The organism is Micrococcus terreus (assembly GCF_900116905.1).
Classification (GTDB): Bacteria; Actinomycetota; Actinomycetes; order Actinomycetales; family Micrococcaceae; genus Citricoccus; species Citricoccus terreus.
Genome location: NZ_FPCG01000013.1, coordinates 1 through 56,172 on the forward strand (window position 1 = coordinate 1; position 56,172 = coordinate 56,172).

A 56,172-nucleotide genomic window follows, 5' to 3' on the forward strand; every position below is an offset into this window, starting at 1 on the left:
GGCTACGTGCTGACCTGCCAGACCCGCCCGACCTCCAAGGAACTGGTCGTCGACTTCGACGCCTGATCCACTCCTGAAGGGACTGATCCCATGATCGAGCTGACCTACACCGGCCCGGCGGACTCCGTGGCCGAGGTGACCCTGAACGCCCCGCAGAAGATGAACTCGCTGGACGAGCAGGCCCTGGCCGACCTCGCCGCCGCCTACACCGAGGCCGCGGCGAAGGCCCAGGAGGGCTCCGTGCGGGCGCTGCTGCTGCGCGGCGAGGGCCGCGGGTTCTGCGCCGGCCGGGACATCTCCCACGTCACCCCCGCCACGGACGACGCCTACGACTACCTGGCGCAGAAGGTCACCCCCGTGCTGCGGCAGATGGCCGGCTTCCCGGCACCGACCTTTGCCGCCGTGCAGGGTGCCTGCCTGGGCGTGGGTCTGGGCCTGGCGATCGCCACCGACGTGGTCTACGTGGCGGACACCGCCAAGATCGGCTCCCCCTTCGCCAACCTGGGCGCCACCCTGGACTCCGGCGGGCACGCGCTGTTCACCGAACGGCTGGGCGCCCACCGCACCCTGGACCTGATCTACACCGCGGAGCTGATGAGCGGCGACGAGGCTGTGCGCTCCGGGCTGTTCTCCCGGTCCGTTCCGGCCGATGAGCTGCTGGAGTTCACCCGGACCAAGGCCGCCGCCGCGGCCCAGGGCGCCACGCAGGCGTTCCTGGCCTCTCGCGCCCTGGTGGCCCAGGTCCGCGACGAGCGGATGGGACTGTGGGACTCGGTGGAGAAGGAGAACCGGGCCCAGGGCGATCTCTGCGGCACCGCCGACTACGCCGAGGGCTTCAAGGCCTTCCAGGAGAAGCGCAAGCCGAACTTCACCGGCCGGGGCTGAGACTCGGTCGCTGACACTCGCAGACCTGCGGTCCCTGCTGCTTGGTGGGGTCTCAGCTGTCCGCAGGCTCCATCGGCCCGGCGGCCAGGGTCACTCCACTGTGCGAGGGATCGCCGTCGTAGTGCTCGTGGGAGACGTCCACCACTGGGTACTCGGAGAGGTCCATGCCCTGCGGCACCGTGACAGTGGTGGAGGTGGTGGTGACCGTTCCCAGAGAGATCAACCGGCTGGCCTGCTCGTCCCGCAGCCACAGCTCCAGGTAGCCGTCCTCAGGGGCCGGGACTTCAGCGACCTGCACGGTCAGCGTCAGCTGGCCGTCCGCATGCCGGAACATCTCCGCCTCGCCGGTGAAGTCCGCCTGGGAGACCGGGGCAAGCTGTGCTTCCCCCGCCAGCAGCGGTTCGGGCTCACCCGGTATCTTCGGCTGGCCGAGCACGGCGGTGGCGAGCGCGGCGCCCACGGCCAACCCAGCCGCGGCAGCACCCCCGACCCACAGCCAGGTCCGTCGGCTGCCCCGGCGCGTGGCCAGGTCGGTGACCGGGGCAGGCGGCTGCTGCGTCTCAGTGCGGGTCTGCGCGGTCTCGGCTGCAATTACCGCCCAGAGTCCCGGAGGCGGGTCGGCCAGATCGGCCGTCTCCTCGACCAGATCGTCATCTGAGGTGGCAGGACGTAGGGCACTGATCACTCGGGCTGTGTCCGAGACCCACGCGTAGCAGGAGTCGCACTGCTGCAGGTGCCGGGCCGCGGGTGTCGTCGAGTCTGCCGATGCGGAGCGGTGCCCAGATTGCTGCTCGGCCAACTCGAGCACCAGGTCCTCCGTGAGGTGCTCGGACGGGCTGTACTGCTCAGACATCGCGCACCTCCAGTCGTTCACGCAGACGGGCCAGACCTCGGTGGACATGGGACTTGACGGTGCCGACCGGCATGCCCAGCCGCTCGGCGACCTCTCGGTGGGGGAGGTCCTCGGTGTAGACCAGTTTCAGGATCTCATCCGCTGGTGGTCCTAGGAGATCCAGCGCATCCGTGACGGTGAGACGGTCCACCACCGCATCGCTCAGGACAGGCTGATCCGCTCGGGACCACTCGGCGACCTCCGCCTCGGCCGCCTGCTGCTGGCGCCGTCTGCGGTCGAGGTGATCGGCGATCACGCGCCGGGTGATGCCGGTCAGCCAGGCACCGACCGGATAGGAGGGATCGAAGCTCTCCCGCGAGCGCCACGCCCGAGTGAAGACCTGCTGTGCGGCGTCCTCGGCGTCCTGCCGGTGGCGCAGTGCTGTGAGGCAGAGGGAGAAGACGAGTCGGCCGTGCGCGGCGTAGACCTCTTCCAGGGCGCCTGGATTCCCGGCGGCGAACCGCAGGGCCAGATCGTCCGAATCCACTCGCTCCCCTCCCTGTCGTTGTCCGCCGTCGCGGCCCGTCTCACGCATCCCAGCATCTGCCGATTCACGAGACCGGGTCAGCCACCACGATGATGTTGTCAGCGTAACTGCTCAGTTCAGGGATCCACTGTCCGCCGCAGGTGATCATCACCAGGTGGGCCGGTCCGTCTCGGACGAAGTAGGGCGTAAAGTCCAGCCCCTCCTTGCCGTGCCGCTCCACGGTGCGCACCGAGTAGCGGTGGGTCTGGCCGGAGGCGTCACGCACCGTCAGCTCCTCTCCCGGACGGGCGTCCCTGAGCCGGTACAGGGGACCTTCGGGGGTCTGCACGGACCCGGCGTGGGCGGCGATCACCGTGGCGCCCTGGCCGCTGTCCGGTGCGGCTCCGAACTGGTACCAGCCGGCGTCCGCCGCGTCCTCGGGGATCTCCATCTGACCGTCGGGACCGACACCGGTGGGCCGGACGGGGACCTGGGCAGCGATCCCCGGGTAGTCCAGGTGCACGGGGGCAGTCGCTTCTCGCGCCGGCGGGAGCGTGGCACGGATCACGGGTACCGAGGGCACCTCAGAGGGGGCCGAAGGCCCCGGGGAGGACGTCATCGTGGACGCCTCCCCGGGAACCGGTGCGATGGCCTGGCCATGGGCTGCGGAAGGGGACACGGCGATCCCGGAGGGTGCGCACCCGGTGATCACCCCCAGGGCCACGACCATCAGGACCGCACGCACTGCGCGTGCGCTCCCTCCGCTCCCGGACCGAGACCGGTCACGAGAGGGAGACTCAGACACGGCTGGACGCCACCTGACGACGAGCCATCAGCACTCCCCCGGCCAGCAGCGCCGCGAGGCCGCCGCCGACTGCCAGCCACAGGCCCTGCTGCTGCTCACCGGGGACCTGGGTGGTGCCGGTCGGCACGCCCTCGGGCGCTGAGTGCATGCCCTCGATGGCCTGGGTGGCCAGAGCAAGAGACCCGTCCTCGGCCGAGCCCCACGCGTAGACCACGGTGGCGGCCCCCTCGGTGACAGTGACATCCGTGGGGCCGAGCACCGGATCGGTCTCTCCGCTGACGGAAACAGCGGCCTCGATCGTGCCGGCCGGCAGCTCCAGGCTCTTCTCATCTGGGTTGGTCAGCCCCTCGATGGCGACGGCGCCGTCAGCCCAGACATCAACGGCCGGTGCAGCCGCGATGTGCCGGACGGTGAGCCTGCCCTGTCCGGCCTCCAGCATCGAGGTGTCGTTGACGAACGCGGTGGCTGTGGGCTGCCCGTCGGCGTCCAGGTGGGCCGCGGCGGTGTAGCTGGTGCCACCCTCCAGGGTCACGTCCACCGGACCGATCACCGGCTCCGAGGCGTCTGCGGCATCGGCAGCGGTAACCGCTAGCTCGTAGTCGCCTGGCGCCAGGTCCAGGGGTCCGGCGAGGTCACCGGGCGCGAAGTCGTCGAGGGTCAGGTCACCGTTGACGTAGACGTCGACCGTGAGCTCTGGAACACCGTGAAGGACCGAGAGCGAGGCCATGCCGGCGCCGTCGTCGGTGGTGGCGGCCGCCGCCGGCAGGGCGGTGGTCAACAGGGCAGCGCCACACGCGGTGGTGACTGCGGCAGAGAGGGTCTTGCGCATCAACGTCTCCTTCGACTGCGCCCGAGGTCCCGGGCGGAAGCTGTGCTCACGGATGTGCTCACATCAGGACTACCAGCGCGCAGCTGAAAAGGTTGCAGCGATCTCGGAAGCTTTTTCACGCCGTGCAAGGGTGGGGCCATGAGCGGAACGAACGGATCCAACGGATTTCTTGACCTGACCGGCATCACCACCGTGGGCGACCCGAGCGTCGCCACGGGCGAGCAGCATCACAACGCCAACGGCGGCGTGCGGGACGGGCTGGAGGAGAGCGAGAAGACCGCCACCGCCCAGCTCGCCGTCACCTACCTGAACCCGGGCCGGATCGGAGACACCCTCACGGCCACCGCCGAGGTGCGCAAGCGCGGCGGGAAGCTGGTGATGGTGGAGGGAGACGTCTCCACCCAGGACGGAGGTCCGGTGGCCCACGGGGTGGCCACGTTCACTGTGAGCCGGGACTGATCAGGCGCCTGCGCCGGCGGCCTGGTCCGGGTCCTGCACGGCCGGCGTGCGCAGAGCCAGCTCGGCCAGCACCTCAACGGCGCGGGGCAGCACAGCGTCGTCGAACACGGCCCGGGGTGAGTGGTTGCTCTCGGCCGTCTCCGGGTCCTGCCCCTCCGGCACCGCACCCAGCAGGATGTAGGCCCCGGGCACGCGCTGGAGCACCTCGGAGAAGTCCTCGCTGCCCGGCTCGGCCTCCGGAAGGTCCAGGTAGGACTCCGGCCCATACAGATCCTCGATCACTCCGCGGGCGAACTCCACCGCGGCTGGGTCGTTCACGGTGACCGGGAACTCACAGTCCGGCCGCACGTCCGCGGTCATCCCGTGGGCGGCGGCGATCCCGTGGGCCATCCGCTCCACCGCCGGGATCAGCCGCTCCCGTGACTCCGCCGAGAACGTGCGCAGGGTGATCCCCAGGGTGGCGGTGTCCGGGATGATGTTCGCCGCCGTCCCCGCGGTCAGGTGACCCACGGTGGCCACCACGGGGTCGAACGCGTCGAACTGCCGGGTCACCAGCGACTGCAGGGCCATCACCATCTCGGCCGCCACCGGCACGGGGTCCTGCGCCAGATGCGGCACCGAGCCGTGCCCGCCGTTGCCCTGCACGGTCACGATCAGGTCATCACAGCCGGCCTGGATGGGACCGGGCCGGCTGACCAGCATGCCGTGCGGGTACTTGGCGGAGTACACGTGGATCGCGTAGGCGGTGTCCACGGGCTGCCCGGCGGCCTCGAGCAGCCCCTCCTCGATCATCCGCTTCGCGCCGCCGTCGGTCTCCTCCCCCGGCTGGAACATGCCCACCACATCGGCCACAAGCTCCTCCCGGCGCTGTCCCAGCCAGGCCAGCGCGCCGTAGAGCCCGGCGGTGTGCAGGTCGTGTCCGCAGGCGTGCATGGTCCCGGGCACCTCGGGCGCATAGTCCAGCCCGGTCTCCTCGGTCACCGGCAGCGCGTCCATGTCCCCGCGCAGCAGCACCACGGGCCGGCGGGTCCCCTCCGGCACGGGGGCGCCTCCCCGCAGGACCACGACGACGGAGCTCAGCTCCCGGCCCACGGTCACCTCCAGCACGGGCTGGCCGGTGCGCGGGTCATCGCCCAGCTGCTGCTGCAGGCGGGCGAGCCGTTCCAGCACAGCCGCCTGGGTGCGGGGCAGATCCAGGTCCAGCTCAGGGTGTCCGTGCAGCTGCCGACGGAACTCGATCACGTCCCGTGCCAGGTCGGCAGGGACGTTCGGCGCCAGGGAGCTGACGGAATTGGAGTCAGAAGCAGTCGGCGGCTGGGACTGGTTCACGGTGCACCTCGGCGGACGGGACAGCCCAGGCGGTACCGGGCAGTCAGCAGATCGGACTCCTTCACGGTACGCAGGCGGACCAGAGTGAGCCACTCCACGCGGACTCGAGCGCGGAGACCTGCGACCGCGGGTGACCGACGGATAAAATGATCGTCGTTCATTTTAGGAGTATGATGTGCGTCATACTCCATCCGCGGCCAGCGGAGGACGGCGGGAAGGAGCCCTTCCCTCCCCGACACCTGAGACGGAGCATCCGATGACCGAGACCACCACTCCAACGCACGCCGGCACGGTCATGCCCCCGGAATGGGGCCCGCATGAGCTGACCTGGATGTCCTACCCCACCCCCAACGACACCTTCGGCCCCGACGGGTCCAAGACCCTGGAGCGCGCCCGGACGGCCTGGACCCGCGTGGCCCGCACCATTGCCCGCTACGAGCCGGTCCGCGTAGTAGCCCATCCCGACGACGCGCAGGACGCACGTGAACGACTCGGAGACGGCATTCAGGTCCTGACCGCGCCGCTGAACGACGCCTGGATGCGCGATGCCGGACCGTCGTTCGTCCACACCGCAGAGGGCGGGATCGCCGCTGTGGACTGGGTGTTCAACGGCTGGGGCGCCCAGTCCTGGGCGTCCTGGGACCTGGACGCCCAGCTGGGCCGGTTCGTGGCGAGCCAGGCCGGTGTCCCCGTGCTCTGCTCCGACCTGGTGAACGAGGGCGGCGGATTCCATGTGGACGGCCAGGGCACGGTCCTGCTGACCGACACCGTGCAGCTGGACCCCGATCGCAATCCTGGAGCCACCCGCGAGTCCGTGGAACAGGAGATCCATGCCCGCCTCGGCACGTCCCGGGCGATCTGGCTGCCCCGCGGGCTGACCCGCGACTACGACGGCTTCGGCACCCGTGGGCACGTGGACATCGTGGCCACCTTCGCCTCCCCGGGACACGTCCTGCTGCACAGCCAGCAGGACCCGGTACATCCCGACCATGAGGTGTCCCGGCAGCTACGCGAGGTGCTGGAGAGCGCCGTGGACGCCGCCGGGCGCCCCCTGCAGGTCACTCTGGTCCCCGCCCCCGCGGTCCTGCGGGACGAGGAGGGCTGGGTGGACTACTCCTACATCAACCACTACGTGGGCAATGGCGTGGTGGTGCTCTGCGCCTTCGACGATCCTGCGGACCAGCAGGCCGCAGCGATCCTGGCCGAAGCCTACCCGGGGCGTCAGATCGAACTGGTGGATGCCCGGGACATCTTCGCCTTCGGCGGCGGCATCCACTGCATCACCCAGCAGCAGCCCGCGCCCCTGCAGGCACTCGAGGCGACCCGAGAGAGCGCATGATGGACGTGACGGAGGCCAGCATCGCCGAGCTGAGGGCGGCCCTGGAGTCCGGACGGACCACGAGCCTCGAGCTGGTGCGCGCCTACCGCGAGCGCATCGACCGCTTCGACCGCCAGGCCGCAGGGTCCACCCACGCGGCTGACGGCGGGGTCCCGCTGAACTCGGTGGTCGTGGACAATCCCGAAGCCGAGGCCGAAGCCGAGGCATCGGACGCGCGCCGCGCTGCTGGTCAGACCCTGGGCCCCCTGGACGGGATCCCGTACACCGCCAAGGACTCGTTCCTGACCCGCGGACTGACTGCGGCGGCTGGTTCGCCGGCGTTCGGTGAGCTGGTCGCCCACCAGGATGCCTTCACCATCGAGCGGCTGCGTGACGCCGGGGCCGTGCTGATCGGGCTGACGAACATGCCGCCGATGGCCAATGGAGGCATGCAGCGTGGCCTGTACGGCCGGGCGGAGAGTCCGTACAACCCCGAGTTCCTCACCAGCGCCTTCGCCTCCGGGTCCTCCAACGGCTCGGGCACGGCCACGGCCGCCAGCTTCGCCGCGTTCGGGCTGGGCGAGGAGACCTGGTCCTCCGGGCGGGCTCCGGCCTCGTGCAACGCACTGTGCGCCTACACCCCCTCCCGGGGTGTCATCTCGGTGCGGGGGAACTGGCCGTTGGTGCCCACCATGGACGTGGTGGTCCCCCACACCCGCAGCATGGCCGATCTGCTCGAGGTCCTGGACGTGATCGTGGCCGATGACCACACCGCTCGCGGGGACTTCTGGCGCGTCCAGCCCTGGGTGCCCATCCCCCGGGCCTCCGAGGTGCGGCCGGACTCCTATCCGGCAGTGGCCCGGTCCGCTGCCGGCGCCCTGGAAGGTGTCCGCCTGGGGATCCCCCGGATGTACATCAACGCCGACCCCCAGGCCGGTACCGGCCCGGACCACACGGACCAGCCCGGGATCGGCGGGCCCATGGGCCAGCGCATCCACACCCGGGAGTCCGTCATGGACCTGTGGCACGCTGCCCGCGCCGATCTGGAGAAGGCGGGGGCCGTCGTCGTGGAGGTCGACTTCCCGGTAGTCACCCGCTACGAGGGCGACCGTCCCGGCGCACCCACGATCTCCACCCGCGGTCTGGTCTCGGCCGACTACCTGCACCATGAGATCACCGACCTCTCGGCCTGGGCCTGGGAGGACTTCCTGCAGGTCAATGCAGACCCTGCCCTGCACTCCCTGACCCAGGTGGACGGCGCACAGATCTTCCCCCACCCGGAGGGAGCCCTGCCGGACCGCTATGTGGGCTTCGACGATGACATCGCCACCTATCCGGAGCTGATTCGCCACGACGGCCTGCGGCCCCTGGAGCAGATCCCCCACCTGGCCGACGGGATCCGCGGCCTGGAGGCGACCCGCCGGGCGGACCTGGAGGACTGGATGACCGAGCTGGGACTGGACGCGGTTCTCTTCCCCGCCCTGGCCGACGTCGGGCCCGCGGATGCGGATGTGGACCCGGACTCGGCCGACCAGGCCTGGCGAAACGGGGTGTGGGTGGCCAACGGCAACCTCGTCCCGCGCCACCTGGGCATCCCCACGGTGACCGTGCCGATGGGCACCATGGCAGACCTCGGCATGCCCGTGGGGCTGACCTTCGCCGGGCGGGCCTATGAGGACACCCTGTTGCTGCGCCTCGCCGCGGCCTTCGAGGCCACCGGGAACGACGACGGCCGGCCAGGCAGGCGCACCGCGCCGGCTCGCACCAGCGGGAGCTGAGTGCTGGACCGAGCGGTCCGCGCAGAGAAGGGGAGCAGTGCCGGATCGGCACTGCTCCCCTTCTCTGCGCGCCCCGGGGTGAGGCGCGGGCTGACCTCAGACCGTCAGCATGCTCGAGGTGTCGTCCGAGACGGAGTCCTCACGGCGCAGGGTCTCTCCGAGGAAGAACCCCGGGTGGCGCAGCCGGGTCCAGACCATCAGGACCACGCCGAGCACCAGCACGCCCATGCCGAGCACGAACACCATGCCCAGTCCGCCGATCGAGGAGCCCGAACCGTAGTCCGGGTCCATGGAGTCGAACGCGGTGATGAAGAACATGACCATCAGCACCAGTCCGCCGATCAGCGGGAACAGGAAGCGGAACAGCGTGGTGCGCACGGAGACGAACAGCTCCCGGCGGAAGTACCAGACGCAGGCCAGCGCGGTGACCCCGTAGTAGAAGCAGATCATCAGGCCCAGTGCCGTGATGGTGTCCCACAGGGCGTTCTCGGAGAGCAGCCGGGTGATGGTGTAGAAGCCGGCGGCGGCCAGCGCGGAGGCGATCGTGGCCACACCCGGGGACTTGAAGCGCGGGCTGATCTTGGCGAACACCGGAGGCAGCGCCCGGTAGTACCCCATCGCCAGCAGGGTGCGCGCCGGTGAGACCATGGTGGACTGCAGCGAGGCGAAGGAGCTGGAGAGGATCGCGATGGACATCAGCAGCGCGAACGGCCCCATGACCGGCCCGGCCAGCACCGCGAAGAGGGACTCCTGGTTGTCCGGGTTGCCCGCACCCAGCCCGTCCGCACCCACGCCGGCCCAGGCGATGATGGCCAGGGCGGAGAGCACGTAGACGGCGATGATCACCAGCACCGTGATGGTGGCGGCACGGCCGGGCGTCTTCTCCGGGTCTTTGGTCTCCTCGTTCATGGTCAGGGTCACGTCCCATCCCCAGAACATGAAGATAGACAGGGAGATGCCGGCGGCCAGGATGGAGAAGTCGGAGATCTCCAGGGGGTTGAACCAGGAGGGCTGGATGGGGGTGACGTCGAACCCGCCGCCGGAGTAGGCCTGGACCAGCGCGGCCACGGCGAACCCGCCGAGCACCAGCAGCTGGAAGCCCACCAGCACGTACTGCACCTTCTGGGTGGACTCCAGTCCCCGGTAGGAGATGTACGCCGCCACCGCGATGAACACCAGCGTGGTGGGGATGTTGACCCACAGGTTGGTGGTCAGCTCCGCCAGGGACGCGTTGCCGGTGATCTGGGCCAGCAACAGGTAGAAGAAGTCCACCGCCACCGCCGCCAGGTTGGACAGCACGATCACCGTGGCGGCGATCAGCCCCCAGCCGCCCATCCAGCCCACATAGGGACCGAAGGCCTTGGTGGCCCAGGTGAAGGAGGTGCCCGAGTCCGGGACCCGGTTGTTCAGCTCGCGGTAGCCGAACGCCACCAGCAGCATGGGGATGAAGCCCAGCAGCAGGATGGCCGGGACATACTGCCCCACCTCGGCGATGGTGGGTCCCAGTCCGGAGGTCAGGGTGTAGGCGGGGGCGATGCAGCTGATGCCGATCACCACGGCGCCGAGCAGACCCACCCGGCCGGTGGTCAGCCCCTTGGCGGAAGTGCCCGCGGCGGACTGGGTCGCTGCGCGGCCTGGAGTGGCGGGAGTGCGGTCGGTCATGGGGTCTTCTCTTCTGCAGGGCCCGCCTCAGCGGTGTGGGTGGACAGGCCGGTGTAGCCCGCGGGGACCACGACCATGGGGACGGGGATGCTGCGCAGCATCTTGGCGGCGGTGCTGCCCAGGAACAGTCGGCCGCGGGCGGCCATCCGAGATGACCCGACGACGGCCACCTCCTCGGCCTCCCAGTCCAGTTCGTCCATGGCATAGTCCACGGTCTTGCCGGTCACCACCTGGGTGGAGGCGGTCCCGGCCTCCACCATCTCCTGGGCGGTCTCACCCAACCGCTCGTTGCCGTACCGGGTGACGGACTGGAGGACGCCCAGGTTCATCGCCCGGGTGCTGTCATCGAGCTGCTCCTCGTCCTGGTTCCCCACCAGCAGGAGGGAGACCAGACGCAGTCCGGCCGAGCGGCGCCGAGCCGCCTGCACGGACAGGCCGATCACGTCCACGGCACCGGGCTTGGGGCCGAACATGCAGGTGATGCGGCTGATCGGCCCGGACTGGCGGTAGCCGTGCGGGGCCAGGGCCACCGGGACCGGGGAGGAGTGCAGCAGGGCGGCGGCCACCGAGCCCACGCGGTAGCGGCGCAGCACCCCGCCCTCACGTGCGCCCACCACGATCATGAAGCAGTCCAGCTCCTCCGCGGCCTGGATCAGACCCTCGGCTTCGGACTCACCACGGACCACCTGACCCACGGCGGCGACGTCGTCGGGAATCATCTCCAGGGCACCCTGCAGCCACTGCCCCAGCTGCTCCTCCAGGATGGAGGCGTACCCCCGGTCGTGCGGGTAGACCCCGGCATAGGGCCCGTCCTGGGGTGCCACCACGGCCACCTGCAGCTCGATGTCCTGACCGCGGGCCAGGGCGATCGCCAGGTTCAGGGCATCTCGCCCGTAGTCGGTGGCCACATAGCCCACCAGGATTCTGCGCGTCATGCTCAGCCCCTCTCGATGATCCGCTGCGCGGCGATCTCGCCCTGCCGGATGGCGCCGTCCACGTGCTGGTATCCCTCGGCGGCGATGTCCGAGCAGGCGTAGTGGATGGGTCCGGTGGGCTGGTTCTGCAGGTGGCCCCAGCGGGAGAGCCCGCCGAGGTCGTAGCTGGTGGCGTACGCGCCTCGGGTCCACTCCTCGGCGGCCATGTCCGAGAGGTAGAAGGCGATCGGCTCCATGGTCTTCGGGCCCAGGTAGTCGGCCATGGCCGAGAGGATCGCGTGCTGGCGCTCCTGCGGCGAGAGCTTCCACATCTGCTCGGCGTAGACGTCCGAGACGAAGCCCACCAGGGTGCCGAACGGGTCCTCCTGACCGGCCTGCCCGCCGGCGAAGTTGGCACCGTAGTTGGTGTTGTCGTAGACCTCCTGCACCAGACGGCCGCCGCCGAACCCGGTGCCGGACAGGCCCTCCTCGCGCCAGAACGGGGTCTCGTAGACGGCGTGGACCTTGATGACCAGGCCCATGGAGAGATGCTGGTGGACGATCTGCTGCTCGCGCGGCAGCGGCGGGACATAGGAGATGCGCTCGTACAGGTTCGGCGGGACGGCCAGCACGGCGTAGCGGGCGCGCACCACGGCACGATCGGAGCAGGCGGTGACGGAGCCGGGTCCGCCGTCGTTGTCCACACCGTTGCGCACGTCTGCGGGGACGTGGTTGAGCGGGTCCGCCGTGGACTCATCCGGGGTGGCCCATTCCAGGGTGCGGACCGGGGAGTCCAGGATGACGTCCTCGCCCAGCTCCTCGGCGAGCTTCAGGGAGACCGACTGCATGCCGCCCTCCACGCGGCGGTCCAGGATGAAGTCCTCGTCCACCAGGTTGGAGAAGGACCCGGCGGAGGCGGCCATCAGCACGGCCTGCAGGGTGGAGAAGGTGTGCGAGGGCTTGGTGAGCATGCCGGAGGCCACGTAGATGGAGACGTTGTCGATCGCCTCCTGGTCGTCCGACTGCTGCTTGAGCCACTCACGGAAGGAGATGGCGTCCAGCTCGGCGGCCTTCGGGTGGGCCCAGGGCTCCTCCGCTCCGATCTCCGCGGCGAGCTGGTCCAGGGTGGCGATCAGCTGGTCCATCTCGGCCTGGGTCTTCTCCGAGGCGGGGAAGGTGGTGCCCTCATACTCGTGACGGGTGCCGTCCGGGGAGACGTAGATGGAGGTGCCCTCGCGGTAGCGGGGGAAGGTCTCCAGGCCGAGCTCGTCCACCAGCTCGATCAGCCGGGTCTGATCCGGGGAGATCCACTGGCCGCCGATCTCGATGAAGTGCTCACGGCCCTGGGCGTCGGCCACCTTGCCGTTCCAGGTACGGCCGCCCACGCGCGGGCGGGCCTCGAGCACGGCCACGCTGCGGCCGGCCTTCTTCAGGGTGCGCGCGGCCATCAGGCCGGCAGGTCCGGCACCGATCACGACGACGTCACGCTCGATCTCCAGGCGGTCACCGGCTGAGGCGGGGGTGGGGTTCTGCGACATGGTGAGGACAGCTCCTGTGGAAGGGATTCTGCGGCGCCCGTAAATGAACGCCATTCATATAGTGCTGGCGGTCACTATACTCGGAACATCACCCCCGCGAAAGGACCCGTCATCACTTCCCCCGCAGCACCGCCCACCCGCTCGAAGGGACGCCCCGCGAACCCCCTGGTCACCCGGGAGCGGATCGCCGAGGCCGCCCTGGACCTGGTGGTGGAGCACGGGTACGACCGGCTGACCATGGCCGGAGTGGCCCGGCGGATCGGAGTGTCACCGAGCGCGCTGTACAACCACGTGGACGGCAAGTCCGCCCTGCTGGCCGTGCTGCAGGACGCGGTGATGGGACTGGTGGACGTGGATCCCCTGCATGCCGCCGTGCGCGGTGAGGTGCCCGTGGCCGAAGCCATGCGCGCGTGGGCCCGGTCCTACCGAGAGGTGTTCGCCCGGCATACGCCATTGATCCCGGTGATCGCCACGCTCCCGGTGGCCGGTGCACCCGCCACCCAGGCCATGTACGACGCCGTGGCCGCCGCCCTGCGCACCGGGGGTGTGCCGGACGGGCAGATCATGCCCCGGGTGATCGCCTGCGAGTCCTTCATCTACGGCTCCGCGTTCGACGTCCACGCCCCAGCCCACCTGTTCGAGACCGTCCCGGGCGACGCCGAGCTGCCGGCCTTCGCCGCAGCGTCGGCGTCGTTCCGCGCGGCAGCGGGTGGGGCGGGCGCCGGTGCCGGTGCCGGTGCCGGTGCCGGTGCAGATGCTGACGGTGGTGCTGCCGCGGACGCCCCGCCGAACCCCTATGCCGACGCACCCTTCGAGCACGGCCTGGACCTGCTGCTCGCCGGGCTCTGAACTGCGCCGAACCGTCTGCCCCCCTCGGACGGAATGCTGTTGCACGCTTTGTCTCCCCGCGCGGATGTGTTGCACGAGTTGTCGAGAAACCCGCTCTCCAACGACAGGTGGTGCAACAGGGTTCGAAAAACCGCCCAGGAGTGTAACTCAGCGGCAGATGCGGCCACCTGGTTCAGCTTGGATGCACACCCAGACCGCTCTCCCACCCTTGAGGTGCGCCGCACAGGAGGCCTACGGTTCTGGCACTCCACAGAACCGTCTGTGGAGGCTCCCACGAACCGAGGTCCGTCATGACCACCGAACGCACCGCCCTGCCGCCCGTCGTGGACGCCGAGACCTGGCGGCGTGAGCTCGACGCCCTGCGCGTGCGGGAGAAGGCCGCCACGCGCGAGCTGGACGCGATCGCCGCCCAGCGCCGCCGCCTGCCCATGGTCGCCTTGCCGGACTACACCCTGGAGTCCGCCGACGGCCCCGTCCGCCTTCTCGACCTTTTCGAGGGCCGCTCCCAGCTGATCACCTACCACCACATGTGGTCCCCGGACTCCGAGTGGCAGTGCGGCGGCTGCACGTACTTCAGCAGCCAGTTCACCCGGCTGGACTTCCTGGACCGCTACGACGCCCGGTTCGTGATCGTCACCCAGGGTCCGCTCCACGACGCCCTGGCCTACCGGAAGAGGGTCGGCAATCAGATGGAGTGGTACTCCACCGCAAACAGTCCGTTCGGTGCGGACGTGGACGCCCCAGCAGGCGGCGAGTTCGCTCTGAACGTGTTCCTGCGGGACGGGGACACCGTCCACCGCACCTGGACCACCGGCAGCCGGGGCCTGGAGCAGGTCTCCCACATCTTCCCGCTGATCGACCTGCTCCCCTGGGGCCGGCAGGAGCTCTGGCAGGACGTCCCGGAGGGCTGGCCGCAGTCAGAGACCTACTCCCGGTGGCTGGAGTCCGCGGACGTTGCCGCACTCTACGGACGGGCCCCAGCCTGACCCCGACCAGCCCCGACTCACAGCGGCTGGATCCACGCCCCATGCGGTCCCACCAGGGCGGTGGGCTCTCCGTCCACGGACTGCACGAAGAACGGCTCCGTCATCTCTGCGGCCGCCTCCGCTGCCCCGCGGTGCACGTCCGGCAGGACGTTGACCCCCTCCTGGCTCACCCAGTGACCCGGCAGCTCCCGCAGCGTGTCCGCCAGAGCCAGCCGGGCGTCGTCGGGAAGGTAGGCCAGGACCGCGGTGTGGAAGACCACCAGTGTGAGGTCTCCCGGCACCTGCTCCACCAGTCGGTGCAGCGCGGGCACCCCCGGCTCGGACAGGTCTCCGGGCAGGATGCGCGGCTTCACCTGTGCGGCGAGGGCACCGGCCTGCCGCAGCCGGGCTCGGCGTTCGTGGTGCTCGGGCCAGACGAGGGTCTGCAGCCACGCGGTGGTGTCCGGGTCGGCGGCGTCCAGGGGGTTCAGGTCCAGTCCGGCGCGCCAGGCCACCGGCGGGATTCCCGACGGCGGCCCCAGCCATCCGCGGTCAGGCTCGGCTGAGGTGGTGGTCCAGTCGCCGCGGAGCTCGCAGTCCAGGACGGGCGGCTCCAGGCCGGGGAGGGAGACGGTGGCGGAGATGTCCGTGGTGCGGTCCGCGCCCGTGGCTCCGAAGGCATCCGTCCGGTACCGGTAGGCGTAGTGGTCCGGCAGCAGGCAGAGCCCGGCGGCGGCGCCGAACACCAGGTTGGGCTACCGTTTGGCGCCCAGGTCCGCCAGGTGCTCGACCAGCTCCGGGGTGTCCGCCACCCCGTGCGCCCAGTCCGCGTACTGCGGGGAGGTGCCGGCCGCCTCCACGTCCGCCCAGTGGCGGTACCGCGCGGCGATGTCCTCGTTCGAGGACCGACCTCCAGCGGCACCCCTCCCCCGGTCGTCCGGCCCTGACCCGCCGACCGGCTCCATCAGACCAGCTCGAGCTGATCGGCCACCACGCGGCCACGGTGGATGACGGTGCGGTCCGGGGAGCGGTCCATCACGGCGGCGGTGGGGGTGTCCCCGGCCAGCAGCACCAGGTCGGCCACATCCCCCACGTCCACGCCGGGGCGGTCGTCCACGCCGTAGAGCCGCGGTCCGGCGGGGTCCAGCAGGGACGCGCCACCCACGCCGGCCACGGCCAGGCAGTGCTCGATCATCTCGTCCTGCCGGTAGCCGTGCGTGAACGCCAGCTGCCAGGTGCGGTCCAACATGTCCGCGTTGCCGTAGGGGGACCAGTAGTCGCGCTGGCCGTCCTGACCCAGTCCCACGCGCACACCGGCCTGGGCGAGCTCGGCCAGCGGCAGCGGTCCGCTCATGGGTGCAATGGTCGCCATGGCCACGTCCAGCCGGCCCATCCGTTCGAAGATCTCCCGGCGCTGGGCCTCGGGCAGGGCCGAGAGTCCGTAGCCGTGCGAGATGCTCACGTTTCCGGTCATGCCCAGGGCCTCGGTGCGGTCCAGGATCAGTTCGGTGCTGAACCTGGCCAGCTCGGCGGGTTCATGCAGGTGCACGTCCACTGGGACGCCGTACTTCTCGGCCAGCCCGAACACGATGTCCAGGTGCCGCACCGGGTCCCGGTCCAGCTGGCAGGGGTCGATCCCGCCCACCACGTCCGCACCGGCCTGGACGGCCCGTTCCAGCACCTCGGCGCTGCCCTTCTCCTTCAGCAGCCCGGCCTGCGGGAACGCGATGATCTCCACCTCGCAGCGCCCGGCGAACTCCTCCTGGGCGGCCACCACGGCCTCGAAGCGCTCCAGCCCGGCGTCCACATCCACCTGGGCGTAGGTGCGCACCCGGGTGGTGCCGCGCTCGATCGCCATCCGCAGGGCGGTGGTGGTGCGCTCGGTGATGCTGACCTCGGCGTCCCGCCAGTTGTTGCGGTCGTTGAGCATCATCCCCCACACGCCCGGCGCACCGGTGTGCGGGCGGAAGGGCAGCTCCAGGCGGTTCGAGTCCAGGTGCACGTGCACATCGGCGAAGGACGGGACCAGGATCCTGCCCCGACCCTCCACCACCACGTCGTCGGGCCCACTCTGCCGAGGGGCACCCGAGGCGAGGGGGCGCACCTCACCGATGTGGCCGTCGTCGGGAATGATGACCTCTGCCGGCTCGCCACCCCAGGGGCGGACGTTGCGCAGGATCAGTGCCCCGCGGGACGTCGAGTTCGCCATCACAGACCCAGCGTCCGCGGCAGCGCCGGGGCGGGCTCGCCCAGGACATGCTCGCCCAGGAAACCGAGCACCACCTCGTACCAGACCTGCGCATGCTGAGGTGCCAGGATCCAGTGGTTCTCCTGTGGGAAGTACAGGAACCGGTGCGCCGTGGAGCCGTCCTCCCCCGCGGGCAGACCGGACGAGGCCAGCAGTTCGTACCAGAGACGCAGCCCCTCGCCGATGGGCACGCGGTAGTCCTTGTCCCCGTGGATCACCAGCATGGGCGAGACGATCTCGGAGACGAACCGGTGCGGCGAGTTCTCCTCCTGCATGCGCTCGGTCATCTCGCGTGTCCAGTAGAACGAGGCGTCCGTGGTGGGGCCGAAGCCGTCCAACGCCCAGAGCGAGGCATGGGTGACCACGCAGCGGAACCGATCCGTGTGTCCGGCCACCCAGTTGGCCATGTAGCCGCCGAAGGAGCCACCCATGGCGGCGGTGCGCTGGGGGTCGATATCCGGCCGTTCCTCCACGGCGTCCGTCAGCGCCATCAGGTCGGTGTACGGCGCCTGCCCCCACTGACCCCAGCCGCGCTGGATGAACTCCTGGCCGTAGCCGGTGGACAGGGCCGGGTCCGGCAGCAGCACCGCGTACCCGCGCGCGGCCATCACCCACGGGCACCAGCGCCAGCTCCACGCATTCCACGAGCTCAGCGGGCCGCCGTGGATCCACAGCAGCAGCGGATGACCCCCGTCCGGCACGGGTCCCTCCGGCAGGACCAGCCAGCCGCGCACACGGGTGCCGTCCTCGGTCACCGTCTCCACGTCCTCCAGGGTCCCGGGGACCTCCGGCCGGGCCGTGGGGTTGAGCAACCGCGTGGTCTGGCCGGTGGCCAGGTCGATCCGCGCCACCTCCGGCGGGAACAGGTAGGAGGAGCGCACCCCGTAGGCGGTGGTCCCGTCTGGTGAGAGCACGACGTCGGCCCAAGCCTCATCCTCCCGGGTCACCTGAGTGACGGTCCCGGTGGCGATCTCGATGCGGAACACCGGGCAGCGGCCGTCCGAGTCAGCGAGCGCGATCACGGCGGAGTCGTCCGGCAGCCAGGCCACCACCTGACCCCAGCGGTCCCAGTCATGGGCCAACGGCTCGGTGCGGCCGGTGTCCGTGTCCAGCACGTACAGCTGGGGGTGCACGGCGCGCTCCGGGGTGGAGTCCGGGGTGCGGACCAGGATGGCGCGGGTGCCGGCGTTGCTGATGGGGCCCACGGAGGCGTCCTCACCGGGGACGTCATGCAGGACCCGGTGCTCGCCGGTGGCCAGGTCCACGCGGACCACCGTGCCCTCACGGACGTTGCCGCGGGCCTCGGCGGTGGCAACCGTGGTCAGCAGGAAGGTCCCGTCCGGGGAGAGCTGTGCGTCCAGGCCGAAGGCGTGCGAGCGGGGGAACCCGGAGACGTGACGCAGGTGGTGCGGGGCGTCGATGGCCTCGGGGTCCAGCAGGGATGCCGACGAGGCGGACGAGGATTCTGCGCCGGATGCAGACTCGGTCTGCTCATCCCGTTCAGGGTGCTCGGCGTCGGCGGCGTCGACGTCTGAGGCCGGCTCGCCCTGGGGGTCCACGCCCTCCTCCAGCACGAACAGCTCAGGTCGGGCCGGGCCCAGATCGTGGTCCCAGAACCGGATCGGGTAGCCGGTGTGCAGGATGGCGTCCACCCCGGAGTCCTTCCGGGCCTTGGTCAGCTCGGCGTGCTCGGCCTCGGTGGAGGCGCCCACCAGCCGATTCGCTGTGACCACCACCCGGTCGGCGGCGCGGGCACAGGAGACCGCGGAGATGCCGCCAGGACGGGAGAGGACCATCCGGGCCTCGCCGCCGTGTGACGGGAGTGCCCACAGGGCGCTGCGCTTCTCGGCGTCCTCGTCCACCGGGTCCGGGCGCGCCGAGGTGAACCAGAGGGTGCCGTCTGCGGCGAACTCCGCACCGGCCTCTCCCTCACGAGAACGGGTCAGGCGGCGTGCGGCGCGTTCCCCGGTGGGGTCCACCTCCCACAGTGCGGTGGCATAGCCGGTGCCCTTGGGGTCCCGCGTGGCCACGGTGGTCACCAGACGCTGTCCGTCGGGGCTGAGGGTCAAGCCGGAGAGCCGGGGCAGGGCGGTGAAGACGTCGAGGTCATGGAAGGGGCTGGCGGGCTCGCCTGCGGGAGAGGTCATGGGGTCGTTTCTACTGGCCTGGCGCTCTGGGGGCAATCTCAGGCAGCGGTCAGCTGTGGTGGGGTGCATCCGGATCGGGCGGAGTCTGGTCTCGGTAGTGTGCCACCAGCTCCTTGGTCCGTACGATGCGTAGAGCGGTCACCAGGAGCAGGCCGCCCAAGACGTTGAAGACCACCGTGTAGCCGAACCATCCCAGCCACTGCAGGACGGTGATCTCTGCGCCGGACATCATGGCTCCGAAGATGAACAGAGAGTCCAGGATCGAGTGGAAGAGCTGGAGGCCGGCCAGCAGGAACCCTCCGCCAATGGCCGCCACCACGCGCACGATCTCCGAGTCCGTGCCCTTCTGCATCCGCGTCATCAGGGTGATGGTGCTTCCCCCGAGCAGAGCGAGGCAGGCGGTCTGCAGGGAGAACGGCGCGTCTGCGTAGTGATGGGCCGTCTCCCCGAGCAGGCCATGCCACTGCGGGAACGCCTGCACCACCAGCCACATGATGATCAATCCCCCGGCCAGGTTGCTGACCAGGGTGACGGCCCAGAGCCGCAGCAGCCTCCAGATGCTGGCCTGGCGCGTGACCAGGGCCATGACGGGGATGTGGAAGTCCTCGGTGAACAGCTCACTGTGGGCCAGCAGAACGGCGATGAACCCGATGCCGAAGGCCAGGCCGGCCAGCAGGTGGCTGTCCGTCTCCTCCAGGACGGCCAAGTAGGCCATCACACCGACGCCGATCTCCATCCCACCGAACAGCCCGGTGATGACCAGGGATCGGAAGGTGCGGTGGAGACGCTCCGCCCCCTCCTCCATCGTGCTCTCGAACGCATCCTGCAGATGCTGCTCGACCGGAAGATCGTTCTCGCCGAGCTCACGGCGCCGTTCTTCACTCATCCTGGTTCCCCTCGCGTGGGCGGTGCGGTGGCCTGTGGTGGGGTCTGATCCTACTGCGCCCACGCGCGGTCAGGTCAGTTGACTGCTTGACGCGGTGGCCCTCATCACAGTGGTCAGCGCGCCTGCACTCGCGTACCCTAGATAGGTTCTGCTGTGTGCACTCCGGCAGGCGCACCCGCTCTCGGACACTGTGGTCCGCCACCCCATGACCTCTGCGCACACGCGCTTCCCTGCCCGACCTGGCTCATCTGACTCTCCGCCCGAAAGGCACCGCTGTGACCTCTGCCCCTGACACCGACCGGCCCACCGCCGATCTGAACCCCAGCGGACAGGGCTCGCACACCGACGATCTCCCCGCCGGCACCGGGAAGCTGATCGCCCTGCTCGTGGCCGCCGCGTTCGTGGTCATCCTGAACGAGACCATCATGTCCGTGGCGCTGCCGGAGCTGATGGAGGAGTTCTCTGTGGGTGCGGCCACCGCACAGTGGCTGACCACCGCGTTCATGCTGACCATGGCCGTGGTCATCCCGGTCACCGGCTACCTGCTGACCCGGATGCCGCTGCGCACCGTGTTCGCGATCGCCATGACCAGCTTCAGCATCGGCACCCTGGTGGCCGCCCTGGCCCCGGTGTTCCCGCTGCTGGTGACCGGCCGCGTGATCCAGGCCATCGGCACCGCCATCATGATGCCGCTGCTGTTCACCACCGTGCTCAACGTGGTGCCGGCCGAGCGGCGCGGGCGGACCATGGGCGTGATCTCGATCGTGATCGCCGTGGCCCCGGCCACCGGCCCCACCGTGGGCGGGATCGTGCTGGACATGCTGACCTGGCGCTGGATGTTCTGGCTGGTCCTGCCGATCGCCCTGCTCGCCCTGGTCCTGGGCACCCTGATGATCCGCAACGTCACCGAGCCGCGCCGCATCCCGCTGGACGTGCTCTCCGTGGTGCTCTCCGGCATCGGCTTCGCCGGGACCATCTACGGGCTGAGCAGCATCGGCTCCGCCGCCGAGGGCACCGCCGCCGTGAACCCGCTGATCCCGCTGGGGATCGGCCTGGCCGCTCTGGCGGTCTTCGTGTGGCGGCAGCTGAACCTGAAGGACTTCGCCCTGATGGACCTGCGCGCCTTCAAGGTCGGTGCGTTCAGCCTGGCCGTCTGCCTGGTGGCCGTGAACATGATGTACCTGTTCGGCACCCTGATCCTGCTGCCGATCTACCTGCAGAACGTGGCCGGCTACTCCACCCTGGAGACCGGCATGGCCCTGCTGCCCGGCGGACTGGTGATGGGCGTGCTCGGCTACTTCGTGGGACGGCTCTTCGACCGCGTGGGTCCGCGCCCCCTGGTCATCCCCGGTGCTGTGCTGACCTCAGGGGCACTGTGGGGCATGACCACCCTGGGCGCGGACAGCACCCTGGGCACGGTGATCGCCTGGCACGTGACCCTCAACGCCGGGCTGGCCCTGATGTTCTCCCCGCTGATGACCAACGCCCTGGGCGCCCTGCCGCGTCGGCTGTACCCGCACGGCAGTGCGATCGTCTCCACCATCCAGCAGGTCGCCGGAGCCGCAGGCACCGCACTGTTCATCACCGTGATGACCGCCGCCTCGGTGGCCGGCGCCGCTGCGGGCGTGGATGAGCAGACCGCCCTGATGGACGGCGTGCACAGCGCCCTGCTCTGCGGCGCCGCGATCTCTCTGCTCGCCGTGGTGGGCACCCTGTTCGTGCGCCGCACCACCGCCCCGGAGGAGCCGACCCACCACTGATCACGTGCGCAGTTGTCGGTGCGACACGCCGAGGCGGACCGCAGTTGGCGTGATCATGATCGGTGGGGGGCGAACGGGGAGCCGTTGACCAGCTGCCCCATCTCGACGTTGACTGGAACGATCCACCCGTGACCCAGCTCAGCGACGTGCACCTGGGTCGCACCCTCGAGAGGATCTGACCTATGCACCGCACCACGCACACCCCGCTGTCCCCCACCTCCACCCCTAGCCCCAGCCGCGCCTCACGCTCCAGGCGACTGGCCGCCGTCGTGCTGGCCGCAGGACTCACGCTGGGAGGCGGAATGGCCGCCCAGCCGGCCTTCGCCGTGGGCGAGGGTCCGGGTTACGGCGGGAACGAGACCATCAACACCTCGATCCTGCACACCTACGACGAGCTGGTCGCGGAGCTGAAGAAGCAGGACGCGAAGTAGTCGGCCATGGAGCTGGAGGTGATCGGGCAGTCGGTGAAGGGCCGGGACATCCACCTGGTCAAGTACATCTCCGACCCAGACAACCCCACGATCCTCTACCTGACCCAGCAGCACGGCAACGAGCAGCTGACCACCGAGGGCGCGCTGGCGTTCATCAAGTCACTGGGCACCGGGAAGATGAAGGGCGTGCTGGACGGAGTGAACATCCTGGTGCTGCCCATGGCCAATCCGGACGGCGCCATGGGGGATGTGGACTTCTCGCTGGAGGACTACATCGCCTCCGGTGACCGCAACCTCACCCGGTACAACGCCAACGAGGTGGACCTGAACCGCGACCACGTGGCCAAGACCCAGCCCGAGACCCAGGCGCTGCACTACAACGTGCTGAAGGAGTACAGCATCGACTACATGATCGACCTGCACCACCAAGGCACTCGGTCCGCCGTGGACGGGCAGCTCGTCTCCGGGTCCTTCCTCTACCCGACCTCGCCGAACGTGGATGCGGACGTGCTGGAAGGCTCCAAGCGCCTCGGCTCGATCGTCTACAACGCCATCCAGCCCACCGGCTGGGGCCACCTGGGCAAGTACGTGGGCGGGACCGCCGAGACCATCGGGCGCAACGGGATCGCCGTGGAGTACGACATCTCCACTCTGCTGTTCGAGATGCGCGGCATGTCCGACCACGAGGGCGAGTGGGCCGTGCTCGGCCAGAAGTCCAACGGCTACCTGATCAAGCAGACCGTGGTCACGCTCGAGGCCACCGCGCGGGCGATCGCTGACGGCTCCGTAGAGACCGCGGACACCACCTTCTGGGACACCCTGCCCGAGCAGTACAACCTGCCCCGCTGACCCGGCAGGTCAGCTCTCAGCAGGCAGTTCCCGACGACGGCCGGCAGGTGGCGCTTTCGCCTCACCTGCCGGCCGTGGTCATCCCTCCCCCCTGATCACGTGCGCAGTTGTTGCCGCGACACGCCGAGGCCGACAGCAGTTGGCGTGATCATGATCGAAGGGTGGGGAGCGGAACGACCTCGATAGGGTGGAAGGATGACCTCCGGCCCTCCACCTGCTTCTGCGTCCCCGTTCGGCTCTGATGACCACGAGGACCAGCTGCTGCCCGACGGCACTCGGCTGGGCGACGCCCTCTCCGCCGGTCGGCGGCAGGCCTGGGCACCCTGGTTCATCGGACTCGGGGTCATCGTCGTCGGGCTGGTCTGGGCCTGGATGACCCTGCCCACCCTGCCGGACCAGATGCCCACCGGGTTCGGACCCAGCGGGGAGGTCCGCGGCTGGGAGGACACCTCGTTCGGCTCTGCCGCCCTGAGTCTGATCATCGGTGCCGGTGAAACCGTGCTGCTGGGCCTGATCGCCGCCATGGTCCCGATATTCGACTCCACCGACCCGGCACAACGCTCCCTCTGGGGACACTTCCGCGTGGAGGGCTCACACCGTGCGCTGCGCGCCGTCCTGGGGTGGATCACGCTCCTGCTGAATCTGATGTTCGTCTACCAGACGGCCCAGTCCTGGTCGTACGCGCGCGAAGCCGCGGACGGCACCGGCGCGGACATGCCAATGTGGCCGGTCCTCCTCTTCCTGGTCGGCATCTTCGTGGTCATGGTCCCGCCCTTCCGTCAGTGGGCACGGTGGTCCCGCCGCACGGCCGCAGAGCACGGCGTCCACCCCACCCCGGAGGAGGAAGCGGAGGAACGGCGCTGGCTGCCCGGCGGCATCCTGAACGACCCCACCGAGCCCAAGCTGTTCGTGCCCAAGCGCGAAGGCTATGGCGTGGGAGTGACACTGAACGTCGGGCACGCCAAGGGGAAGGCCGTCGTCGTGGTCTTTCTGCTGGTGATCATCGGCCCCCTGGTCCCGATCTTCCTGACCCCTGGGAACTGACCTGGCCCACCCCTATCCTGAGGGGACGACGACGTGACCCCGCGAGCCCAGGATGTGGTGCAGATGTCAGACCAGATCGATCAGCCCCGGCCGTCCGAGGAGGTCCACTTCCACACGCGCAAGTGGGTCAAACCGGAGGACCTGAACGCCAACGGCACCCTGTTCGGCGGATCGCTGCTGCGGTGGATCGACGAGCAGGCCGCGATCTACGCCATCATCCAGCTGGGCAACCAGCGCAGCGTCACCAAACTGATCTCCGAGATCAACTTCGTCTCCTCCGCGCAGCAGGGCGACATGATCGAGATGGGACTGAAGGCGGTCTCGTTCGGGCGGACCTCGCTGACCATGAAGGCCGTGGTGCGGAACATGATCACCCGGCAGACCATCCTCTCGATCGAGAAGATCGTGTTCGTCTCGCTCGGGGAGGACGGCAAGCCTCAGCCGCATGGGTACACGGAGATCACCTACGACCGCGACCGCCTTCCTCGCGAGCGTCCGGAGGAGTAGGCGTCGGCACCGGACGCCGCGAGCGAGTCGGCGCGCGCCACCGTGCTACGCCGGATGAAGCGTGCACACGCGCCGTCCAGGTTCACCGCGTTGCGTGAAAGGCATGACCACGAACCCCACGCACACCGCACAGACCACGGACCGCACCACCACCCCGCTGCTCGTGGACGCCGCCTGGCTCGCCGGGCACAGGAAGGATGAGAACCTGCGGATCGTGGACGCCACCACGTTCCTGGAGCAGCCCGAGGGCGACGGCTACTACGTGGTCTCCTCCGGCCGTCAGGCGTACGAGCGCGAGCACATCCCCGGTGCGGTCTTCGCCGACCTGCTCACCGAGTTCGCGGACACGGACGCCCCCACCACCTTCACCGCGCTGGACAGCCAGGCCTTCGCCGAGCGGATGGGGGCCCTGGGGATCGGGGACGGCGCGCACGTGGTGATCTACGACCAGGGCGTGAACATGTGGGCCACCCGCCTGTGGTGGAACCTGCGCTTGGAAGGGTTCGAGACCATCTCCGTGCTGGACGGCGGGCTCACCGCGTGGAAAGACGCCGGGCTGCCGCTGGCCTCCGGCACCGAGACCCTGCCCGCCGCCACATTCACCGCACGCCGCCGCCCCGAGCTCTACGCCGACCGCGAGCGCGTGCTGGCCGCCATCCAGGACGACTCCCAGCTGCTGATCAACGTGCTGGACGAGGACACCTTCTCCGGCCACCGCCTCACCTATGACCGCGCCGGCCACATCCCCTCCAGCGTCAACGTCCCGTTCCAGGGCGCGCTCACCCCGGAGGGTCGGGTGGCCGGAGTGGAGGACGCCCGCGCACTCTTCGCCGAGTCCGGCGCACTGGAGAGCTCGAAGCAGCCCATCACCTACTGCGGCTCCGGGATCGCCGCCACCCTCATGGCATTCGAGCTGGCCCGGCTCGGCCGTGAGGACGTGGCCGTGTATGACGGCTCCATGACCGAGTGGGCCGCGGACGAGACGCTGCCCCTGCAGACCGGCCGCTGACCCCCGCCCCTTGACCGCCCGTCCGGCACCAGTGGAAGAGTGGTGACGTGCCCCTTCACCTCAGCCACGACTTCGCCACCGCCCTGCCCGAGCTCTCCGTGCCCTGGAGTGCGGAGGAGGTCGCGGACCCGCAGCCGGTGGTGGTCAACGCCCCGCTGGCGCAGCGGTTCGGCCTGGACCCGGAGTGGCTGGGCGGTCCTGAGGGTGCACGGTTCCTGAGCGGCCAAGAGCTTCCCGACGGCGCCACACCGGTCGCGCAGGGATATGCCGGTCACCAGTTCGGCGGGTACTCACCCCGCCTGGGTGATGGGCGCGCCCTGCTGCTGGGCGAGGTGCGGGGCGAGGACGGCCGGCTTCTGGACGTGCACCTGAAGGGCTCCGGACCCACGCCGTTCTCCCGGGGCGGAGACGGGCGCGCGGCCCTGGGCCCGATGCTGCGTGAGCACCTGGTCAGCGAGGCCATGCACGCCCTGGGGATCCCCACCACCCGCTCCCTGGGCGTGGTGGCCACGGGGCGGTCCGTGATGCGCGCGGACGGTCCACTGCCCGGCGCCGTGCTGGCCCGGGTGGCGTCCAGTCACCTGCGCGTGGGCTCCTTCCAGTACGCCGCCGCACTGCAGGCTCAGGACCAGGACCAGGACGAGGACGAGGATCTGGTGCGCAGGCTCGCCGACTACGCCATCACCCGGCACCATCCGCAGGCGGCGGACGCGGATCAACCGTACCTGGCCCTGCTGCAGAACGTGGTGCGGGCCCAGGGTGAGCTGGTGGCGCAGTGGATGTGCGTGGGCTTCGTGCACGGGGTGATGAACACGGACAACATGACCATCTCCGGGGAGACCATCGACTACGGTCCGTGCGCCTTCCTGGACGCGTATGACCCCGCCGCGGTGTTCAGCTCGATCGACACCGGCGGCCGCTACGCCTACCGGAACCAGCCGGCCATCGCCCACTGGAACCTGGCCCGGTTCGCCGAGACCCTCATCCCGTTGCTGGACCCGGACCAGGACCGTGCGGTGGAGATCGCCACTGAGGCGCTCAACGGGTTCGCCCGAGCCTTCAGCGTGGCCTGGGTGGACGGCCTGCGGCAGAAGCTGGGCCTGTCCTCGGACCAGGAGGACACCACGGTGGGACCTGTGGCGGATGAGGTCCTGCAGCTGCTGAAACAGAACCGCGTGGACCACACCGTGTTCTTCCACGCCCTGACTCAGGCCGCCGCCGGGGACACGCGCACAGTACGCTCGCTGTTCACGGACCTGCCTGCCTTCGACGACTGGCTGGCCGGATGGCAGGCCTTCACCCCGGATGCGGAGCTGATGTCCCGGAGCAACCCGGTGTACATCCCGCGCAACCACCTGGTGGAGGAGGCCCTTCAGGCCGCCACCGCCGGAGACCTGGACCCCTTCCACCGGCTCGCAGAGGTCCTGGCCGAACCGTACACCGAGCGTCCAGGGCTCGAGCGGTACGCCGAGCCCGCCCCGGACTCCTTCGGCCCGTACGTCACATTCTGCGGGACCTGACGCTCCCCTTCGCTGGATCACATACGCGCCAACTGTGGAGACATGCCGAGCCGAAGCGCACGTGGCGTGACCGTGATCGGTGAGGGGCCGGCGTCGGGTACTGCTGGCCAGGCCCCCTGGTGGCGCACTAGCGTCAGGACCTGGACCGATGTCCCAGGTGGCCCGCCACACCACACCCCTTGAGGCCGCCGCGAGAAAGGTGGATGCCATGAGCAGTGCAGACCAGAGCCAGCCGAAGATCCCCGGAGCCCCCGCGCCCCAGCCACCTGCTGTGGAGGAGCCCACCACCCCGGCGCCTCCGCTGGACCCCAAGCCGGACCAGAAGGGACCGGCCACCGTGTCCCCCACCGGCCAGCAGACCGGGACCGATCCCGCCCAGGTGGCCCAAGGCGGCGAGTTCCTGACCACCGCCCACGGCGCCCGCCTGAAGGACACCGACCACACCCTGCGCGCTGGGCCCCGCGGTCCGGCCCTGCTGCAGGACCACCACTTCCGGGAGAAGATCAGCCACTTCGACCATGAGCGCATCCCCGAGCGCGTGGTCCACGCCCGCGGCGCCGGAGCGCACGGCGTGTTCACCGGCTACGGCACGGCCGCGAAGATCTCCCAGGCCGGGGTGTTCGCCAAGGACAAGGAGACCGAGGTCTTCGTGCGGTTCTCCACCGTGCTGGGCTCGCGCGGCTCCGGCGATCTCGCCCGCGACACCCGCGGCTTCGCCACCAAGTTCTACACGGACGAGGGCACCTGGGACCTGGTGGGCAACAACATGCCCGTGTTCTTCATCCAGGACGCCATCAAGTTCCCGGACGTGGTGCATGCGGCCAAGCCCCACCCGGACCGAGAGATCCCGCAGGCCCAGTCCGCCCATGACACGTTCTGGGACTTCGTCTCCCTGCACACCGAGGCCCAGCACCACACCATCTGGAACATGTCCGATCGCGGCATCCCGCGGTCCTACCGGATGATGGAGGGCTTCGGCGTGCACACCTTCCGGCTGATCGGGCCGGACGGATCCACCTCCCTGGTGAAGTTCCACTGGAAGCCCAAGCTGGGCGTGCACTCGGTGACCTGGGAGGAGGCGCAGCTGATCAACGGCGCCGACCCGGACTTCCACCGCCGGGACCTGGCGGACGCCATCGAGGCCGGCGCCTACCCGGAGTGGGAGCTGGGCGTGCAGGTGTTCGAGGACACCGAGGACCAGATGTTCCAGGGCATCGACCTGCTGGACCCCACCAAGCTGGTCCCGGAGGAGCTGGTCCCGGTGGAGCCGATCGGCAAGATGGTGCTGAACCGGAACCCCTCCAACTACTTCGCCGAGACCGAGCAGGTGGCGTTCAACCCCAACAACCTCGTCCCGGGCATCGACGTCACCAACGACCCCCTGCTGCAGGGCCGGCTGTTCTCCTACCTGGACACCCAGCTCAGCCGGCTGGGCGGGCCGAACTGGACCCAGCTGCCCATCAACCGTCCGCACGCCGCGGTCAACGACATGCTGCGTGACGGCATGCATCAGACCGCCGTGCACCGCGGAGTGGCCCCGTACCACCCGAACTCGCTGGACGGGAACAACCCCTTCCCCACCCCGGCGGACGACCGGCCGTTCATCGACCACCCCGCCCCGGTGGCCGCATCCGTCAAGGAGCGCGAGCTGGCCGCGTCCTTCGAGGACCACTTCAGCCACGCCCGCCTGTTCTACCTCTCCCTGTCGGAGGTGGAGCGTGAGCACGTGGCCCAGGCGTACACCTTCGAGCTGGGCAAGTGCTACGAGCAGAACATCCGCGAGCGCCAGCTGCGCTGCCTCGGGGCGATCGACACCGGACTGGCCCAGCAGGTGGCCGCGGGGCTGGGCATGCCCGTCCCGGAGCCGGAGGAGGCCCCCGCGGACGTGCAGCCCTCGCCGGCACTGTCCCAGGTGGGGCAGGAGTGGCCGCTGGACGGTCGGCAGATCGGCCTGCTGGTGGGCCCGGATCCCGACGCCGGCCAGCTCGCCTCCGCGGTGCAGGCGATCGACGGCGCGGGGCTGGTTCCGCTGATCATCGCCCCGCAGGGCGGGCCGGTGGGCGGTGCGGACTCGGGCCTGGTGGCCCAGCGCACCTACCTCACCGCCCGCTCGATCGAGTTCGACGCCCTGCTGGTGCTCTCGCCGGCGCCGGCCGGGGACGACGCCGCCCACGGACTGGATGCCAAGGCCGCGGCCGCCGGACCGCGGACGGACGTGGATCCGCGTGCGGCTCTGCTGGTGCAGGAGGTGTGGCGCCAGGCCAAGGCGATCGCCGGGGTCGGCGGCGGGACGGACATGCTCCAGGAGGCCGGCGTGGCCGACTCCGCGGGCGTGGTCTCCGTCGGTGACGCCGCTGCTGCCGTGCAGGAGCTGCTCGGCCTGATGCCGGCCCACCGCGTGTGGGAGCGGTTCCCCACCACCGGGCGCCTCTCCGGCTGACCCTCAGCCGCGGCACTCTTCGTGTGACAGGAACCGGTCCCTCGGGGCCGGTTCCTGTCACATGAACGGTGTCGGCCGTCGTCGGCTGTCACTCGAACGGTGTCCGGGCTGCTCCCCCGCGCCTTGACCCCCTTCCCTGGACAGATCGGACCCTCTCCCCCCTTGGAACTGTCCCGGGAAGGGGGGCAGAACCGTCGTGGTCCGTCAGCACCCCGTCAGTGCCGTCAGTCGCGGCCAGACAGCAGCCCCAGCAGTCGGGCCAGCTCAGTCTGGTCCTCGGAATCCAGCACCGCGAAGAAGTCCCCGGCCTCGCGCCGGCGCACCTGCGTGACCTGACGCCGCAGCTCCACCCCGGCCTCCGAGAGCACGATCCGCGTGGCCCGCCGATCGGATGGATCCGGGGTCCGCTCCACCAAGCCCTTGTCCGCCAGCTGGTCCACCACTTCGGTGGCCGAGCGCGGGGCGATCCGCAGCCGCGCGGCCAGATCCTTCAGGCGCACTCCGGCCCCGTCGTCGCCCCTCTCTCCAGGACCGCCGTGGTGGCTGTGTCCGCACGGGGCGGGGTGGGAGCATCCTCCCTGCTCCACGGCGAACAGCGCCCGGGACTGGTGCGGCGTCAGATCCAGCGGCGCCAACTGCTCGCTCCACCGCCGGCGCAGCTGCCGGAACGCCGCGTGCATCAGCTCGCCCAGGTCCCCGCCATCCACAGCAGCACCACCAGCGCCGCCCACGGACTCGACCGCACCAGAGCCTGGCTCCCGAGCACTCGCACCATCCACCTCTCGCATGCCCGCAGTCTACCCAGATTGCGCTGCAACCTCTTAGTGAGGTAACCTCACTACATCGAACCGCTCGGACGCATCTGTCCCCGAGCCCGGCGCACGCACGAAGGAGCGCCCCATGAACCACTCTTCCCCGAACATCCCCGCCACCACCCCCGGCAGCATCCCCCACACCTCAGACCGCCCCGGCCGCGGCCCCGCGCGCCTGAACCCCGCAGACCGGACCCAGCTGACGCGTCACCCGGTCTCCCTGCGCCGCATCGCAGCCCTCTTCGCCCCGCACCGCCCGACCATCGTCGTCGTGGTCCTGCTCATCACCGCCGCCTCCGTGATCAACCTGGCCCAGCCGTTCCTGGTGCGCGGCGTGATCGACGACGCCCTGCCCCACCAGGACATCCCCCTGCTGATCTGGCTGACCGCGGCCATGGTGGGCGTGGCCGCTCTGACCAGTGTGATCGGGGTGGTGCAGACCTGGATGGCCACCGCCATGGGCCAGAAGGTCATGCATGCCCTGCGCGTGAAGCTCTTCACCCACCTGCAGTCCCAGCCGCTGTCCTTCTTCACCCGCACGCGCGGCGGCGAGGTGCAGTCGCGGCTGACCCATGACATCGCCGGCATGCAGTCCGTGGTCACCTCCACCGCCACCGGCGTGGCCAGCAACCTGACCACCACCGTCGCCACAGCCGTCGCCATGGTGGCGCTCTCCCCGCAGCTGAGCCTGATCTCCCTGGTGGTGCTGCCCCCGGCCATCTGGCTCTCCCGGCGCGTGGCCCTGATTCGCCGCCAGGTCACGGACGAACGTCAAGCCACCCTGGCCGCCCTGCACACCCAGGTGGAGGAGGGACTCTCGGTCTCCGGCGCCCGCCTGGCCAAGACCCTGGGCACCACCGCGCGGGATGCCACCCTGTTCACGCAGCGCTCGGACCAGCTGATCGGCCTGGAGCTGCGCAGTCAGCTGGCCGGGCGGTGGCGGATGGCCACCATGCAGATCGTCTTCGCGGCCATCCCCGCGGTGATCTACCTGGCCGCCGGCCTGCCCGCCACCTCGCAGGGCATGACGATCGGCACCCTGGTGGCCTTCACCGCGCTGCAGGGTCAGGTGTTCCGCCCGGTGATGGGGCTGTTGAACATCGGCGTGCAGTGGGTGACCGCGCTGGCTTTCTTCTCTCGCATCTTCGAGTACCTGGACCTGGATCCGGAGCTGAAGCCGCCGGCGGATCCGGCCCCGTGGGACGCCGAGCGCGTCCAGGGCGAGGTGCGCTTCGAGCAGGTCAGCTTCGCCTATGACGACGGCTCCCCCACCTTGGCGGGGATCGACCTGGTGGTCCCTGCCGGCACCACCACGGCGGTGGTCGGTTCCACCGGGTCTGGCAAGTCCACGCTGGCCTCCCTGGTGCCGCGGCTGTACGACGCCACCTCCGGACGGGTGATGATCGACGGCGTGGATGTGCGGGATCTGGCCCCGGCGGACCTGGCGGCCACGGTCGGCGTGGTCTCGCAGGAGACGTACCTGATCCACGCCAGCGTGCGGGAGAACCTGCTGTTGGCCCAGCCCGGGGCCACCGATGCCGCGCTGTGGTCCGCCCTGGAGACGGCCTCGCTGGCCGGGACCATCGCGGCACTGCCGGAGGGACTGGACACCCTGGTTGGAGCGCGGGGGCATCGGTTCTCCGGTGGTGAGCAGCAGCGGCTGGCGATCGCCCGGACCGTGCTGCGCAACCCGCCTGTGCTGGTGCTGGACGAGGCCACCTCGGCGTTGGACAACACTACGGAGGCGCGCGTGCAGGCGGCCCTGGACGAGCTCTCCTCCGGACGGACCACCCTGATGATCGCCCACCGTCTCTCCACCGTGATGGACGCCGATCAGGTGATCGTGCTGGAGGGCGGCCGGATCGTGGAGCAGGGCGCCCCGTCCGAGCTCCTCACCGCAGACGGCCCGTTCGCCTCCCTGGCCGCCGGCCGGGAATCAGCCCTGGTGGCTTGACGAGAATCAGGAGTGCGGCCCCACCAGTTCCGAGACCGTGCCCAACAGGTGTTCGTAGATGGTCCAGGACGGCTCGGCCTGCAGGCTGACTTCGCCGGAGTCACGACTCGCGGACGCATAGAGCCGGTAGGTGCCCCTGTCTCCGGCCGACACGCGCACCACTTCCTCCATCTTCGAGGTGGGGCCAGCGGCATTGAGCGTCCAGATGAACCATGGCTCCGCCCATACGGCCTGGTCCACCGGAGAGCTCCCCGGAGCCTCCGCCTGCGCAGTCCAGTGGCGCATGAGCTGCTCCTGGGAGACGGTCTCCTCATCCAATGCCAAGGACCAGGCCGGCCCTGCACCAGCCCAGGCGAAGAGTGATCCGGGAAGGTCTTCAGTGGTCACCACATCAAGCTGGCGGTAGCCGGAGTGCCCCACGTCGGCGACCTGTTCGTGGTCGAGGTACCCGGCAGACGGCCCCGCGGCGATGACCGCGAATCGGCTGTCGAACCAGGCCTGGAAGTCCGTGGCCCTCTCGCCACGGTGTGCGTGCACCGTGATCTGGGCCTGGGGACGAGCCAGCAGTTCCAGGATCAGCGCTGCCTCCTCGGACGGACTGGTTCCGTCCATCAGCTCGGCCCGTTGCAGCTCGTGGACGGCCGGCGTCCCCTGCGCCATCCGGCCCGGACGGTGTCCCTGCGCCAGGCTGACCAACAGCTCCCAGGCCTCGGAAGAGAGCACCGGTCCGCTCGAGCGGTAGACGCCCAGGGAACGCACTGAGTCCAGACGTTCACAGGGAAGGCCCATGGCCTGGGTTGCCACCTCGTCGAGTCGGATCTGGTGCCCCACATCAGCCGGCCCATCGCCGTCATGGACGTGGTCCGCCACCCTCGCGCTGGCAGCGATGGCGTCGAACACCGGACGCAGCGCACGGTAGGACGGTGGGGTCATGGTGGCAGTCAGCTGGACGGCCCAGCCCTTCTCGATGAAGAGGTAGTCCACCGACACCAAGATCCTGCCGTGATCGGTCCTTGAGGAGAGAATGGCCCGCGCGGGCCCCTGCTCACGTTCCCACCAGGTCACGTCGATCACTCGGAGATCCTCGAACTGGGCGAAGAGGTGCCCCTGTGCGGAGGCCGAGAACTCGTGAAGGCCACCGGCGAACGGGTTGATCGTGCCGACGATGTTGGGGACGAACACGCCCTCCCCACTCACCTGGGGGAAGGCGAAGAACTCCACCTCGGGGCGAGGAGACTCCTCCGCTGCCCAGCCCCCGGGGATCTGGACATGGATGCGCGAGGTCTCCCCCGTCGTCGCTGAATGCTGGTCGGAGGAACTGGTCATCGGTGCACTGTCCTTGGTCGCTGGGGTCGGTGTCAGTCTACGGTCGTCGGTTCAGTGTGATCTGGTGCAGACCGATTCAGCCGAAGAGCCCACCGATGAAGTCCTTGGCCTTGCTGGCCGCGCCAGAGACCGCTCCTCCAATGTCCTTGGCCGCTTCCGTGAAGTTCGTGTTGTCCGCGATCCATCCGCCGACCTTCCCGCCGACCCATCCGCCGACCGCACCACCGACGAAGTTGCCGACGAAACCGCCGACCACGCCGCCGACGGCCGCGCCCACGCCGGGAATGGGGATCAGAGCCTGCCCCAGTGCGGCCCCACCGGCACGCCCGATAGCCGTGCCAACCTTCGAACCCACCTCCTCGCCCAGCGCCGTGGCGAACTGGGTCGTGGCTCCGTCAGCGACCGCCTCGGCCATCAGCTGTTCCTCAGACCAGTCAGGGTACTTGGTCCGCAGTTCCTCGTACTGCTCGCTGGTGGCCGACGCGAATCCGAGAGCATGTCCCCCGACGTTGATGCCTCGGAGGGTGTTCTTGGCCCACCCGGGGACCTTCGGCTTGCCCTTGCGATCGCCGAGCGTCGCTGCGTAGCCGACGGTGATCGTGCCGTCCTTCACGGAGATGTGATGGCGCTCCAGCAGACGCCGGAAGCTGGCGTTCGAGTTCGCGCCACGGGCACCCAGGAGCTTCCGGAAAGTCGGGGAGGCCATCAGCGCGGTGAAGCGTGGGTTGGCGAAGGGGTCGAAGCCCGCGGTCTCGGTCACGAACCGGTTCTTGGTGACGTCCGGAAGCAGGCGACGATGCTTCTCATCGATCCACCGATTGCCGCTCTCCACCCACTCATCCAGGCGGTTGACAAGCCCCGGAGGGATGGGGAGCCGATCCAGGACGGAGGGCCTGACGATCCGCGGGTTGGCGAACTCGTACGTGAAGTAGGTGGCGTTGCCCTTGGTGCTGTATCCCTCCAGGGCCTTGGTGGTCACGAAGGACGCGAGGCCGACCGGAAGTCCGCCGTCTCCGATCTCGAAGAGCTTGCCGGTGTTGGCAGCGCTGATCGCATCCGCACACGTCTTGGAGGCCTCGTCATAGGTGGTGGCCACGGCATCGATGCGGCCCTGAAGCGCACTCCGCTCCCTGCCATGTGCATCCCAGTCGAAGTCCTCGACCGAGGTGTCCACCGCGTTGTGCGTGGCGGCCTCGGCCTTCACCGCGTCGTACTCGGCTTTCAGGCCGTCGATCGTCTCCGCGAAGGCATCCAGGGCGTCCTTGATGGAGGTGGAGCAGGTCTCGGCCTCCTCCGCGTAGGTCTTGACGATCTGCGGGGCCGTGCTGACCAGCTCGTCGTCCGGGGAGGTGTAGACGGCGGAGAGACCGGCCCAGGACGCTGCACCGTCCTCGGCGTAGGTGACCGCGTCCTTCCCGGCTGTGGAGATGTTCGCGGCGGCAGTGCGGATGTTCTCCGTAGTCGGCAGCTTGGCCGGAAGGCCCTCGAGATAGACGGTCACTGGGGAACCCCCGGCCGGTTGCGGACCTGAGGCGTGACCTTGTCCGCCTCCGGGTCCTCGTCCGGGATGGCGGAGACAGCGGCCTGCGCGTCCTCGGCCACCTGTCGATCCCCGTCGACGTAGGCGTTGATGGCCTCATGCATCTTCAGGCAGATGTTGTCCCCCACGGCCTCGGCCGAGCCGAGCATGATGGACAGGTACTCATTGTTGGTCATCGACAGCGCCTGACCGATCTCCAGGTTGTCCGTGGCCGTGATGGCGTCCATGACGGCACCCTGCGAGTCGACCTTGAGCTGATCGATCTTGTCGAAGTGCCCTTTGGTGGTGTTGACGATACCCCGGGCAGTCTCTACCTCGATGTCCCACGAGCTCAATGCCATGGGTATCCTCCCTGTCTGTGCATGAAAGCGGTCTGTCCTGGTCCGCGAAACGGTTCCCCGTCATTCTAAGAACCCGACCTGTCGGCCGCGATGGGGAGTTCTCCCCATCCCTCGGCTCGGCACAGAGACGCCGGCCCACACGGTTACCCTGGAGGCATGGACATGTGGATCGGCATCGGCGTCCTGCTCTTCGGCGGACTGTTGGTCATCGCCAACCTGACCCGCATCCTCGGCTTCGACCGTGAATGGGCCCGGGCCACCCCGTCGATCTTCAACTATCTGGCCCGCAACTTCATGCCGTACACCTACCTGGGACTCGGCTTGGTCCTGGTGGGGCTGTCTCCGCAGCTCATCGTCACCGACCCACCGGAGCTGGTCAGTGCCCTCGGGGGAATCCTGGCGCTGCTCGGCATTCCCATTGGTCTGATCTCCCTGGTCCACTGGCCGCTGTTCCTCTCCCCGCCCTGGTACCGCCGCTGGTATCGCCGCGGCGGTCGCATGGGCAACAACGCTCCCCTCTGGGAGCCCGGCGAACGCCGGTGACCGCGGCCCCGGCCGAGCCCCCACGTAGCCCGAGGACACACGCCCAGGTGACCGGGCCGTCGTCGTGAAGAATGACCGCATGGAAGACCAGCCCAACCAGGCAGACCACCAGTTCGGATTCCGCACCCGCGCCCTGCATGCCGGCGCCGTGCCGGACGCGGTGCACGGCTCCCGCGCGGTGCCGATCCACCAGACCTCCTCGTTCGTGTTCGAGTCCGCCCAGGACGCAGCGAACCTGTTCGCGCTGCAGAAGTACGGCAACATCTACTCGCGCATCGGCAACCCCACGGTGGCCGCGTTCGAGGAGCGGATGGCCTCCCTGGAGGGCGGCCTGGGCGCTGTGGCGACGGCGTCCGGCATGGCCGCGGAGTTCGTCACCTTCGCCGCGCTGGCCGGGGCGGGCGATCACATCGTGGCCTCCTCCAAGCTCTACGGCGGCACCATCACCCAGCTGGACGTCTCCCTGCGCCGGTTCGGGGTGGAGACCACGTTCGTGAACTCCACCGAGGCCGAGGACTTCGCCGCCGCCATCCAGCCCAACACCAAGGCGGTCTACACCGAGATCGTGGCCAACCCCTCCGGTGACGTGGTGGACCTGCCCGGTTTGGCCCGGGTGGCGCATGAGGCCGGCGTGCCGCTGGTGGTGGATGCCACCCTGACCCCGCCGTACCTGATCCGCCCGATCGAGCACGGCGCGGACATCGTGATCCACTCGGCCACCAAGTTCCTCGGCGGGCATGGCACCACCCTGGGCGGCGTGGTGATCGAGTCCGGCCGTTTCCCGTGGGACAACGGGCGCTTTCCGGCCATGACCGAGCCGGTCCCCTCCTACGGCAACGTCTCCTGGTGGGGGAACTTCGGGGAGTACGGCTTCCTGACGAAGCTGCGTTCGGAGCAGCTGCGCGACTTCGGCCCGTCTCTGGCCCCGCAGTCCGCGTTCCAGCTGATGATCGGCGTGGAGACCCTGGCCCAGCGGATGGACGCCCACCTGGCCAACGCCCAGCGGGTGGCCGAGTGGCTGGCCGCCGATGATCGAATCAGTTGGGTCTCCTACGCCGGCCTGCCCGAGCACCCCCACCACGCGCGGGCGAAGGAGCTGCTGCCGCTCGGTCCCGGTTCGGTGTTCAGCTTCGGTGTGAAGGGTGGCCGGGAGGCGGGGGCCCAGTTCATCGCGAACCTGCAGCTGGCCAGCCACCTGGCCAACATCGGCGACGCCAAGACCCTGGTGCTGCACCCGGCCTCCACCACCCACCAGCAGCTCACCCCCGAGCAGCTCGAGGCCGGCGGTGTCCCGGAGGACCTGATCCGGATCTCCGTGGGCATCGAGGACGTGGAGGACATCCTCTGGGACCTGGACCAGGCCCTGACCGCCGCCGTCACGAACACGGAGGAGAGCAAGTGAGCACCGCACTGCCTGACCGCACCTGGACCGGTCCCACCGCCCCGGAGCGGCTGGACCTGCTGCGCCGCGCCCGGTCGATCGCGATCGTCGGAGCCTCGGACAAGCCGGCCCGTGCCTCCTACTTCGTGGCCACCTACCTGCTCTCCTCCACCACCTACCGGGTGTACTTCGTGAACCCGGTGCTGGCCGAGGCGGGCAAGCAGATCCTGGGCCAGCCGGTCTACGCCTCGCTGGCGGACCTGCCGGAGACCCCGGACCTGGTGGAAGTCTTCCGCAAGGCCTCGGACGCCCCGGAGATCGTGGAGGAGGCCCATGCGGCGGGGGCCAAGACCGTGTGGCTGCAGCTGGGCATCTGGAACGAGGACGCCGCCCACCTGGCTGAGTCCAAGGGCATGAACGTGGTGATGGACCGTTGCGTGAAGATCGAGCACGCTCGGTTCCACGGCGGCCTGAACCTGGCCGGCTTCAACACCGGCGTGATCTCCTCCAAGCGCCAGGAGCTGGACCGCTAGTCCGCTCCCCCGCCCCTCAGACGCACTGAGACCGAGCCACACGGCTCGGTCTCAGTGCATCTCAGAGCGCCTCAGCGCAGAGAAGGAGAGCTCAGCGGCGGCGACCGCGGCCCAGGAACTGCTGGGCCAGACCCATCAGACCGCCACCGGCGGGACGGGTGCCGCCGCGGCGACCACCGCGACTGCGGGCGGCCCGGCCGGCCTGATTGATCATGCGCTTGCCTTCAGGGCTGCGCGCGAAGGACTGGGCCCGGCGGAACAGGTTCTTCAATGGCATGGTGGCCTCCGTCAGTGAGTGGGGTGTGCACCGAGGCTGGCTCGCCTCAGCGGTCTGATCACTCTACGGTCCTCAGCGGTGCACGCACAGGCTGCCAGTGCTCCCGGCAGTCCCACTGTGGGCATCGCTTGGTCTGGCAGCGGACAGAGCAGGGCCCCGGGTAGTCCGGCTGCGTGAGGGGAACGCATTCTGCCGGGCCCGGGGCCCTCTGTCATCACTCGCACCTTGATGAGGTGACTTCAGGATAGGAAGCGTAGGTGTGTGCTGACCTGGCAGAGCCTGGGAGGAAGCTGTCAGTCCTGAGGCGAGCGGCGTCGTCGGGGGTATCAGATACCCCTCTTGCGCGCAGGGTTACTGGCTGGTAACCATTGACGCTAGTGCTTGTGACCCGGCTCACATCTGGCGTGATCACCGCGGAGGATGCGGATCGGAGCGATGGACCACCCGTCCAGCACTGCCCCTGACCGGTCACCCTGGTCGGCATCCACTCGCCCCCTGGATCTGAGGATCCTGGATGTACGGAAAGAACGCACCTATGCATTCACGCACTCGCCATCACCTGCCCTGGGCGGTGCTGGCTTCGCTGCTGGCACTGTTCCTGATCGGCGGCCTGGCCTTCTACTCGCTGTACAGCACCAAGGTCGCCGACGGCGCGGTCCGACTGGACGACGGCATGCGGACCGCCCAGACCGGCTCGACCGAGCTCAACGACGGTGCCGGCCGCGCCGCTGAAGGCGCCCAGGCCCTGGCCGACGGCTCCTCGGACCTCGAGGCAGGGACCGCCAAACTGGCCGACGGCGCCTCGAACGCGCACGAGGGCTCGACCGAGCTGGCCTCGGGTGCGGAGGAGCTCAAGGACGGCGCGGGTGAGCTGAACACCGGCGCCGCCCAGGCTGCCACCGGAGCGCAGAAGCTGGCCGAGGGTGCCCAGAAGCTCTCCACCGGTTCCGGTGAGGTGACTGCCGGTGCACAGCGCGCCGATGCCGCCGCCGGAAAGCTGGATGCAGGTGCACAGAAGCTCAAGACAGGGGCCGGTGCCGCCGCTGAGGGGGCAGGCAAGGTGGCCGGCGGTGCCGGGGAGCTCCGAGACGGTGCGGGACGCCTCAACGCCGGCGCCGGGGAGATCCAGGCCGGTGCCGGCAGGCTCGCCGACGGTGCAGGACAGGTCGACTCCGGCGCCCAGGAGCTTCAGGCTGGAGCAGGTGCCGCAGCCGAGGGCGCCAAGAAGGTCGCCGGCGGTGCCGGTGAACTGAAGACCGGTGCGGGGCGCCTCGATGCCGGCGCCAACGACCTGAAGACCGGAATGGGCTCCCTGGCCGCCGGCGTGGACCAGGTGGACGCCGGTGCCCAGGAGCTCCAGACCGGTGCTGATCGCGCCTCCCAGGGAGCCGCCCAGCTCGCCGCCGGCGCCGACTCCCTCGCCGCCGGGGCCCAGCGTCTCAGCGGCGGTGTGGACGCTGCCGCCCAGGGGTCCACCGACCTCAACCAGGGCCTGGGCCAGCTCTCGGGCGGGCTGACCAGCGCCCTCACCGGGGCCACCGACCTCAAGGGCGGTTCGGCCCAGGTCGCCACCGGAGTGCAGGAGCTGGAGACCGGTGCACAGCAGCTCGCTGCCGGCCTGGCTCAGGGCACGGAGGGCCAGGCTCGTCTGAAGGCCGGCTCTGCAGAGCTCTCCACCGGACTCGGTGACCTGCTGGAGTTCGCCCAGAAGAACCCGGCCGTCCCCGTGGGCATGATGCTGGTCCAGCTCGAGCAGCTCAACGCGGGTGGCCAGAAGCTGGACGCCGGCGTGGCCGAGCTCCAGGCCGGCTCGGCCCAGATCCGTGCGGGCGCCGACCGACTCTCCGCCGGTGCCACTGAGGCGTCCACCGGGGCCGACCAGGTGGCCGGAGGGGCCTCCCAGCTGCAGGCCGGCCTGACCGAGCTGGAGGCGGGAGGCAAGAACGCCTACGCCGGGTCCACCGAGTTGAAGACGGGGCTGGCCCAGATCCAGGCCGGGGTGAAGGGGACTCAGTCTCAGCCGGGCCTGGTCGCCGGGGCACAGCAGCTCAAGGCCGGCGCCGGAGAACTGGCTCAGGGCAACCAGGCCCTGGCCGACGGTGCCGGGCAGCTGGTCGAGGGCACCGGGAAGCTCCAGGCAGGCGCAGGCCAGCTCAGCGACGGGGCCGGCGCACTGGCCACCGGCGCCCAGCAGCTGTTCGCCGGTGCGGGCTCGCTCTCCAGCGGAGCCTCTGAGCTGGCGCAGGGCAACCAGGCACTGGCTGAGGGCTCGGGCCGCCTGGCCCAGGGCACCGGTCAGCTCAGGACCGGTGCAGGAACGCTGCAGGCAGGCGCCGGGGACCTCTCCGACGGCGCGGGCCAGCTGTTCACCGGTGCCGCCACGCTCTCCGCCGGAGCCGGCGACCTCGCCGAGGGCAACCAGGCTCTGGCCACAGGTGCCGGAACCCTGCAGGAGGGCACCTCGGAGCTGAAGTCCAAGACCCCGGACCTGGTCGCCGGGTCCCAGAAGGTCACCACCGGAGCGGGAACCCTCTCCGAGGGTGCTGTGACGCTGCGCGAGGGCAATGCCGCCCTGGCCGCAGGCACGTCCAAGCTGAACCAGGGCACCAAGAAGCTCGCCCAGGGTGCGGGCAAGCTCGAGGGCGGACTGAAGCAGCTGGACACCGGCGCCGGTGACCTCAGCGATGGTGCGAAGGAGCTCAAGGCCGGTGCCCGGGAGCTCTCTGAGGGCAGCGCTGAGCTGGCCGACGGGACCGGGCGGCTGGCCTCCGGATCGCTGCAGCTGGCCTCGGGCACCGAGGAGCTGCGCACCTCCACCCAGGCCGCTTCGGCCGATCGGGTCTTCACCGGTCCGGCCGCCTGGCTGCTGCTGATCCCGTTGCTGCTGCTGGCGATTCCGGCGGTCATGTTCGTGATGAACCGCCGCCGCGAGCAGACCGCAGAAGCTCATGTCTGGGACGGTGAGGAGTGAGGCTCACCTGAGTGATCCATCCCCGAGGGACTCCCCTGGGGATGGCGAAGGGCCCCGGGCGATCCGGTTGCGTGAGGGGGAACGCATGCCGGGCCCAGGGCCCTTCTTGTCATCACTCGCACCTTGATGAGGTGCTTTCAGCGTAGGAGTCCAGTGTGTGCACAGCCGCAACGCCGGCTGGGAACTCCCTGGCAAGGGTGGTCAGGGGGTGAGCTGGCCCTCGGCGACGGTGACCTCCAGGACGTCTGTGCGGCGGTTCTGCAGCACGGGCAGGAAGGAACGCACCTCGTCGATCCGCTCGCGGGTGACCTCTGCCGTCGCAATGGCCTCGGCCTCCTCGCCCAGGTGAGCGACCGGGATGGCCAGCGGATCCACGATCGCCGAGTGGCCCACGGTGTTGTCCGAGCGGGTGCCGGCGGCGACCACCCAGACGGTGTTCTCCACGGCGCGTGCCTTGAGCAGCGTCTGCCAGTGGTCGATCTTGTGGTCGCCCTTGAACCAGGCGGCGGGGATCAGCAGGACGTCGGCGCCGGCCACGGCCAGGGCACGGGCGACCTCGGGGAAGCGCAGGTCGTAGCAGGTCATCAGCCCGAAGGTGAGTCCACCGAGCTGGACGGTCAGCAGCCCGGAGTCGCCGGGCTGGATGCGGTCGGACTCCTTGTACTTGAAGGCGTCGTAGAGGTGCAGCTTCCGGTAGGTGCCGGCCACCTGTCCGCTCTCGTCCACGGCCACCAGCGTGTTGTAGGGCAGCTCGGTCCCGGAGGGCTCGTACCCGCCGGCCACCACGGCCAGCTGCAGGTCCTCGGCGATCTGCTGCAGGCCCTCCACGAATCCGTCCCACTGCTGGGCGACCACCTCGGACAGGGTCCCGGCCACGTGCCGGATGGTGAACATGGACTCCTCCGGGAACAGCACCAGTTCGGCGCCGTCCTCCCGGGCAGACTCGGCCAGACGGCGCATGGAGGAGAGGTTCTCCGCCATCACTCCGGTGGGCCGGAACTGACCGACACTGATCTTCATGGTCCATCCTCCTGACGGGGCGGGGCTCTGGGACTCCAGCCTATCGCCCGGCCGCCCGCCGGGATTGCGCCCGTGGGCCGAACCGGGTGGGATGGAGTCATGAGCATTCCTCCCGCCGGCTGGTCCGGACGCACTGACGGCACCGGCCCCGAACACCTGCGCTGGCATCAGGCGGTCCGCGCCCTGGACTCCACAGCCTTCCCGACGACGGCCCCCTCACCGGAGCAGGCCGGTTCGGCTTCCGCAGGGGGAGACAGTGACGCAGGCGGAGATGCCCACACCACGGCGCTGGTCGGCTTCGCCTCGGACGAGGGCGTGCGCCGCAACCATGGCCGGGTGGGTGCCGCCCAGGGCCCGGCGGCCCTGCGTTCTGCCCTGTCTTCCCTGGCCGTGGTGGACGGCACCGGCTCCCTGGCCGACGCCGGGGATGTGAGCGTTCAGCTCGGTGATGAGGACTCCCCCGGGGATCTGGAAGTCGGTCAAGCACAGCTCGCCCAGCGCATCACCGCACTGCTGGACGCCCACGACCTCACGGTGGTGCTCGGCGGCGGGCATGAGACCACGTACGCCTCCTATTCCGGCCTGGCCGGGTCAGCCCGCGTGGGCTCGGACACCCGGATCGGGATCCTGAACCTGGATGCCCACTTCGATCTGCGCCAGGCCCCGCTGCCCAGCTCCGGCACCCCGTTCCTGCAGGCCGCCCAGGATGAGCAGTCCGCCGGGCGGCAGTTCTCCTATGCCGTGGTGGGGATCAGCGAGGCCAACAACACCCGCATCCTGTTCCAGACCGCCGAACAGCTGAGCGTGCGGTGGCTGACGGACGAGCAGTCCCAGACCGCCGACCTGGATGCGGTGCGCCAGTTCGTGCGCGGGTTCATCGCCGAGGTGGACGTGCTCTACCTGACCATCGACCTGGACGTGCTGCCGGCAGCCGTGGCCCCGGGCGTGAGTGCACCCGCCGGACTGGGGGTGCCCCTGGAGGTCATCACCGCCTGCGTGCAGGAGGCGACCCGGTCCGGGAAGCTGGCGCTGGCCGACGTCGTGGAACTGAATCCCACGCTGGATGTGGACGGGCGCACCGCCCGGACCGCCGCACGACTGATCCACACGATCGTCACGCGGCACCAGTCCTGACCTAGTGCCCCTCGGCGGTGGGGTGGTCCACCCCGGCGAGGTCCTCGGCACCTGAGTCGCCGGCACCGGCCTGGGACAGCACCTCCTCCACGGCGGCCAGCACGAAGCCCTCGCGCAGCAGCTGTTCGGCGGCGGCCAGCTGGGGTGCCATGAAGGAGTCGGGGCCGGGCCCCTCCACGCGGGTGCGCAGCACGCCCAGGGCAGCACCGGTGGCGGGACCGGGCTGCAGCGGGGCACGCAGGTCGATCGCCCGGCCGGCGGCCACCAGTTCCACCGCCAGCACCCGGCGCAGGTTCTCCACCGAGGTGCGCAGCTTGCGAGCGGCGTGCCAGCCCATGGACACGTGGTCCTCCTGCATGGCGGAGGACGGGATGGAGTCCACGGAGGCCGGGACGGCCAGGCGCTTCATCTCCGAGACCAGTCCGGCTTGGGTGTACTGGGCGATCATCATGCCCGAGTCCACACCGGGATCGTCCACCAGGAACGCGGGCAACCCGTGGGAGCGGGCCGGGTCCAGCATGCGGTCGGTGCGCCGCTCGGACATGGAGGCCACATCCGCCACGGGGATGGCCAGGAAGTCCAGCACGTAGGCCACGGGTGCACCGTGGAAGTTGCCGTTGGAGGAGACCCGGCCGTCCGGCAGCACCACAGGGTTGTCGATGGTGGCGGCCAGCTCCCGTTCGGCCACGGTGGTGGCGTAGTCCAGCAGGTCCCGCAGTCCGCCGGAGACCTGGGGTGCACAGCGCAGCGAGTAGGCGTCCTGCACGCGGGAGTCGCCCTCACGGTGGGAGGCGACGATCGGCGAGCCGGCCAGGATCCGCAGCATCCGGTCCGCAGCGCGGGCCTGACCCGGGTGCGGGCGCAGCGGGGCGTGCAGCTCGGGGACGAACACGCGGTCCGTGCCCAGCAGGGCCTCCACCGCCATGGCCGCCGTCAGGTCCACGGTGTCCGCGAGCGCAATCAGGTCATGCAGGGCCAGGATGAGCATGCCCAGCATGCCCTCGGTCCCGTTGATCAGGGCCAGCCCCTCCTTCTCCCGCAGCTCCACCGGCGCGATCCCGGCCTCGGCCATCAGCTCCCCGGAGGGCCGGACGGCTCCGCCCGGCCCGGCGGCCTCACCCTCCCCCATCAGGGTCAGCGCCACGTGGGACAGCGGTGCCAGATCTCCGGAGCAGCCCAGGGAGCCGTACTCCCGCACCACGGGGGTGATGCCGGCGTTGAGCAGGTCCACCATGGTCTGGACCACCACGGGGCGCACTCCGGTCCGCCCGGAGGCCAGAGTGGTGGAGCGCAGGAACATCAGGGCCCGCACCACCTCGGTCTCCACAGCCGGGCCCATGCCCGCGGCGTGGGAGCGGATCAGCGACTTCTGCAGCTGCGCGCGCGACTCCTGCGGAATGTGCTTGTCCGCCAGCGCCCCGAACCCGGTGGAGATGCCGTAGGTGGGAGTCTCCCCGGCGGCCAGGTCCTCCACGTGCTGGCGCACCTCGGCCACGGACTGCAGTGCCTGGTCGCTGAGCCGGACCTGGGCCCCGTGCCGGGCCACGGCGACCACGTCGGCGAGAGTGGTGCCGGAGGGGCTGAGGGTCACGGTCTGGGCTGACTGAGGGTGGGTCACAATCTCTCCTGGGTCCGGGCCGGTGGGCCCGCGAGTGTGGACGGGGGTGGTGTCGTAGGGGTCATACAGGTTGTGCAGCTCGTGCAGGTCGTACTGGAGCGGCGACTCAGACCACGCGGCGGCCGGCCCGCCAGACGGCGTGGGTGAGCGGCATCCCGGGGCGGTAGGCCAGGTGGATCGCGGCGGGGGCGTCCAGCAGGTGCAGATCCGCCCGCTTGCCCACCTCGATGCTGCCCACCTCATCCTGCGCACGCAGTGCCAGCGCCCCGCCGAAGGTGGCTGCCCGCACCGCCTCGGCCAGGCTCAGGTGCATCTGCAGCACGGCGGTGCCCACACAGAAGTTCATGGACGAGGTGTAGCTGGTCCCGGGGTTGCAGTTGGAGGCCAGCGCGATCTGCACGCCCGCATCGAGCAGCTCCCGGCCTGGCGCCAGCGGCTCTCGCGTGGAGAGGTCGCAGGCCGGCAGGCAGGTGGCCACGGTGCCCGGTGCACTCTGCCCGCCCCGCTCCCAACCGGACCAGGACTGTGCCAGGGTCGCGACGTCGTCGGGAGTGAGGTGGTTGACGTGGTCCACGCTGGCGGCGCCCAGCTCGACGGCGAGCGCCACGCCCGGCCCCTCCCCCAGCTGGTTGCCGTGCACGCGCAGCCCCAGCCCGGCCTCGGCGCAGGCCTGCAGGACGGTGCGGGACTGCTCCTGGGTGAAGGCGCCGCGCTCACAGAACACATCCGCCCACTGCACGTGCTCGCGCACGCCCTCCAGCATGGGCCCGACGACGTCACGCACATAGGCGTCCGCGTCACCTCCCGGGGGCACCAGGTGGGCGCCGAGGAAGGTCACCTGGTCCACCACGCCCTCGGTCCGCAGCTCGGCGAGCAGGCGGGCCTGGCGGATCTCCTCGTCCACGGAAAGCCCGTACCCGGTCTTGGTCTCCAGGTAGGTGGTGCCGCCCCGGACGGCGTCCTGCACCCGCCCGGTGACCAGCTCGCGCAGCTGGGCGTCGCTGGCCGCGCGGGTGGCCTCCGTGGTGACGTTGATCCCGCCGGCGGCGTAGGACTGCCCGGCCATGCGGGCCTCGAACTCTGCGGAGCGGTCCCCGGCGAACACCAGGTGGGTGTGGGAGTCCACCCACCCCGGCAGCAGGGCACGGCCCTCCACGGAGGTGACGGTGTCCGCGGCCGGGGCCTGGGCGGCGGGGCCGATCCAGGCGATCCGGTCCCCCTCGATCACCACGGCGGCGTCCTGCAGGACCCGTTCCTCCGGGTCCACCGTGGTCAGTTCGCCGATGTCCGTGATCAGCTCTGCGCTCATGGCCGCTCAGTCTCGCACAGTGGGGTCCATGGGGATGCGCGCACCGCGTTCGGCGGCCACCTCCACCGCGCGGCGGTACCCGGCGTCGGCATGACGGAACAGTCCCATGGCCGGATCGTTGGTCAGCAGCGCCTCGAGCTTGGCGGCGGCCAGCTCGGTGCCGTCGGCCAGGCCCACCTGCCCGGCGTGGATGGAGCGGCCGATGCCCACACCGCCGCCGTGGTGGATGGACACCCAGGTGGCGCCGGAGGAGGTGGCGGTCAGCGCGTTGAGCAGCGGCCAGTCGGCGATCGCGTCCGAGCCGTCCAGCATGGACTCCGTCTCGCGGTACGGGGAGGCCACCGAACCGGAGTCCAGGTGGTCGCGGCCGATCGCGATCGGGGCCTTGACCTTGCCCTCGGCGACCAGGCGGTTGAACAGCAGTCCGGCCTGGTGGCGCTCGCCGTAGCCCAGCCAGCAGATGCGTGCGGGCAGGCCTTCGAACTCCACGAACTCGGCGGCGCCGTCCAGCCAGCGGTGCAGGTGCTCGTTCTCCGGGAAGAGTTCCTTGAGCGCCTCATCGGTCACGCGGATGTCCTCCGGGTCTCCGGAGAGCGCGACCCAGCGGAACGGGCCCAGCCCCTCGCAGAACAGCGGACGGATGTAGGCCGGGACGAAGCCCGGGAACTCGAACGCCCGGGAGTAGCCGGCCTGGCGTGCCTCGTCCCGGATGGAGTTGCCGTAGTCGAACACCTCGGCGCCGGCGTCCTGGAACCCCACCATCGCCTCCACGTGCCGTGCCATGGAGGTCTGGGCCTTCTTGGTGAAGCCGTCCGGGTCGGCCTCGGCCTCGCGGGTCCACTCCTGAAGGGAGTACTCCACGGGGAGGTAGGACAGCGGATCATGCGCGGAGGTCTGATCGGTGACGATGTCGATCTGCACCTGCCCGGCCTGGTGGCGCTTGAGCAGCTCGGGGAAGACCTCGGCGGCGTTGCCCACCAGTCCCACGGAGACGGCCTCGCCGTCCTGCTGGGCCTGGTTCACCCGGGCGATCGCCGCGTCCAGGTCCGGGGCGATCTCGTGCAGGTACCGCTTGGAGACCCGGCGGCGCAGCCGCTCCTCGGAGACGTCCACGATCAGGCAGACGCCGCCATTGAGGGTGACGGCCAGCGGCTGGGCGCCACCCATGCCGCCACAGCCACCGGTGAGGGTCACGGTGCCACGCAAGGTGCCGTCGTCGTTCCTACCCAGCTTCCGGCCGATCGCCGCGAAGGTCTCATAGGTGCCCTGCAGGATGCCCTGCGTGGCGATGTAGATCCAGGAGCCGGCCGTCATCTGGCCGTACATCATCAGGCCCTCGGCCTCGAGCTTGCGGAACTCCTTCCAGTTCGCCCAGTCCCCCACCAGATTGGAGTTGGCGATCAGCACGCGCGGGGCCCACCTGTTGGTGCGGATCACGCCCACGGGCTTGCCGGACTGGACCAGCAGGGTCTCGTCCTCCTCCAGGTCCTTGAGGGTCTGCACGATCGCGTCGAACGCCTCCCAGGATCGGACCGCGCGGCCGGTGCCGCCGTAGACCACCAGGTCCTCGGGGCGCTCGGCGACCTCCGGGTCCAGGTTGTTCATCAGCATGCGCAGGGGTGCCTCGGTCTGCCAGCTCTTGGCGCTGATCTCGGTGCCGCGGGGCGCACGGACGGTGCGGGTGGGATCGTGCTGGGTGAAGGAGGTCGTCACGGTTACGTCTTTCACTGGATGGCAGTGGATTGCCACCTATTGAAACGCGGATGTGTGATCTGCACAACCCCCCGGGTACGATTCCGTCCATGACCAGCCCCTCCGCCCCGTCCACGCGCACGGTGGATCGCGCCCTGAACCTGCTGGCGATCGTGACCGAGCACCCGCCGCTCTCCCTCGCCGACGCCGCACGTCAGACCGATCTGGCCACCTCCACGGCGCTGCGTCTGCTGCGCAGCCTGGAGACGGCGGGACTGGTGATGAGGGACGACGACGGCCGCTTCCGTCCGGGGTCGCGCCTCCTGCAGCTGGGGGCGCGGGCGTTCTCCCGGGAGCCGTTGATCGCGTTGGCCCAGGTGCCCATGGAGCAGGTGGTGGAGCGGACCGGCGAGTCGGTGTACCTGTCCATCCCGGGCCCGGCCGGCACGGCGATGTACATCAAGATCGTGGAGGGCACGCACTCGGTGCGGCACACCAACTGGGTGGGCCGCTCGGTCCCGTTGGAGGGCACGGCGGTGGGACAGGTGCTGCGCGGGGAGATCCCGGCCAGACAGTTCGCGTTGATCCAGGACACCGTGGAGTCGGATGTGACGGCGTTGAGTGCCCCGGTGACGGTGCACGGCACGGTGGTGGGCGCCCTGAGCACCCTGGTACCGACCTACCGGTGCACGGACGAGCTGGCCGAGCGGTGCGGCCAGGCCCTGGTGGAGGCCACACAGTCCTTGGCCGGCGCACTCAGCGGGGAGTGAGCCGGCCAGGGACTGTGCAGCAGTCAGGCTGTCAGTCCGTCAGGCTGTGCCGCTCTGGTGAGACTCAGTCGTTGACCAGGTCGCGCACCTGGATGACCTGGTCGCGGCCCGGGCCCACGCCGATCGCGGAGATCCGGGTGCCGGACATCTTCTCCAGGGCCAGCACGTAGTCCCGGGCGTTGGTGGGCAGATCGTCCAGCGACCGGGCGCCGGAGATGTCCTCGGTCCAGCCCGGGAAGTGCTCGAAGATCGGCTTGGCGTGGTGGAACTCGGTCTGGGTCATCGGCATCTCGTCGTGCCGGACACCGTCCACGTCGTAGGCCACGCACACCGGGATCTGCTCCAGGCCGGTGAGCACGTCCAGCTTGGTGAGGAAGTAGTCCGTGAACCCGTTGATCCGGGTGGCGTAGCGGGCCATCACGGCGTCATACCAGCCGGTGCGGCGGGGGCGTCCGGTGTTCACGCCGAACTCGCCGCCCACGGTGCGCAGCCGCTCACCCATGTCATCGAAGAGCTCGGTGGGGAACGGGCCGGCACCCACACGCGTGGTGTAGGCCTTGACGATCCCGATCGTGCGGGTGAACCGCGTGGGACCGATTCCCGCGCCCACGGAGGCCCCGCCCGCCGTCGGGTTGGAGGAGGTGACGAACGGGTAGGTGCCGTGGTCCACGTCCAGGTAGGTGGCCTGGCCGCCCTCCATCAGCACCACCTTGCCGGCATCCAGGGCGTCGTTGAGCAGGATGGTGGTGTCCACCACCATGGGGCGCAGGCGGTCGGCGTAGCCCAGGAAGTACTCGGCGATCTCGTCCACGGTGATGGAACGGCGGTTGTAGAGCTTGACCAGCAGCTCGTTCTTCTGCCGCAGGGCACCGTCGATCTTCTGGCGCAGGATGGACTCGTCGAAGATGTCCTGCACGCGGATGCCCAGGCGGGCCACCTTGTCCATGTAGGCGGGGCCGATCCCGCGCCCGGTGGTGCCGATGGCGCGCTTGCCCAGGAACCGTTCGGTGACCTTGTCCATGGTCTGGTGGTACGGGGCCACCAGGTGCGCGTTGGCGGAGATCTTCAGGTGCGAGCAGTCCTGGCCGCGGGCCTGCAGCCCGTCGATCTCCTGGAACAGTGCCTCCAGGTTCACCACCACGCCGTTGCCGATCACCGGGGTGGCGTTCGGGGAGAGGATGCCGGCGGGAAGGAGCTTGAGCTCGAACTTCTCGCCGCCGACCACCACGGTGTGGCCGGCGTTGTTGCCGCCGTTGGGCTTGACCACGTAGTCGACGATTCCGCCGAGCAGGTCGGTGGCCTTCCCCTTGCCTTCGTCGCCCCACTGGGCTCCGACGATCGCGATGGCGGGCATTGGTCCTCCTGGAGGTCAGCTGACATCGTTCTGCCCGGGACTCCCCCGGACATGACAACGCCTCCGTTTTGCCCGTTCACGGCCCGAGGGCAACACCGGCAAGACAGAGGCTCTTGCCTTTGGATCCTAGCGCACAGGGGCCCCGCTGGATGCGTCCGGTCAACAACATCGTTGAGCGGTTCATCCCCTCGACACTGGTGTTCTCGATCGTGCTGACCTCCGTCGTCGCGATCCTCGCCCTGATCCTCACCGACACCGGCCCGGCCGACCTCATCCTGCACTGGAGTGAGGGTCTGGCGGACTGCTCGCCCGCGAGGGCGCCTACCAGGGCCGCGAGCGCGGGATGTCCTGAGGGCCAGGCAACGGGGCATCACCGCCCGCTCTGGAGAACCTGGCTCAGGTCGGCAGCCCCTGGGGATGATGCTCGTCGCTCACCCTCCCACCGTATCCGCTGTCCTGCGCGGGTAGGGTCGACCCATGACCATCGCGGGACTGATCATCGGACTTCTGCTGCTGGCCGGCGCCGCCGTCACCTGGGTGGGTGCCTGGCGTGGCTGGGCCGACTGGCGTGGCCCGTTCACGGACCACCTCTACCTGCCGCCGATGCTCACGTTCCTCGGCCTGGCCGCCGTGCTGTGGGCCTGCTCGGACTGGGCCGGTGACTCCTCAGCCGGAGCGGCACTGGACATCGCCGCTGGGATCGGTGTGGCCGGCGTCGTGTTCACCCTGTTCTGGTGGAACCTGAACTGGATGCCGCGTTGGTACCGCGACCATCACGCCGCTCCCGGTCAGGGCCCGGACCGCACGCCGGTCCGCCGCTGAGCCTCAGCCCAGGCGGCCGCCGGACTCGGTGAGGTAGCAGACCGCGCAGAGGGACTCATAGGTGACCTCCACGCCGTCGATCGCCACCTGGTCGCCCTCGAACACGAAGGTCTCCCCCGCCTTGCGGGTGTTGAAGATGGCCTTGCGCCCGCACCGGCAGATGGTCTTGAGCTCCTCCACCGAGTGCGCCAGCTCCATCAGCCGGCCCGAGCCCGGGAAGGACTGGGTGCGGAAGTCGGTGCGGATGCCATAGGCCATGACCGGCACGTTCTCCAGGACCGCAATGCGCAGCAGGTCATCCACCTGGGCCGGCTCCAGGAACTGGGCTTCGTCCACCAGCAGGCAGGCCACGGGCTTGACCTCGGCGTCCACGTGGGAGAGCAGCGCCTCGGGATCGTCCCCGGTGGCGTGCTGGTGGAACAGGTCCAGAACGCTGGAGCCGTGCGGGATGAGGAAGTCCACCGTGCGGGTGACACCCAGGCGGGAGACGATCTGGTCTTCGCCCTTGGAGTCGACCTGCGGCTTGGCCAGCAGCACCCGCTGGCCCCGCTCCTCGTAGTTGAAGGCGGCCTGCAGCAGCCCGGTGGACTTGCCGGAGTTCATGGCCCCGTAGCGGAAGTAGAGCTTGGCCACGGGCTACTTGATGGAGTTGGGGTGCTTGGCCAGCGGGGTGACCTTGATCTTCATGTAGGGGTACATGGGGAAGCCGGAGAGCACGGCGTGCAGCTCATCATGATCGGCCACGTCATAGACGGAGTAGTTGGCGTACTCACCGACCACGCGCCAGATGTCCACCATCTTGCCCTCACGCTGCAGGTTGCCGGAGTACTCCTTCTCCTGCGCCACGAAGTCGGCCTTGGTCTCAGGGCTCATCGATTCGGGGAAGGTCACGTCCATCCGTGCCAGGTACAGCATGTGGTCTCCAGTCAGGTCGGTTGCGGGTGGGGGGGTGTGAGTGCGGGTCAGAGCGGGAGCACGAAGCCCGGGCGCCGGACAGTCACCTGACCGGACGGGGCCTGCGGCGTTCCGTTCTCTCCCAGAGGCAGGAGCACGACGGCGTCATCGCGTTCCAGCGCCACGGCCAGGGCCTGCCCCGCGGGTGTGGGGACGAGCTCGATGTGGCGGGGCCAGGAACCCCCGCAGGGGACCTCGGCGATCAGCTCGGGGATCTCGGCCACGCGGATGACGCTGATGGTGTCCCTCCCGCGGTTGGCCACGTAGATCAGCGAGCCGTCCTCAGAGAGCACGAGGTGGGAGGGCAGGTTCTCCTGGATGAAGTCCGGATCGGCGTCCGGCAGGTGGGTGGGGGTGATCGCCACTGCCTGGAACCCCTCGGGACCGGGGTCGCCGGCGGGGACGTCCATCACATGGATCCGCGAGTCCAGCTCGCCCACCACGGCCAGGCGCACCGAGTCCGGATCATGGGGGCACTCCAGCACGGCGATGTGCCGGGGGCCGGTGCCGCCGGGGAGGCGGTGGATCTGACGCGGCTCGGTCTGCCCCTGAGTCAACGCCTGCACGGAGTACTCGAGGATGCGGTCGGCACCGAGATCGGTGACCAGCAGACGGTCGTCGTCCAGGAACAGCACGAAGTGCAGGTGGGGCTCGCCCTGGCGGCCCTCGATCGGACCGGCCCCCTCCGGGGCGGTGACCGCGATCGCCTCACCCAGCCGGCCGTCGTCGTGCACGGGGACCACGGTCAGCGTGGCTGAGTCATACGAGGCGGCGGCCAGCCACGTGGCGGAGGGGTTGAGGTCTGCGTGGCAGGTGCTGCTCCCCTGTGTGGGGACCTGCTGGACGGTGGTCCAGGCGCCGGGGTCCTCGCCGGGTTCGAGGACCGCGAGCGCACCCTCCTCCACGTGCAGGGCGGCGTAGAGGCGTCCCTCCGTGCGGGTGCCGGGGCGGCCACGGACCAGCCAGGAGGGTGCGTCCGGGCCGGAGCCGTGCGTGACCTCAGGGGCGGTGGGCCAGCCGGTGGTGGTGACCAGGCCGTGGGAGGACGGGGGCGCGCCGAGGTCGGAGCCGGGGTCGTTGAACGTGCCGACCAGGAGGGAGCCGGTGGCCACGAGTCAGCCCTGCTCGATCGCGGCGGCGGCGGTGGGGTCGGAGTCGTCCAGGAAGGTGCGGATGCGAGTGACCTCCTCGGACTCGCCGATCGCTGCGGCGGCGCGGCCCAGGGCGTAGAGGGCGCGCAGGAACCCGCGGTTGGGCTCGTGGCTCCACGGGACGGGGCCGGCACCGCGCCAACCGGAGCGGCGCAGGGCGTCCAGGCCACGGTGGTAGCCCACGCGGGCGAAGGCGTAGGACTCGATGGTGCGTCCCTCGGACCAGGCGTCGTCCGCCATCAGGGCCCAGGCCAGGGACGACTCCGGGTGGTGCGGAGCGATGTCCTCGGGCAGGTCCCCGGCCTCGATGCGCTGCAATACCTCCGGCTCCTCCGGCAGGAGCGTGGGGTCAGGCTGCATGAGGTTCTTGCCGATCACTGAGGACATGGGGTGCTCCTGGGACGCGGTCGATTCGGTGCGGGGCCGGCGTCAGGGGGCTGGCGCAGGTCCCGTGGTCGCTTCCGACTCTACCGCCGGGGTGTGACGCCGTACGGGTCGATTCGCGCAGGGCCGAGCGTGCGCGCGCAGCGTCAGCCCAGCTGGCCCAACACCTCGTTGAGCGCCTCGGTGGAGGAGGGGTGGGTCCAGATGCCGTCGCGCAGCTGCGTGGCGGTGACGCCGGCGCGCATGGCCAGGGCCAGCAGGTTGATGACCTCCTGCGAGTCCACATGGAACAGCCGGGCGCCCAGCAGCAGATCGGTGTCCGCGTCCACCACGATCTTGATGACACCGCGGGCGTCCCGCAGGGTTTTGGGCCGGGGCATGGCCTTGATCTTCTCCACCTGGGCCACGGCCGTCTTCACCGAGTGCCCGGCCTCGCGCGCCTGGGCTTCGGTGATCCCCACGGTGGACAGCGGCGGGGTGATGAACGTGGTGGCAGGCACCGCCACCCGGTCTGACACCCGGCGAGCGCCGTCCCCGGTGACCGCGCTGAGCACCACGCGGTGGTCGTCCAGGGAGAGGTAGGTCTGCTGCTGCCCGCCGTGGACGTCACCCAGGGCGAACACACCCTCGGAAGTGGTGCGCACCTGCTCGTCCACCACCACGGCGCCCTGCTCATCGGTCTCCACACCGGCGGCGTCCAGACCCAGATCCTCGGTGGCGGGCTTCCGGCCGGTCGCCACCAACACGGCGTCGGCCTGCACCGGGTCCTGGTCGGCGATCCGCACCACCACGCCCTCGCCGCTCTCAGCATCCGCGATCGACTCCGCGCTGGCGTCGGTTCGCAGGATGATGCCCTCCTCGGTCAGCACCTTCACCACCGAGTCACGCACCTCCGGCTCGTCACCCGCCAGGATCTCCCCGCGGGCGATCACCGTGACCTCTGCTCCGAAGTCGCGGAACATGGAGGCGAACTCCAGCCCGATCGGCCCTCCGCCGATGATCGCCAGCCGGCGCGGGAACGGATCGGCGTGCTGGATGGTGGTGGAGTCGTACACGCGCGGATGGTCGATCCCCTCAAGCGGCGGCATCACGGGGACCGCGCCGGTGTTGATCACCACGGTCTCGGCACTGATCCGCAGATGCTCGGCCACGCCCTGCCCACCGGCGGACGGGGTCACCTCCACCTCGCGCGGCCCCACGAATCGGGCCCGTCCGTCCACCACGGTCACGGCGTCCTGGTCCAGCAGCATGTGCAGGTTCACGTCATTGAGCTTGCCGATCAGGGTGTCCCGGAACTGGACCGCCTCGGTGAAGAACTCTCGGGGGTCATCGCCCTCACGACGCCGGGCAGCCTCATGCACCAAGGCCTTCGTCGGAACGCACGCGATGTTGATGCAGGTGCCGCCGTACAGCAGCGCGTCCTGCTCCACCATCACCACGGTCTTGCCCTGCCCCGCCATGGCCCCAGCGAAGGTCTTGCCGCCCTTGCCCCAGCCGATCACGAGCACGTCGGCGGTGAGATGGCGCGGCTGTTCGGAGACGGTGTTCGGCGCAGATGTCATGCCCTCAACGCTACGCCCGGCCTCTGGACGGACGCTCAGCGAGTCCGGCTCAGTCCTGGAACCCGATCAGCCAGTGCACCCCGAACCGGTCCACCACCTGGCCGTCGCTGTCACCCCACGGCCGCACCTGCAGCGGATCCATCACCGTGCCTCCCTCGGACAGCTGCTCGAACCAGATACGCAGGGTCGCCGCATCCGCCGTGCCCAACAGCGAGAAGTGCATCCCGGCCATGCTCAAGGTCGGCTCACCCTCAGCGGCGTCCGAGGCGAAGAGCTGCACCGGCCCACCCCCGAGTTCCCCGTGTGCGATCGCCTCGCCGGGACCGTCCTCCCGCTGGAACTGCTTGTAGGTGTGCAGCTGGAGTTCGCCGCCGAACACCCCCTGATAGAAGGTCAGTGCCTCACGGGCGGTGCCCGGCAGGTAGAGGTACGGGACCAGTCCGGCCATGGTCAGCTCTCCCCCAGCCCGAGTTCACGCGCCTGGCGCTCCCAGCCGTCGTGTTCCAGCTCGCGGGCCTCACGCTTGTCCAGCCGGGCCTCGATCCGTTCGATCCGCCGCTCCACGTGTGGGTCGGTCTCTCCCGACTCCAGTGCCTCGAGCCGCTCACGCAGCTCCTGCAGCTCCTGGGCCCCTACGGTGGGCGTGCCCGGCAGCGGTTTGCCCAGCACCATGGACAGGATCATCACCACGCCCCACACGCCGATACCCACAATGGCGACGATCGCGAACCACGGCATCCCAGCCTCCTCCGGCCTTGAGAACTCCTCTGCCTCCCACTCTTCCAGTTACCCCCGGGTACGACGACGGCCGGTCACCTTCTTTCTGGAAGGTGACGAACAAGCCAGCTCGTACCGTTCCACGACGTTGCGCCCGCGGTAGGCCTGCCCGTCGAAGGCCGGGGGTCGCCCGCCGCGACTACCCCGCCGTTGGCGGGCGGCGATCTGGTCCTTCTTGTCCGGGATGACCGCCCGGATCCGGCGCCGACGCAGTTCGGTGCGGATCACCCCGGTGGCATAGGCCCGGTCCGCGATCACCGCCTCCGGTCGGGTCCGCGCCTTCCCGGGGCCGGGCCGGGGAACGTGGATCTCGGCCAGTACTTGTGCCAGCACGGCCCCGTCGTTGCGCTGGCCACCGGTGACGATCGTGGCCAGCGGCCGGCCCCGGCCATCGACGGCGTGGTGGATCTTGGTGGT

Annotated in this window: 51 protein-coding genes and 1 pseudogene; 21 read left to right on the top strand and 31 right to left on the bottom strand. The window is 69.9% G+C overall.

The window, feature by feature from the left end:
- Positions 1-90: 90 nt before the first annotated feature.
- Positions 91-885, top strand: coding sequence for an enoyl-CoA hydratase/isomerase family protein (locus tag BM355_RS12715; RefSeq protein ID WP_091699248.1), 795 nt, complete (start codon positions 91-93; stop codon positions 883-885).
- Positions 886-937: 52 nt separating this feature from the next.
- Here BM355_RS12715 and BM355_RS12720 read toward each other — a convergent pair whose 3' ends face one another.
- The 4 genes from BM355_RS12720 to BM355_RS12735 form a co-directional block, all read right to left on the bottom strand.
- Positions 938-1,738, bottom strand: coding sequence for an anti-sigma factor (locus tag BM355_RS12720; protein ID WP_177227957.1), 801 nt, complete (start codon positions 1,736-1,738; stop codon positions 938-940).
- Positions 1,731-2,264, bottom strand: a complete 534-nt coding sequence (locus BM355_RS12725) for an RNA polymerase sigma factor (protein ID WP_245760816.1) — start codon at positions 2,262-2,264, stop codon at positions 1,731-1,733. The genes BM355_RS12720 and BM355_RS12725 overlap by 8 nt, the downstream gene beginning before the upstream one ends.
- 64 nt (positions 2,265-2,328) lie before the next feature.
- On the bottom strand, positions 2,329-2,766 hold the full coding sequence (locus tag BM355_RS12730) for a class F sortase (protein WP_177227958.1): 438 nt from the start codon (positions 2,764-2,766) through the stop codon (positions 2,329-2,331).
- Positions 2,767-3,040: 274 nt separating this feature from the next.
- Entirely contained in the window at positions 3,041-3,877 is an 837-nt protein-coding gene (locus tag BM355_RS12735) for a DUF4397 domain-containing protein (protein WP_091699257.1), read from the bottom strand.
- 138 nt (positions 3,878-4,015) lie between these two features.
- Between BM355_RS12735 and BM355_RS12740 the strand changes: the two genes are divergently transcribed.
- Complete coding sequence (locus tag BM355_RS12740) at positions 4,016-4,336, top strand: PaaI family thioesterase (protein ID WP_091699260.1); 321 nt, start codon at positions 4,016-4,018, stop codon at positions 4,334-4,336.
- On the opposite strand, the gene BM355_RS12745 is transcribed toward BM355_RS12740, so the two are convergent.
- On the bottom strand, positions 4,337-5,665 hold the full coding sequence (locus BM355_RS12745) for a M20 metallopeptidase family protein (protein WP_091699262.1): 1,329 nt from the start codon (positions 5,663-5,665) through the stop codon (positions 4,337-4,339).
- A 256-nt stretch (positions 5,666-5,921) separates the two neighbouring features.
- Between BM355_RS12745 and BM355_RS12750 the strand changes: the two genes are divergently transcribed.
- Positions 5,922-7,004: an agmatine deiminase family protein gene (locus BM355_RS12750; protein WP_245760817.1), complete on the top strand. Its 1,083-nt coding sequence runs from the start codon at positions 5,922-5,924 to the stop codon at positions 7,002-7,004.
- Positions 7,001-8,761: an amidase gene (locus BM355_RS12755; RefSeq protein WP_091699264.1), complete on the top strand. Its 1,761-nt coding sequence runs from the start codon at positions 7,001-7,003 to the stop codon at positions 8,759-8,761. The genes BM355_RS12750 and BM355_RS12755 overlap by 4 nt, the downstream gene beginning before the upstream one ends.
- A 96-nt stretch (positions 8,762-8,857) precedes the next feature.
- On the opposite strand, the gene BM355_RS12760 is transcribed toward BM355_RS12755, so the two are convergent.
- From BM355_RS12760 to BM355_RS12770, 3 genes are read right to left on the bottom strand one after another with little or no spacing between them, the layout of a single operon-like run.
- On the bottom strand, positions 8,858-10,423 hold the full coding sequence (locus BM355_RS12760) for an APC family permease (RefSeq protein WP_091699267.1): 1,566 nt from the start codon (positions 10,421-10,423) through the stop codon (positions 8,858-8,860).
- Positions 10,420-11,358, bottom strand: a complete 939-nt coding sequence (locus BM355_RS12765; RefSeq protein WP_091699270.1) for a universal stress protein — start codon at positions 11,356-11,358, stop codon at positions 10,420-10,422. Before BM355_RS12765 ends, BM355_RS12760 begins: the two co-directional genes overlap by 4 nt.
- 2 nt (positions 11,359-11,360) lie before the next feature.
- Positions 11,361-12,875, bottom strand: a complete 1,515-nt coding sequence (locus BM355_RS12770; RefSeq protein ID WP_091699273.1) for a flavin monoamine oxidase family protein — start codon at positions 12,873-12,875, stop codon at positions 11,361-11,363.
- A gap of 183 nt (positions 12,876-13,058) precedes the next feature.
- Here BM355_RS12770 and BM355_RS12775 point away from each other — a divergent pair, with 183 nt between their 5' ends.
- Together BM355_RS12775 and BM355_RS12780 are read left to right on the top strand one after the other, a co-directional pair.
- Positions 13,059-13,724 (top strand): TetR/AcrR family transcriptional regulator, encoded by a 666-nt coding sequence (locus tag BM355_RS12775; protein WP_281247585.1) that lies wholly within the window; start codon positions 13,059-13,061, stop codon positions 13,722-13,724.
- Between the two features lie 290 nt (positions 13,725-14,014).
- On the top strand, positions 14,015-14,710 hold the full coding sequence (locus BM355_RS12780; protein ID WP_091699278.1) for a DUF899 domain-containing protein: 696 nt from the start codon (positions 14,015-14,017) through the stop codon (positions 14,708-14,710).
- 17 nt (positions 14,711-14,727) lie between these two features.
- On the opposite strand, the gene BM355_RS12785 is transcribed toward BM355_RS12780, so the two are convergent.
- From BM355_RS12785 to BM355_RS12805, 5 genes are read right to left on the bottom strand one after another with little or no spacing between them, the layout of a single operon-like run.
- Positions 14,728-15,435 (bottom strand): DUF2332 family protein, encoded by a 708-nt coding sequence (locus BM355_RS12785; protein WP_245760819.1) that lies wholly within the window; start codon positions 15,433-15,435, stop codon positions 14,728-14,730.
- A gap of 9 nt (positions 15,436-15,444) precedes the next feature.
- Positions 15,445-15,654: a hypothetical protein gene (locus BM355_RS14725; protein WP_091699283.1), complete on the bottom strand. Its 210-nt coding sequence runs from the start codon at positions 15,652-15,654 to the stop codon at positions 15,445-15,447.
- Positions 15,654-16,898, bottom strand: coding sequence for an amidohydrolase family protein (locus BM355_RS12795; RefSeq protein WP_091699286.1), 1,245 nt, complete (start codon positions 16,896-16,898; stop codon positions 15,654-15,656). The genes BM355_RS14725 and BM355_RS12795 overlap by 1 nt, the downstream gene beginning before the upstream one ends.
- A complete protein-coding gene (locus BM355_RS12800) occupies positions 16,898-19,084 on the bottom strand; it encodes a S9 family peptidase (RefSeq protein WP_091699288.1) in 2,187 nt (728 codons plus the stop codon). The genes BM355_RS12795 and BM355_RS12800 overlap by 1 nt, the downstream gene beginning before the upstream one ends.
- A 49-nt stretch (positions 19,085-19,133) precedes the next feature.
- On the bottom strand, positions 19,134-19,970 hold the full coding sequence (locus BM355_RS12805; protein WP_091699290.1) for a formate/nitrite transporter family protein: 837 nt from the start codon (positions 19,968-19,970) through the stop codon (positions 19,134-19,136).
- Between the two features lie 275 nt (positions 19,971-20,245).
- On the opposite strand from BM355_RS12805, the gene BM355_RS12810 reads away from it, so the two are divergent.
- From BM355_RS12810 to BM355_RS12840, 7 genes and pseudogenes are all read left to right on the top strand, one after another.
- Entirely contained in the window at positions 20,246-21,730 is a 1,485-nt protein-coding gene (locus tag BM355_RS12810; RefSeq protein ID WP_425435635.1) for an MDR family MFS transporter, read from the top strand.
- A gap of 302 nt (positions 21,731-22,032) precedes the next feature.
- Positions 22,033-23,010, top strand: a pseudogene (locus tag BM355_RS12815) (M14 family zinc carboxypeptidase).
- A gap of 195 nt (positions 23,011-23,205) precedes the next feature.
- Complete coding sequence (locus BM355_RS12820) at positions 23,206-24,054, top strand: DUF1648 domain-containing protein (protein ID WP_091699293.1); 849 nt, start codon at positions 23,206-23,208, stop codon at positions 24,052-24,054.
- Positions 24,055-24,117: 63 nt separating this feature from the next.
- Positions 24,118-24,561, top strand: a complete 444-nt coding sequence (locus BM355_RS12825) for an acyl-CoA thioesterase (protein WP_091699359.1) — start codon at positions 24,118-24,120, stop codon at positions 24,559-24,561.
- Between the two features lie 103 nt (positions 24,562-24,664).
- Positions 24,665-25,570, top strand: coding sequence for a sulfurtransferase (locus BM355_RS12830; RefSeq protein ID WP_091699295.1), 906 nt, complete (start codon positions 24,665-24,667; stop codon positions 25,568-25,570).
- A 47-nt stretch (positions 25,571-25,617) separates the two neighbouring features.
- On the top strand, positions 25,618-27,090 hold the full coding sequence (locus BM355_RS12835) for a protein adenylyltransferase SelO (RefSeq protein ID WP_091699296.1): 1,473 nt from the start codon (positions 25,618-25,620) through the stop codon (positions 27,088-27,090).
- 208 nt (positions 27,091-27,298) lie between these two features.
- The gene (locus tag BM355_RS12840; RefSeq protein WP_091699361.1) at positions 27,299-29,530 is read left to right on the top strand and encodes a catalase; all 2,232 of its coding nucleotides are present in this window, start codon (positions 27,299-27,301) and stop codon (positions 29,528-29,530) included.
- Positions 29,531-29,754: 224 nt separating this feature from the next.
- Here the strand turns inward: BM355_RS12840 and BM355_RS12845 are convergent, their stop codons facing one another.
- Positions 29,755-30,318, bottom strand: coding sequence for a MarR family winged helix-turn-helix transcriptional regulator (locus tag BM355_RS12845; RefSeq protein ID WP_091699299.1), 564 nt, complete (start codon positions 30,316-30,318; stop codon positions 29,755-29,757).
- Between the two features lie 112 nt (positions 30,319-30,430).
- Here BM355_RS12845 and BM355_RS12850 point away from each other — a divergent pair, with 112 nt between their 5' ends.
- On the top strand, positions 30,431-32,296 hold the full coding sequence (locus BM355_RS12850; RefSeq protein ID WP_091699302.1) for an ABC transporter ATP-binding protein: 1,866 nt from the start codon (positions 30,431-30,433) through the stop codon (positions 32,294-32,296).
- Positions 32,297-32,302: 6 nt separating this feature from the next.
- On the opposite strand, the gene BM355_RS12855 is transcribed toward BM355_RS12850, so the two are convergent.
- From BM355_RS12855 to BM355_RS12865, 3 genes are all read right to left on the bottom strand, one after another.
- Positions 32,303-33,622: a hypothetical protein gene (locus BM355_RS12855; RefSeq protein WP_091699304.1), complete on the bottom strand. Its 1,320-nt coding sequence runs from the start codon at positions 33,620-33,622 to the stop codon at positions 32,303-32,305.
- 76 nt (positions 33,623-33,698) lie between these two features.
- Entirely contained in the window at positions 33,699-35,123 is a 1,425-nt protein-coding gene (locus BM355_RS12860) for a hypothetical protein (protein ID WP_091699307.1), read from the bottom strand.
- The gene (locus BM355_RS12865) at positions 35,120-35,503 is read right to left on the bottom strand and encodes a DUF6507 family protein (protein ID WP_091699310.1); all 384 of its coding nucleotides are present in this window, start codon (positions 35,501-35,503) and stop codon (positions 35,120-35,122) included. Before BM355_RS12865 ends, BM355_RS12860 begins: the two co-directional genes overlap by 4 nt.
- A 156-nt stretch (positions 35,504-35,659) precedes the next feature.
- On the opposite strand from BM355_RS12865, the gene BM355_RS12870 reads away from it, so the two are divergent.
- The 3 genes from BM355_RS12870 to BM355_RS12880 all read left to right on the top strand — a co-directional run bounded on the left by BM355_RS12870 (position 35,660) and on the right by BM355_RS12880 (position 37,960).
- Positions 35,660-36,046: a hypothetical protein gene (locus BM355_RS12870; RefSeq protein WP_091699312.1), complete on the top strand. Its 387-nt coding sequence runs from the start codon at positions 35,660-35,662 to the stop codon at positions 36,044-36,046.
- Positions 36,047-36,125: 79 nt separating this feature from the next.
- Complete coding sequence (locus BM355_RS12875) at positions 36,126-37,448, top strand: O-acetylhomoserine aminocarboxypropyltransferase/cysteine synthase family protein (RefSeq protein ID WP_091699364.1); 1,323 nt, start codon at positions 36,126-36,128, stop codon at positions 37,446-37,448.
- Complete coding sequence (locus tag BM355_RS12880) at positions 37,445-37,960, top strand: CoA-binding protein (protein WP_091699315.1); 516 nt, start codon at positions 37,445-37,447, stop codon at positions 37,958-37,960. Before BM355_RS12875 ends, BM355_RS12880 begins: the two co-directional genes overlap by 4 nt.
- 91 nt (positions 37,961-38,051) lie before the next feature.
- On the opposite strand, the gene BM355_RS12885 is transcribed toward BM355_RS12880, so the two are convergent.
- Positions 38,052-38,237 carry a hypothetical protein gene (locus BM355_RS12885; protein ID WP_091699317.1) on the bottom strand — a complete coding sequence of 62 codons (186 nt, stop codon included), beginning with the start codon at positions 38,235-38,237 and terminating at the stop codon, positions 38,052-38,054.
- 535 nt (positions 38,238-38,772) lie between these two features.
- Between BM355_RS12885 and BM355_RS12890 the strand changes: the two genes are divergently transcribed.
- A complete protein-coding gene (locus BM355_RS12890; RefSeq protein ID WP_177227959.1) occupies positions 38,773-41,208 on the top strand; it encodes a YhgE/Pip domain-containing protein in 2,436 nt (811 codons plus the stop codon).
- 201 nt (positions 41,209-41,409) lie between these two features.
- On the opposite strand, the gene BM355_RS12895 is transcribed toward BM355_RS12890, so the two are convergent.
- Positions 41,410-42,228, bottom strand: coding sequence for a carbon-nitrogen hydrolase family protein (locus BM355_RS12895; protein WP_091699322.1), 819 nt, complete (start codon positions 42,226-42,228; stop codon positions 41,410-41,412).
- Positions 42,229-42,327: 99 nt separating this feature from the next.
- On the opposite strand from BM355_RS12895, the gene hutG reads away from it, so the two are divergent.
- Positions 42,328-43,362: a formimidoylglutamase gene (gene hutG, locus BM355_RS12900; protein ID WP_091699323.1), complete on the top strand. Its 1,035-nt coding sequence runs from the start codon at positions 42,328-42,330 to the stop codon at positions 43,360-43,362.
- A gap of 1 nt (position 43,363) precedes the next feature.
- Here hutG and hutH read toward each other — a convergent pair whose 3' ends face one another.
- From hutH to BM355_RS12915, 3 genes are all read right to left on the bottom strand, one after another.
- On the bottom strand, positions 43,364-44,983 hold the full coding sequence (gene hutH / locus BM355_RS12905) for a histidine ammonia-lyase (protein ID WP_425435636.1): 1,620 nt from the start codon (positions 44,981-44,983) through the stop codon (positions 43,364-43,366).
- 103 nt (positions 44,984-45,086) lie between these two features.
- Positions 45,087-46,289 carry an imidazolonepropionase gene (hutI, locus tag BM355_RS12910; RefSeq protein ID WP_091699328.1) on the bottom strand — a complete coding sequence of 401 codons (1,203 nt, stop codon included), beginning with the start codon at positions 46,287-46,289 and terminating at the stop codon, positions 45,087-45,089.
- Positions 46,290-46,295: 6 nt separating this feature from the next.
- Positions 46,296-48,002, bottom strand: a complete 1,707-nt coding sequence (locus BM355_RS12915) for a urocanate hydratase (protein WP_091699330.1) — start codon at positions 48,000-48,002, stop codon at positions 46,296-46,298.
- Positions 48,003-48,091: 89 nt separating this feature from the next.
- On the opposite strand from BM355_RS12915, the gene BM355_RS12920 reads away from it, so the two are divergent.
- Positions 48,092-48,751 (top strand): IclR family transcriptional regulator, encoded by a 660-nt coding sequence (locus BM355_RS12920; protein ID WP_091699367.1) that lies wholly within the window; start codon positions 48,092-48,094, stop codon positions 48,749-48,751.
- A gap of 64 nt (positions 48,752-48,815) precedes the next feature.
- Here BM355_RS12920 and BM355_RS12925 read toward each other — a convergent pair whose 3' ends face one another.
- Positions 48,816-50,105 (bottom strand): adenylosuccinate synthase, encoded by a 1,290-nt coding sequence (locus BM355_RS12925; RefSeq protein WP_091699332.1) that lies wholly within the window; start codon positions 50,103-50,105, stop codon positions 48,816-48,818.
- A 477-nt stretch (positions 50,106-50,582) separates the two neighbouring features.
- Between BM355_RS12925 and BM355_RS14385 the strand changes: the two genes are divergently transcribed.
- Positions 50,583-50,927 (top strand): hypothetical protein, encoded by a 345-nt coding sequence (locus BM355_RS14385; protein WP_177227960.1) that lies wholly within the window; start codon positions 50,583-50,585, stop codon positions 50,925-50,927.
- A gap of 3 nt (positions 50,928-50,930) precedes the next feature.
- Here BM355_RS14385 and BM355_RS12940 read toward each other — a convergent pair whose 3' ends face one another.
- The 8 genes from BM355_RS12940 to BM355_RS12975 form a co-directional block, all read right to left on the bottom strand.
- Entirely contained in the window at positions 50,931-51,560 is a 630-nt protein-coding gene (locus BM355_RS12940) for a thymidine kinase (protein ID WP_091699338.1), read from the bottom strand.
- 3 nt (positions 51,561-51,563) lie between these two features.
- Positions 51,564-51,842, bottom strand: a complete 279-nt coding sequence (gene catC / locus BM355_RS12945) for a muconolactone Delta-isomerase (RefSeq protein WP_091699340.1) — start codon at positions 51,840-51,842, stop codon at positions 51,564-51,566.
- Positions 51,843-51,889: 47 nt separating this feature from the next.
- Complete coding sequence (locus tag BM355_RS12950; protein ID WP_091699342.1) at positions 51,890-52,993, bottom strand: lactonase family protein; 1,104 nt, start codon at positions 52,991-52,993, stop codon at positions 51,890-51,892.
- Positions 52,994-52,996: 3 nt separating this feature from the next.
- The gene (locus BM355_RS12955) at positions 52,997-53,419 is read right to left on the bottom strand and encodes a DUF3151 domain-containing protein (protein WP_091699344.1); all 423 of its coding nucleotides are present in this window, start codon (positions 53,417-53,419) and stop codon (positions 52,997-52,999) included.
- A gap of 143 nt (positions 53,420-53,562) precedes the next feature.
- The gene (locus tag BM355_RS12960; protein WP_091699347.1) at positions 53,563-54,978 is read right to left on the bottom strand and encodes a dihydrolipoyl dehydrogenase family protein; all 1,416 of its coding nucleotides are present in this window, start codon (positions 54,976-54,978) and stop codon (positions 53,563-53,565) included.
- Positions 54,979-55,027: 49 nt separating this feature from the next.
- A complete protein-coding gene (locus BM355_RS12965) occupies positions 55,028-55,426 on the bottom strand; it encodes a VOC family protein (RefSeq protein WP_091699350.1) in 399 nt (132 codons plus the stop codon).
- A 2-nt stretch (positions 55,427-55,428) separates the two neighbouring features.
- Entirely contained in the window at positions 55,429-55,716 is a 288-nt protein-coding gene (locus BM355_RS12970; protein WP_091699352.1) for a hypothetical protein, read from the bottom strand.
- Positions 55,717-55,764: 48 nt separating this feature from the next.
- Positions 55,765-56,172: transposase (locus tag BM355_RS12975; RefSeq protein WP_177227961.1), on the bottom strand; the 408-nt coding region annotated here is incomplete at its 5' end.

What these genes read in the sequence shown, in the direction of transcription:
- BM355_RS12715 (WP_091699248.1), top strand. Translation starts at nt 91, where the DNA reads ATGATCGAGCTGACCTACACCGGCCCGGCGGACTCCGTGGCCGAGGTG.
- BM355_RS12720 (WP_177227957.1), bottom strand. Translation starts at nt 1,738, where the DNA reads ATGTCTGAGCAGTACAGCCCGTCCGAGCACCTCACGGAGGACCTGGTG.
- BM355_RS12735 (WP_091699257.1), bottom strand. Translation starts at nt 3,877, where the DNA reads ATGCGCAAGACCCTCTCTGCCGCAGTCACCACCGCGTGTGGCGCTGCC.
- BM355_RS12740 (WP_091699260.1), top strand. Translation starts at nt 4,016, where the DNA reads ATGAGCGGAACGAACGGATCCAACGGATTTCTTGACCTGACCGGCATC.
- BM355_RS12750 (WP_245760817.1), top strand. Translation starts at nt 5,922, where the DNA reads ATGACCGAGACCACCACTCCAACGCACGCCGGCACGGTCATGCCCCCG.
- BM355_RS12755 (WP_091699264.1), top strand. Translation starts at nt 7,001, where the DNA reads ATGATGGACGTGACGGAGGCCAGCATCGCCGAGCTGAGGGCGGCCCTG.
- BM355_RS12760 (WP_091699267.1), bottom strand. Translation starts at nt 10,423, where the DNA reads ATGACCGACCGCACTCCCGCCACTCCAGGCCGCGCAGCGACCCAGTCC.
- BM355_RS12765 (WP_091699270.1), bottom strand. Translation starts at nt 11,358, where the DNA reads ATGACGCGCAGAATCCTGGTGGGCTATGTGGCCACCGACTACGGGCGA.
- BM355_RS12770 (WP_091699273.1), bottom strand. Translation starts at nt 12,875, where the DNA reads ATGTCGCAGAACCCCACCCCCGCCTCAGCCGGTGACCGCCTGGAGATC.
- BM355_RS12780 (WP_091699278.1), top strand. Translation starts at nt 14,015, where the DNA reads ATGACCACCGAACGCACCGCCCTGCCGCCCGTCGTGGACGCCGAGACC.
- BM355_RS14725 (WP_091699283.1), bottom strand. Translation starts at nt 15,654, where the DNA reads ATGGAGCCGGTCGGCGGGTCAGGGCCGGACGACCGGGGGAGGGGTGCC.
- BM355_RS12795 (WP_091699286.1), bottom strand. Translation starts at nt 16,898, where the DNA reads ATGGCGAACTCGACGTCCCGCGGGGCACTGATCCTGCGCAACGTCCGC.
- BM355_RS12800 (WP_091699288.1), bottom strand. Translation starts at nt 19,084, where the DNA reads ATGACCTCTCCCGCAGGCGAGCCCGCCAGCCCCTTCCATGACCTCGAC.
- BM355_RS12805 (WP_091699290.1), bottom strand. Translation starts at nt 19,970, where the DNA reads ATGAGTGAAGAACGGCGCCGTGAGCTCGGCGAGAACGATCTTCCGGTC.
- BM355_RS12820 (WP_091699293.1), top strand. Translation starts at nt 23,206, where the DNA reads ATGACCTCCGGCCCTCCACCTGCTTCTGCGTCCCCGTTCGGCTCTGAT.
- BM355_RS12825 (WP_091699359.1), top strand. Translation starts at nt 24,118, where the DNA reads ATGTCAGACCAGATCGATCAGCCCCGGCCGTCCGAGGAGGTCCACTTC.
- BM355_RS12830 (WP_091699295.1), top strand. Translation starts at nt 24,665, where the DNA reads ATGACCACGAACCCCACGCACACCGCACAGACCACGGACCGCACCACC.
- BM355_RS12840 (WP_091699361.1), top strand. Translation starts at nt 27,299, where the DNA reads ATGAGCAGTGCAGACCAGAGCCAGCCGAAGATCCCCGGAGCCCCCGCG.
- BM355_RS12845 (WP_091699299.1), bottom strand. Translation starts at nt 30,318, where the DNA reads ATGCGAGAGGTGGATGGTGCGAGTGCTCGGGAGCCAGGCTCTGGTGCG.
- BM355_RS12850 (WP_091699302.1), top strand. Translation starts at nt 30,431, where the DNA reads ATGAACCACTCTTCCCCGAACATCCCCGCCACCACCCCCGGCAGCATC.
- BM355_RS12855 (WP_091699304.1), bottom strand. Translation starts at nt 33,622, where the DNA reads ATGACCAGTTCCTCCGACCAGCATTCAGCGACGACGGGGGAGACCTCG.
- BM355_RS12865 (WP_091699310.1), bottom strand. Translation starts at nt 35,503, where the DNA reads ATGGCATTGAGCTCGTGGGACATCGAGGTAGAGACTGCCCGGGGTATC.
- BM355_RS12870 (WP_091699312.1), top strand. Translation starts at nt 35,660, where the DNA reads ATGGACATGTGGATCGGCATCGGCGTCCTGCTCTTCGGCGGACTGTTG.
- BM355_RS12875 (WP_091699364.1), top strand. Translation starts at nt 36,126, where the DNA reads ATGGAAGACCAGCCCAACCAGGCAGACCACCAGTTCGGATTCCGCACC.
- BM355_RS12885 (WP_091699317.1), bottom strand. Translation starts at nt 38,237, where the DNA reads ATGCCATTGAAGAACCTGTTCCGCCGGGCCCAGTCCTTCGCGCGCAGC.
- BM355_RS12890 (WP_177227959.1), top strand. Translation starts at nt 38,773, where the DNA reads ATGCATTCACGCACTCGCCATCACCTGCCCTGGGCGGTGCTGGCTTCG.
- BM355_RS12895 (WP_091699322.1), bottom strand. Translation starts at nt 42,228, where the DNA reads ATGAAGATCAGTGTCGGTCAGTTCCGGCCCACCGGAGTGATGGCGGAG.
- hutG (WP_091699323.1), top strand. Translation starts at nt 42,328, where the DNA reads ATGAGCATTCCTCCCGCCGGCTGGTCCGGACGCACTGACGGCACCGGC.
- hutI (WP_091699328.1), bottom strand. Translation starts at nt 46,289, where the DNA reads ATGAGCGCAGAGCTGATCACGGACATCGGCGAACTGACCACGGTGGAC.
- BM355_RS12920 (WP_091699367.1), top strand. Translation starts at nt 48,092, where the DNA reads ATGACCAGCCCCTCCGCCCCGTCCACGCGCACGGTGGATCGCGCCCTG.
- BM355_RS12925 (WP_091699332.1), bottom strand. Translation starts at nt 50,105, where the DNA reads ATGCCCGCCATCGCGATCGTCGGAGCCCAGTGGGGCGACGAAGGCAAG.
- BM355_RS14385 (WP_177227960.1), top strand. Translation starts at nt 50,583, where the DNA reads ATGACCATCGCGGGACTGATCATCGGACTTCTGCTGCTGGCCGGCGCC.
- catC (WP_091699340.1), bottom strand. Translation starts at nt 51,842, where the DNA reads ATGCTGTACCTGGCACGGATGGACGTGACCTTCCCCGAATCGATGAGC.
- BM355_RS12955 (WP_091699344.1), bottom strand. Translation starts at nt 53,419, where the DNA reads ATGTCCTCAGTGATCGGCAAGAACCTCATGCAGCCTGACCCCACGCTC.
- BM355_RS12960 (WP_091699347.1), bottom strand. Translation starts at nt 54,978, where the DNA reads ATGACATCTGCGCCGAACACCGTCTCCGAACAGCCGCGCCATCTCACC.
- BM355_RS12965 (WP_091699350.1), bottom strand. Translation starts at nt 55,426, where the DNA reads ATGGCCGGACTGGTCCCGTACCTCTACCTGCCGGGCACCGCCCGTGAG.
- BM355_RS12970 (WP_091699352.1), bottom strand. Translation starts at nt 55,716, where the DNA reads ATGCCGTGGTTCGCGATCGTCGCCATTGTGGGTATCGGCGTGTGGGGC.